The following is a 43,389-nucleotide window of genomic DNA, read 5'->3' on the forward strand; positions in this document are numbered from 1 at the left end:
CCCCAGGGGGTGTGCGGGTCTCGTGATGCGACTCGGTCGCGTCAGGCCTTGTCGGCCTCGACGGCGTCTTCGGCAGCAGCTTCGGCGGCGGCGCCCTCTTCGGGCGACTCCGCTCCGGCGTCGGCCGCGGCGTCCTCGGCGGGAGCCTCCTCGGCGACCTCGGCCTCGGCGGCGGGCGCCTCAGCGGCGGGGGCCTCGGCGGCAGCGGACTTCTTCGCCGACTTCGGCTTCTTGGTCACGGGCTCGAGGACGAGCTCGATCACGGCCATGGGTGCGTTGTCGCCCTTGCGGTTGCCGACCTTCGTGATGCGGGTGTAGCCACCCTCACGATCGGCGACGAGCGGTGCGATCTCGGCGAAGAGGACGTGCACGACCTCTTTGTCGCCGATGACCGACAGCACACGACGGCGCGCGTGCAGGTCGCCGCGCTTGGCGAACGTGATGAGGCGCTCCGCGAGCGGACGCAGGCGCTTGGCCTTGGTCTCGGTCGTCTTGATCGACTTGTGCGTGAAGAGCGCGGCGGCGAGGTTCGCAAGCAGCAGACGCTCGTGTGCGGGGCCGCCTCCGAGGCGGGGACCCTTCGTGGGCTTAGGCATTCTCAGTTACTCCAGGGTGAGTGTCGATCGATCAGACGGTTTCGTCTTCGTAGCCGCCGTAGAAGTGCGCGCCGTCGAACCCGGGAACCGAGTCCTTGAGCGACAGTCCGAGCGAGACGAGCTTGTCGCGCACCTCGTCGACCGACTTCTGGCCGAAGTTGCGGATGTTCATGAGCTGGGTCTCCGACAGGGCGACCAGCTCGGACACCGTGTTGATTCCCTCGCGCTTGAGGCAGTTGTACGAGCGGACCGACAGATCCAGGTCCTCGATCGGCATGGACAGCTCGTTCGAGAGGACCGTCTCGACCGGCGCGGGGCCGATCTCGATGCCCTCGGCCTCGACGTTCAGCTCGCGGGCGAGCCCGAACAGCTCGGTCAGCGTGCGACCGGCCGATGCCACCGCGTCACGCGGAGCGATCGACGGCTTCGCCTCGACGTCCAGGACGAGCTTGTCGAAGTCGGTGCGCTCCCCGGCACGCGTCGCGTCGACGCGGTACGAGACCTTCAGCACGGGCGAGTAGATCGAGTCGACCGGGATCTGGCCGGCCTCGGCGTACTCGTTGCGGTTCTGGGTCGCCGAGACGTAGCCGCGACCGCGCTCGATCGTCAGCTCGAGCTCGAACTTCGCGGTGTCGTTCAGCGTCGCGATGACCAGCTCGGGGTTGTGCACCTCGACACCGGCGGGCGCGGAGATGTCGGCGGCCGTGACCTCACCGGCGCCGGTCTTGCGCAGGTAGGCGGTGATGGGCTCGTCGCGCTCGCTCGAGACGACGAGCTGCTTGATGTTGAGGATGATCTCGGTGACATCCTCCTTGACCCCGGGGATGGTGCTGAACTCGTGCAGCACTCCGTCGATGCGGATCGACGTGACGGCGGCGCCGGGGATCGACGAGAGAAGGCTGCGACGCAGCGCGTTGCCGATCGTGTAGCCGAAGCCGGGCTCCAGCGGCTCGATGATGAAGCGGCTGCGGAACTCCCCGATCTTCTCCTCGGTCAGGGTGGGACGCTGTGCAATGAGCACTATGTGTTCCTTTCGATCACGTGCCCGCTATATGACACGTGCGGTGTGTGAGGTGTTGAGTTCTACTCGGGGGATGCCTGGGCCCAGGCATCCGATGTCTCGAAGCGGCCGACGCGCGGCCTACTCGACAACCGGCACGGTGCGAGCAGGCCACGCGCGGCGCGTGAGTGGGATCAGACGCGGCGGCGCTTGGGCGGGCGGCACCCGTTGTGCGCCTGCGGAGTGACGTCCTGGATCGAACCGACCTCGAGACCAGCGGCGGTGAGCGAACGGATCGCCGTCTCGCGACCCGAGCCCGGGCCCTTCACGAAGACGTCGACCTTCTTGACGCCGTGCTCCTGCGCCTGACGGGCAGCAGCCTCGGCCGCCATGCCGGCGGCGTACGGCGTCGACTTGCGCGAGCCCTTGAAGCCCACGCCACCCGACGACGCCCAGCTGATGACGGCGCCCGACGGGTCGGTGATCGAGACGATCGTGTTGTTGAACGTCGACTTGATGTGGGCGTGGCCCAGCGCGATGTTCTTCTTCTCCTTGCGGCGCGGCTTGCGCGCGGCGGACTTGGCCTGTGCCATGTGCGTGTTCTCCTGAACCTTCGGGGCCGCGCTTAGCGCGCCTTCTTCTTGCCGGCGACCGTGCGCTTCGGACCCTTGCGGGTACGCGCGTTCGTCTTCGTGCGCTGCCCGCGCACCGGGAGGCCGCGGCGGTGACGCAGACCCTCGTAGGAGCCGATCTCGACCTTGCGGCGGATGTCGGCGGCCACCTCGCGGCGGAGGTCACCCTCGACCTTGTAGGTGCCCTCGATGTGGTCGCGGAGGGCGATGAGCTGGTCGTCGCTGAGGTCCTTGACGCGGACGTTCTCGTCGATGCCCGTCGCGGTGAGGATCTCGCTCGAGCGGGTACGGCCAACGCCGTAGATGTAGGTAAGGGCGATCACCACGCGCTTATCGCGCGGGATGTCGACGCCGGCAAGACGTGCCATGCGGCTCTCCTAAGGAGTAGGTGGAGGTATGGAGCAGGATCTGTGCTCGGGCCTCCGCCCGAGGTGTCCCCTGCGCCGAAGCGCCGGTTCCGAACCTGCCTGTGTGATGTGTTCAGTTGTGTGTCAGATCTCGATACGCGTCGCCTGCGGCGGCGCTACTCGATCTTGAGTCGAATCGCGTGAGTTCCGCTTCGCGAAAGTCACCCGACTCGACTCAGCCCTGGCGCTGCTTGTGACGTGCGTTCGACTTGCAGATCACCATGACGCGACCGTGGCGACGGATGACCTTGCAGTGGTCGCAGATGGGCTTGACGGAGGGATTGACCTTCATGATTTCCTGTTTCGCTGTCTTCGCCGCGCGCGACCCTTCGACGAGCTCAGGGACGAGCGGGCGTTACTTCTCGACCGGTCTAGCGGTAGCGGTAGACGATGCGGCCGCGCGTGAGGTCGTAGGGCGAAAGCTCTACGACGACGCGGTCCTCGGGGATGATGCGGATGTAGTTCTGTCGCATCTTGCCCGAGATCGTGGCGAGGACCTTGTGTCCGTTGCTGAGCTCGACGCGGAACATCGCGTTGGGCAGAGCCTCGGAGATCACGCCCTCGATCTCGATGACACCGTCTTTCTTCGCCATACGCTCGCTAACACTCGCGGCAGACCGGTCGGTCTGCGGATGGATGGGATTGCGGTTCCCGACACGCCAATAAAGGCGCAAGGCACCAACACTCAAGCATACGTGATAGTGGGGCCGGCGGCAAACCGCGGTGCCGCGGCCCCCGCGATCAGCGCAGCGGCGCGAGGAGGTCGGCCGCGGGGTCGCCCGTCAGGGTGACGAAATCGCCGTTGAGGACGATCGTCGGGGTGCCGGCGCCTCCGCCGGGGCCCTCGGGGATCGAGTTGGTCTGCTTCCGCACGAAGTCGACGTACTCGCGCTCTTCGACGCACGTGTCGATGCCCGTCGCTCCGGCCTTCTCGGCTTCGGAGATCAGCTGCTCGTCGGTGAGCCCTCCACCCGTGGGGCCTGCGCCGAAGACGGCCTGCATGAAGGGGTAGGACGCGTCCGGTGCGGCCTCGGCGACGCAGTACATGGCGTTCGCCGAACGCTCCGAGAAGTCCGTTCCCGATGCGGCGTTGAGGTTCGCGAGCGCGACCGGGAAGAGGTTCGCGGTGATCGTGCCCTCGTCGAGCAGATCGTCGACCGTCGGGCCGTACGTCTTCTCGAAGTTCTGGCAGTGCGAGCAGTAGAAGTCGAACCACACATCGAGCTCGTCGGATCCGGTGCCGACCTGGATGGCGCCGGTCTCGGAGTTGATGCCCGAGCTCTCCGGCCGGGGACCCGGGGCGTTCGCGGTGTTGTTCATCCAGACGACCAGCACCGTCACGAGGATGAGCGCCACGACGACGCCGATGCTGATCCAGATCGCGAACGGGTTGACCTTGCGTGCCTGTGCCATGACTTCCTCTCCGGCCTCAGCCGATGGGTCGGGGGGTGATGCCGAATGGCGCGAGTCCCTCCGCGCCGCCGTCGGGTGCCGTCAGCACCCAGATGCCGTCGTCGTGCACCGCGACGCTGTGCTCCCAGTGCGAACCGGCGGTTCCGTCGAGGGTCGACACCGTCCAGCCGTCATCTTCGATGAAGGTCTCCTGGTCGCCGATGACGACCATGGGCTCGATCGCGAGCACGAGTCCGGGGCGGACTTCGGGCCCGGGGTCGGAGACCCGGTAGTTGAACACCGACGGCGACTCGTGCATCTTCCGGCCGATGCCGTGCCCGACGTAATCGCGCAGGATGCCGTACCCGCCCTCGGGAGCGTTCGCCTCGATGTGGTCCTCGATCGCGGCGCCGATCTCACCGAGGTGCTTCGCTCCCGCGAGCGCGGCGATGCCGGCCCACAGCGACCCCTGCGTGACGTCGGACAGCCGCTGCCGCGCGGCGACGACGTCGGGTCGCGAGGGGTCGGGCAGCACGACGCTGAATGCGGAGTCGCCGTTCCAACCGCGGAACTGCGCGCCCGCGTCGACGGACAGGATGTCACCGGGCTGCAGAACGCGCTCGCCCGGGATGCCGTGCACGACCTCTTCGTTGACCGAGGCGCAGATCGTGTGGCGATAGCCCCGCACGAGCTGGAAGTTCGATTCCGCGCCGCGCTCGGTGATCGCAGCGGATGCCGCGGCATCCAGCTCGGCGGTCGTGACACCGGGTGCCACGAGCGCGCGAACGGCGTCGAGCGCAGCCGCCGTGATGCGACCGGGCTCGATCATCGCCCGCAGCTGGGCGGGCGTCTTGTAGATGGAGCGGCGCAGCACGTCAGGAAGCGGTCGGGACGATCCCGCGGGCGCGGAGCGCGCCGATGACGCGTGCCGTCACCTCGTCGAGCGAGCCGACGCCGTCGATCGAGTCGACGATGCCCCGGTCGCGGTAGACCTCGAGGATCGGTGCCGTCTCGCGCTCATAGATCGCCAGGCGGTTCTCGATGACCTCTTCCGTGTCATCCGTGCGGCCCTGTTCGAGCGCGCGACGGCGCAGGCGATCGACGCTCACGGCGCGCGCCACGCCCAGTTCGAGCACGGCGGTCAGCGGCTCGTCACGCGTGACGAGGTACTCGTCGAGCATGCCGAGCTGGCCGAGGTTGCGCGGAAATCCGTCGAGCAGGAAGCCGGTCGCCGCGTCGGGCTCACCCAGACGATCGCGCACGACCTCGAAGGTCAGCGCGTCGGACACCAGATCCCCCGCCTCGATGACGGCCTTCACCTGGCGACCGAGGTCGGTCTCGTCCTTGATGTTCTGACGGAAGACGTCACCGGTCGAGATCGCGGCGATGCCGAACAGCTCAGCGATGCGCGCGGCCTGCGTGCCCTTTCCCGAGCCCTGCGGACCCACCAGCACGAGTCGCGCCGGCTGAAGCGGCACCTCTTCGCCGCGGCGGTGCGCCGCGCCTTCGCGGTGCTGCTCGTGCTCGCCGAACGCGAGGTGTCCCTCGTGGCGGTCGTGGTGGGGGTGCTGAGGCGTGTTCGTCAACGGAGGAGCCCTTCGTAGTGACGCTGCTGGAGCTGAGCATCGATGTCCTTCACCGTCGCCAGTCCGACGCCGACGATGATGAGGATCGATGCGCCGCCGAACGGGAAGTTCTGGTTCGCGCCGACCGTCGACAGGGCGACAAGCGGAATGAGGGCGATGAGACCGAGGTACATCGAGCCGGGCGCGGTGATGCGCGTGAGCACGTAGTCCAGGTATTCGGCGGTCGGACGCCCGGCACGGATGCCGGGGATGAACCCGCCGTACTTCTTCATGTTGTCGGCGACCTCGACGGGGTTGAACGTGATCGCGACGTAGAAGTACGTGAAGCCGACGATGAGCAGGAAGTACAGCGCCATGTAGAGCGGGTGGTCGCCCGTGACGAGGTACTGCTGGATCCAGGTCACCCATGCCGGAACCTCTTCGCCCGGCTGCGGCTGGTTGAACTGCGCGATGAGCGCGGGGATGTACAGCAGCGACGAGGCGAAGATGACCGGCACGACGCCGGCCTGGTTGACCTTGATCGGGATGTACGTGTTCGTGCCGCCGTACGTGCGGCGCCCGACCATGCGCTTGGCGTACTGGACGGGGATGCGGCGCTGCGACTGCTCGACGTAGACGACGAGCGCCATGACGAGGATGCCGACGGCCAGCACGAGCAGGAAGACCTCGAAGCCACGCGCCTGTGCGATGGCCCACAGCGAACCGGGGAAGGTCGCCGCGATCGAGACGAAGATGAGCAGCGACATGCCGTTGCCGATGCCGCGCTCGGTGACGAGCTCGGCGAACCACATGATGAGGCCGGTGCCGGCGGTCATCGTGATGATCATGAGCAGCTGGGCCCACCACACGTCGTTCGTCAGCAGCTGCTCGCACTCGGGGATGCCGGTGAACCCGAACAGCTGACCGCTGCGAGCCACGGTGACGAGAGTCGTCGACTGCAGCAGCGCGAGGGCGATCGTGAGGTAGCGGGTGTACTGCGTGAGCTTCGCCTGGCCCGCCTGGCCCTCCTTGTGGAGCGCCTCGAAGTGCGGGATGACGACGCGCAGGAGCTGCGTGATGATCGTCGCGGTGATGTAGGGCATGACGCCCAGCGCGAAGATCGACAGCTGCAGCAGGGCGCCGCCCGAGAACAGGTTCACGAGCGAGAGGAGGCCCTCGGTCCCCGCCGAATCTCTCAGGCAGGACTGCACGTTCGGGAAGTCCACGAACGGAGTCGGCACGTGCGCGCCGAGCCGATAGATGGCGATGATCGCGAGCGTGAAGGCGATCTTCCGCCGCAGGTCGGGTGTACGGAAGATCCGCGCAATGGCGCTGAACAAGACGATGCCTCCAGGGGGGATGCCGGTGCGCTCGCAGCGCACACGAAACCCAGGTTAGCCCAGAGAGGGCCGGAGGATGTCCTCCGGCCCTCTCCGTGCGTGTTACTTGACGGTGCCGCCTGCCGCGACGATCTTCTGCTCGGCGGAACCCGAGACCTTGTCGACGGACACGGTGAGCTTGACCGAGATGTCGCCGGTGCCGAGCACCTTGACCTTCTCGTTCTTGCGGACGGCTCCCTTTGCGACGAGGTCGCTCACGGTGACGTCTCCACCGGACGGGTAGAGTTCGGCGAGCTTCTCGAGGTTCACGACCTGGTACTCGACGCGGAACGGGTTCTTGAACCCGCGCAGCTTCGGCGTACGCATGTGCAGCGGCATCTGGCCGCCCTCGAAGCCGACCCGCACGGTGTTGCGGGCCTTCGTGCCCTTGGTGCCGCGACCGGCCGTCTTGCCCTTCGAGCCCTCACCGCGACCGACACGGGTCTTGGCGGTGTGGGCGCCCGGGACGGGACGCAGGTGGTGCACCTTGAGGACGCCGGGCCGGGATGCCGGGGCATCCTTCTTCGGCGCGGCCTTGGTGGCGGCCGGCTTCTTGGCGGCAGCCTTCTTGGGCGCGGCCGTGACGGCCTCGTCCTTCTTCTCGGCCTTCTCAGCCATTAGTCGATCTCCTCAACCTTCACGAGGTGGGCGACGGTCTTGACGTAACCGCGCGTCTGCGCGTCGTCCGGACGGACGACCGAGTCGCCGATCCGCTTGAGACCGAGCGAACGCAGCGTGTCGCGCTGGTTCTGCTTCTCGCTCACCTTGGACTTGACCTGTGTGACCTTCAGACGTTCGGCCATCATGAACCTGCCTTCGCTGCCTCAGCGGCCTTGGCCTCGTTGCGGAGCAGGATCGCCGGTGCAACCTGGTCGTAGTCCAGGCCACGGCGCGCGGCGACCGCACGGGGCTCCTCGAGCATCTTCAGCGCCGTGACCGTCGCGTGCACGATGTTGATCGTGTTCGACGAGCCGAGCGACTTCGAGAGGACATCGTGGATGCCGGCGCACTCGAGCACGGCGCGGACGGGACCACCGGCGATGACACCGGTACCCGCGGCGGCGGGGCGAAGCAGCACGACGCCTGCGGCGGTCTCACCCTGCACGGGGTGCGGGATGGTCTTGCCGACGCGGGGCACGCGGAAGAAGTTGCGCTTGGCCTCTTCGACACCCTTCGAGATGGCCAGGGGCACTTCGCGGGCCTTGCCGTAGCCGACGCCCACGAGACCGTTGCCGTCACCCACGACGACGAGCGCCGTGAAGCTGAAGCGACGGCCGCCCTTGACGACCTTCGACACGCGGTTGATGGTGACGACGCGCTCGAGGAACTGGCTCTCGTTGCGGTCGCGACCACGGTCGCGCTGGTTCTGGTTGCGCTCACGTCCGCCGCGGCGCGGCTCGCGCTCGCGCTCGGCGGGCGCCTCCGTGGCGGGTGCCTCGGTGGCCGCAGCCGGCTCAGCGGTCGTGGTCACTTCGTTCTCCTTGTTCTCACTCACAGGTTCAGACCTCCCTCGCGGGCGCCGTCGGCGATCGCCGCGACCCGGCCCGCGTAGCGGTTGCCACCGCGGTCGAACACGACGTCTTCGACGCCGGCGGCCTTCGCACGCTCGGCGACGAGCTCGCCGACCTTGCGCGCCTTGGCGGTCTTGTCACCGTCGAACGAACGCAGATCGGTCTCCAGCGTCGACGCCGAGGCCACGGTGTGACCCTGGCTGTCGTCGACGAGCTGGACGAACACGTGACGCGAGGAACGCGTGACCACGAGGCGGGGACGCTCGGCAGTGCCGACGACCTTCTTGCGAAGGCGGGCGTGACGACGCGCGCGGGCGTCGGACTTCGACTTCACAGCCATGCTTACTTACCAGCCTTTCCGGCCTTGCGGCGGACGACCTCGCCCGCGTAACGCACACCCTTGCCCTTGTAGGGCTCGGGCTTGCGGATCTTGCGGATGTTCGCAGCCGCCTCACCGACGGCCTGCTTGTCGATGCCGGTCACGGTGACCTTGTTGTTGCCCTCGACCGAGAACGTGATCCCGGTGGGCGGGTCGACGAGCACGGGGTGCGAGAAGCCGAGTGCGAACTCGAGCGAGCTGCCCTTCTGCGCGACGCGGTAGCCCGTGCCGACGACTTCGAGGCCCTTCGAGTAGCCCTGCGTGACACCGATGATGTTGTTGTTGATCAGGGTGCGGGTCAGGCCGTGCAGCGAGCGCGATTCGCGCTCGTCGTCGGGCCGGGTCACGATGACCTGGTTCTCCTCGACCTTGACCTCGAGGGGGCGAGCCACGGCGAGCGTCAGCTCGCCCTTGGGGCCCTTGACGGTGACGTCCTGACCGGAGACCGAGACGGTCACGCCGGCGGGGATGTCGATGGGAAGGCGTCCGATACGCGACATGTCAGATCACCACACGTAGGCGAGAACTTCCCCGCCCACGCCCTTCTGCTCGGCCTGACGGTCCGTGAGAAGACCGGAGGAGGTGGACAGGATCGCGACGCCGAGACCACCGAGCACGGTGGGCAGCTCGGTCGAGCGTGCGTACACGCGCAGACCGGGCTTGGAGACGCGCTTGATGCCGGCGATCGACCGCTCGCGGTTGGGGCCGTACTTCAGCGAGATGGTGAGGGTCTGGCCGACGCGTGCGTCGCTGATCTCCCACCCCGCGATGTAGCCCTCTTTCGTGAGGATCTCGGCGATGTTCGTCTTGAGCTTCGAGTTGGGCATGGCCACGGAGTCGTGGTGTGCCGAGTTCGCGTTGCGCAGACGGGTCAGCATGTCTGCGACCGGGTCTGTCATCGTCATGGTTGTTTTCCTTTGTTCATGAGGTTTCGACACACCGTTACACGCCGGCCGACCTTCGATGATTCAGCAGTATTCAGTTGTGGGAACGGATGCCGCGGGCAGGCGCCGTGCGCCGTGCGCCGAACCCGCGGCATCCGAAGATCAGGCCTGTGCGTTCTCGGTGCGGAACGGGAAGCCGAGGTGGCGCAGGAGTGCGCGGCCCTCGTCGTCCGTCTTCGCATCGGTGACGATCGTGATGTCGAAGCCGCGCACGCGATCGATCCGGTCCTGGTCGATCTCGTGGAACACGGACTGCTCCTGGAGACCGAACGTGTAGTTGCCGTGACCGTCGAACTGCTGGGGCGAAAGCCCGCGGAAGTCGCGGATACGCGGCAGCGCGAGGTTCACGAGGCGGTCGAGGAACTCCCACGCACGGTCACCGCGGAGGGTGACGTGTGCGCCGATGGGCTGGCCCTCGCGCAGCTTGAACTGAGCGATCGACTTGCGTGCCTTCGTGACGATCGGCTTCTGGCCGGTGATCTGGACGAGGTCCGAGACCGCGCCGTCGATCACCTTGCTGTCGCGCGCGGCTTCGCCGACGCCCGTGTTCACGACGATCTTCACGAGACCGGGGATCTGCATGACGTTCGCGTAGCCGAACTCTTCCTGCAGCTGCTTCTTGATCTCGTTCCGGTACTTCTGCTTCAGGCGGGGCTGGATCTTGCCAGCCTCCACGGCAGTGGCGTTGCTCATGTTCAGAGGTCCTTGCCTGACTTCTTCGCGTAACGCACGCGGACGGTGCGCTTGACGCCGTCCTTCGTCTGCTCCTCGACGCGGTGACCGACGCGGGTCGGCTTCTTGCTCGAGGGGTCGACGAGTGCGACGTTGGAGATGTGGATCGGGGCTTCCATCGTCTCGATGCCGCCCGTCTTGGCTCCGCGCTGGGTCTGGCCCACGCGGGTGTGCTTGGTGACGTAGTTCACGCCCTCGACGATGACGCGGTTCTGCTCGGACAGGATCTCGAGGACCTTGCCCTGCTTGCCGCGGTCGCCGCCGCGTTCGGGCTTGGCGCCCGTGATGACCTGAACCAGGTCGCCCTTCTTGATCTTCGCCATGATCAAATGACCTCCGGGGCGAGCGAGACGATCTTCATGAACTTCTTGTCACGAAGCTCACGACCGACCGGTCCGAAGATGCGGGTGCCGCGAGGCTCCCCGTCGCTCTTCAGGATGACGGCGGCGTTCTCGTCGAACTTGATGTAGGAACCGTCGGGACGACGGGTGGACTTGACGGTGCGGACGACGACAGCCTTGACGATGTCGCCCTTCTTGACGTTTCCGCCGGGGATCGCGTCCTTGACCGTCGCGACGATGATGTCGCCCACGCCGGCGTAGCGACGTGCGGAGCCGCCGAGCACGCGGATGGTGAGCAGCTCCTTCGCGCCGGTGTTGTCGGCGACCTTGATGCGGGATTCGTTCTGAATCACTTGGCCTTCTCCAGAATCTCCACGAGGCGCCAGCGCTTGGTGGCGCTCAGCGGGCGGGTCTCGTTGATGACGACCAGGTCGCCGATGCCGGCGGTGTTGCCCTCATCGTGTGCCTTGACCTTGGACGTGCGACGGATGACCTTGCCGTAGAGGGGGTGCTTCACGCGGTCCTCGACCTCGACGACGATCGTCTTGTCCATCTTGTCGCTCACGACGTAGCCGCGGCGCGACTTGCGGTAACCGCGGGCGTCCACGTCGCGCACGTCGTGCTCAGCCGATTCGTGACCGGTCACGACGGCTTCTTCAGCCTTCTTGGTGGCCATCACTCAGCCTCTTCCTTCGTCGCCTCGTCAGCGGCATCCGCCTTCTTGGCCTTGGTCTTCTTCGCCTTCGTCGCCGTCTCCAGCGGTGCGGGCGTGGCACGGATGCCGAGCTCGCGCTCACGGATGACGGTGTAGAGCCGCGCGATGTCGCGCTTGACCGCACGGATGCGGCCGTGGCTCTCGAGCTGGCCGGTGGCCGACTGGAAGCGCAGGTTGAACAGCTCTTCCTTGGCCTTGCGCAGCTCTTCGACCAGGCGCTGGTCTTCGAACGTGTCGAGCTCGCTCGGGGCGAGCGTCTTGGTGCCGATCGCCATTACGCGTCGCCCTCCTCGCGCTTGATGATGCGTGCCTTGAGCGGCAGCTTGTGGATTGCCCGGGTGAGGGCTTCGCGAGCGAGTTCCTCGCTGACACCGGCGACCTCGAAGAGGACGCGGCCCGGCTTGACGTTCGCGACCCACCATTCCGGCGAGCCCTTACCCGAACCCATGCGGGTCTCGGCGGGCTTCTTGGTGAGCGGGCGGTCGGGGTAGATGTTGATCCACACCTTGCCGCCACGCTTGATGTGACGGGTCATCGCGATACGAGCGGACTCGATCTGACGGTTCGTCACGTACGCGGGCGTGAGCGCCTGGATGCCGAACTCACCGAACGACACCTTGGTGCCGCCGGAGGCCTGGCCGGAGCGACCCGGGTGGTGCTGCTTGCGGTACTTGACCTTGCGGGGAATAAGCATCAGGCAGACGCTCCTTCTGCGACGGGGGCCTCGTTGCGGGGGCCACGGCGACGGTCGCCGCCACGGTCGTCACGACCGCGGGGTGCCTTCGGCGCATTCGCCTGCTCGCGCGCGAGTTCCTTGTTGGTGAGGTCGCCCTTGTAGATCCAGACCTTCACGCCGATGCGGCCGAAGGTGGTCTTGGCCTCGTAGAAGCCGTAGTCGATGTTCGCGCGGAGCGTGTGCAGCGGCACACGGCCTTCGCGGTAGAACTCCGAACGGCTCATCTCGGCGCCGCCGAGGCGGCCCGACACCTGGATGCGGACACCCTTGGCGCCGGCGCGCTGCGCGCCCTGCAGACCCTTGCGCATCGCGCGGCGGAACGCCACGCGAGCGGAGAGCTGCTCGGCCACGCCCTGGGCGACCAGCTGCGCGTCGGCCTCGGGGTTCTTGACCTCGAGGATGTTGAGCTGGATCTGCTTGCCGGTGAGCTTCTCGAGGTCGGCGCGGATGCGCTCGGCCTCGGCGCCGCGGCGGCCGATCACGATGCCCGGGCGGGCGGTGTGGATGTCGACGCGAACGCGGTCACGCGTGCGCTCGATCTCGATGTTGCTGACGCCCGCGCGGTCGAGGTTCTTCTGCAGCAGCTTGCGGATCTTGATGTCCTCGGCCACGTAGTCCGCGTAGCGCTGGCCGGGCTTCGTCGAGTCGGAAAACCAGCGCGACACGTGGTCGGTGGTGATCCCGAGGCGGAAGCCGTACGGGTTGACTTTCTGGCCCATTACTTGCTCGCCTTCTTCTTACCGGTCGTTGAGCTTGTCGACGCTGCCGGAGCCGCGTCTGCGACCTCGGGCGTGGAGAGCACGACCGTGATGTGGCTCGTGCGCTTCTTGATCTGGAAAGCGCGACCCTGAGCGCGGGGCTGGAAACGCTTGAGCGTCGTGCCCTCGTCGACGTACGCGTTGGCCACGTACAGGTCCTGCTCGTCCAGGAACTCGCCGTCCTTGTCCGCCTTCACGCGAGCATTCGCGATGGCAGCGGCGACGAGCTTGTAGATCGGCTCACTGGCGCCCTGCGGAGCGAACTTCAGGATGGCCAAGGCCTCCTGAGCCTGCTTGCCCTTGATGAGAGCGACGACACGGCGAGCCTTCTGAGGGGTCACGCGGATGTGCTTCACGCGTGCGATGGAATCCACCATTGCTTCTCCTCCTAATCTCTGTCGAGAGCGCCCCGCGTCAGCGGCGGCGACCCTTCTTGTCGTCCTTCTCGTGGCCGCGGAAGGTGCGGGTAGGCGCGAATTCGCCCAGTTTGTGACCGACCATGGTCTCGCTCACGAACACAGGGATGTGCTTGCGACCGTCGTGCACGGCGATCGTGTGACCCAGCATGGCCGGGATGATCATCGAGCGACGGGACCAGGTCTTGATGACGTTCTTGGAACCGGCTTCGTTCTGGGAGACGACCTTGCGAAGCAGGTGCTCGTCGACGAAGGGGCCCTTCTTAAGGCTGCGAGGCATCCTCTACTCCTACTTGCGCTTCTTGCCGGCGTTGCGACGGCGGACGATGTACTTGTCGCTCTCCTTGTTGGGGTGGCGGGTGCGACCCTCTGCCTGACCCCAGGGGGAGACGGGGTGGCGTCCACCGGACGTCTTGCCCTCGCCACCACCGTGCGGGTGGTCGACCGGGTTCATCGCGACACCGCGGACGGTCGGGCGGATGCCCTTCCAGCGGTTGCGGCCGGCCTTGCCCCAGTTGATGTTCGACTGCTCGGCGTTGCCGACCTCGCCGATCGTCGCACGGCAGCGCGCGTCGACGTTGCGGATCTCGCCCGACGGCAGACGAAGCTGCGCGTAGGGGCCGTCCTTGGCGACGAGACGCACCGACACACCGGCCGAACGCGCCATCTTCGCGCCGCCGCCGGGGCGGAGCTCGATCGCGTGGATCACGGTACCGGTGGGGATGTTGCGCAGCGGCAGGTTGTTGCCGGGCTTGATGTCGGCGCCGGCACCCGACTCGACGATGTCGCCCTGCTTCAGCTTGTTCGGCGCGAGGATGTAGCGCTTCTCGCCGTCGAAGTAGTGCAGCAGCGCGATGCGCGCGGTGCGGTTGGGGTCGTACTCGATGTGAGCGACCTTGGCGTTGACGCCGTCCTTGTCGTTGCGACGGAAGTCGATCAGTCGGTACTGGCGCTTGTGGCCGCCACCGATGTGACGCGTCGTGATGCGGCCCTGGTTGTTGCGGCCACCGGTCTTGCTCAGCGGGCGAAGGAGCGACTTCTCAGGCGTCGATCGGGTGATCTCGGCGAAGTCAGCCACCGACGAGCCGCGGCGACCCGGGGTCGTGGGCTTGTACTTGCGAATAGCCATTGTTCTCTAGTCCTCTATCCCGACCGTCAGCCGACTGCCGTGAAGATGTCGATGGTGCCCGACTTGAGCGTCACGATGGCGCGCTTGGTGTCCTTGCGCTTGCCCGTGCCGAAGCGGGTGCGGCGGGACTTGCCGACGCGGTTGATCGTGTTGACCGCGACGACCTTGACGCCGAAGATCTTCTCGATGGCGAGCTTGATCTCGGTCTTCGTCGAGCGGGGGTCCACGAGGAACGTGTACTTGCCCTCGTCGATGAGCCCGTAGCTCTTCTCGGAGACGACCGGCTTCAGGATGATGTCGCGCGGGTCCTTGTTCACGGTGCTCATGCCGAGACCTCCTCGGTGCTCACGGTGGTGGCGCCGGACTTCGCAGCGGCACTTGTGTCGAGCTTGGTCGAGACAAACGCGTCGAAGGCGGCCTTGGTGAAGACGATGTCGTCCGAGACGATCACGTCGTAGGCGTTCAGCTGGTCGAAGGTCAGCACGTGCACGTATGCGAGGTTGCGCAGGCTGCGGATGCTGAGCTCGTCGTCACGGTCGATGACGATCAGGACGTTCTTGGCCGCGCCGAAGCCGGCGAGGACGGCGGCAGCGGCCTTCGTCGAGGGGGCGCCTTCGATGCCGAAGGACTCCACGACGTGAAGACGCTCGCCGCGGACGCGGTCGCTCAGCGCACCGAGGAGCGCGGCGGCGATCATCTTCTTGGGCGTGCGCTGCGAGTAGTCACGCGGCTGCGGGCCGTGGACGGTGCCACCGCCGCGGTGCTGCGGCATGCGCACCGAACCCTGACGGGCGTTACCGGTGCCCTTCTGCTTGAACGGCTTGCGGCCCGAGCCCGAGACGTCGCCTCGGGTCTTGGTCGCGTGCGTGCCCTGGCGAGCCGCCGCGCGCTGCGCGACGACGACCTGGTGGATCAGCGGGATGTTCGTCTTGACGTCGAAGATCGCGGCGGGCAGCTCCACGGAGCCGGCCTTCTTGCCGTCGGACTTGCGCACGTCGAGCGCGAGAGTCGAGTCAGCCATGAGTTCAGGCACCCTTCACTGCGTTGCGGACGTAGACGATGCGGCCACGCGCGCCGGGGACGGCGCCCTTGACGAGCAGCAGACCCTTCTCGGCGTCGACGGCGTGCACCGTGAGGTTGAGGACGGTCACGCGCTCGCCACCCATACGGCCGGCCATGCGCATGCCCTTGAAGACACGGCTCGGGGTCGACGAGGCGCCGATCGAACCGGGCTTGCGGTGGTTGCGGTGTGCACCGTGAGATGCCGAGACGCCCTTGAAGTTGTGGCGCTTCATGACACCCGCGGTGCCCTTGCCCTTGCTCGTGCCGACGACGTCGACGAGCTGACCGGCTTCGAAGACACCGTCGACCGTGAGCTCCTGACCGAGTGAGTAGTCAGCAGCATCCGCCGTGCGGATCTCGGTGAGGTGGCGACGCGGCGTCACGCCGGCGGCCTCGAAGTGGGCGGTCTGCGGCTTATTGACCTTGCGGGGGTCGATCTGGCCGTAGGCGATCTGGACGGCCTTGTAGCCGTCCTTCTCGGGCGTGCGCACCTGGGTGACGACGTTCGGTGCCACCTCGATGACGGTGACGGGAACGACCTTGCCGTTCTCGTCCCAAACCTGGGTCATGCCGAGCTTCGTGCCCAGCAGGCCCTTGGAAACCTTAGAGTTGATATCAGCCATGTCGACCTCAGAGCTTGATCTCGATGTTGACGTCGGCCGGGAGGTCGAGACGCATCAGCGAGTCGACGGCCTTGGGCGTCGGGTCGATGATGTCGATGAGGCGCTTGTGGGTGCGCATCTCGAAGTGCTCGCGGCTGTCCTTGTACTTGTGGGGCGACCGGATGACGCACACGACGTTCTTCTCGGTCGGAAGGGGCACGGGGCCCACGACGGTCGCGCCCGCACGGGTCACGGTGTCGACGATCTTGCGGGCCGACGAATCGAGGCCGGCGTGGTCGTACGACTTCAGGCGAATGCGGATCTTCTGTCCCGCCATTGTCTGCTCACTCTCTATCCGCGTCTTACCGGCCCGGGGACCCCGGGGGCATTGGACGCACTGCGGCGCTTGCACGCCCTGGCACTGGTGCACCACTGTTCTCGTGTCAAACCGGCGGCCTGCGCCTCCGGCTCCCTCCCCGACCGCACGCATACGTGCAGTTCGATCTCCGGGCATCCCGGTGCTCGAACCTGTCGAGGGAGTGGATTGGTGTTCTGCTGCCCGCGGCCTAGGACTCTGCGCTCTCGCGCCGCCTATGCACTGCCCTGGCAGTGATCCGACCTGCACAGCGAAGGCACGTCGGAATGTGGAACCTCACTAGTGTACGTGCAGCCCGGGCGTGTCGCAAACTCGGGCGTGTCGCGACAACAGGTGCCCGGCGCCCCGGTTCCCACGGCCCCCGAGTACCGTTCCGCGCGGGCGGGAAGTGGCATCCCTGCTCAGTGGAAGACCTCGTCCACGACAGCCGCCAGCATCTCATCGACGTCACCGAGACGGTGCCGCCCGTTCGCGACGACGGGCCGGCCCGCGACGACGACGTCGCGCACGTCGGATGCCGCGGCGCTCAGCCAGACCTGATCCGGCAGAGCCCCCGCGGTGCGCACGCTCCGCGTGTCGATCGTCACGAGATCGCACACCGCGCCGCGCTCGATCCGGCCGCCGTTCCAGCCCAGTGACGCGTAGCCGTTCGCGCCGCCGATGCGCTGCAGCTGCGACGGCGAGAAGTTGCTGCGTCTGCCCGAGGCGAGCCGCTCGTGGCCCTCGAGGGCGCGCAGCTCGTCGAAGGGATCGACGATGACGTGCTGGTCGCTGCCGATCGCGAGCCTGACCCCCGCCTCCACGAGCACGCGTGCGGGGCCGATGCCGTCGGCGAGGTCGCGCTCGGTGGTCGGACAGAAGCAGACCGTGCTCCCGCTCGACGCGAGCGCCTGCACATCCTCGTCGGTGAGGTGGGTCGCGTGGACGGCGGTGAAGGCGGGACCCAGGAGACCGGCTTCTTCGAGAGCCCGCACGGGCGTGCAGCCGTACGCCGCGCGCGCCTGCTGGTTCTCCCGGGGCTGCTCGGAGACATGCGCGTGCACGGGGCGCTGCTGCAACCGGGCGGCGATCCGTCCGAGTCCGCGCACATCCACGGCGCGGACGGAGTGGATCGCTGCGCCGATCTGCACGAGCGGACCCGCCGACAGCCCGTCATGTCGCGCGAACCATCCCTCGACGTCGCGGTCCGAGAACCGGCGCTGCGCCGGCTCCAGCGGCACGGAACGGCCGTCCTCGTCGAGTCCTCCGCGCAAGTACATGGTGTCCAGGAGCGTGAGGCGGATCCCGGCATCCCGCGCGGCCTCGATGAGGGCGTGCCCCATCGCGTTGACGACGTCGTGCGGGCGCCCGTCGGGCCGATGGTGCACGTAGTGGAACTCGCCCACCACGGTGTAGCCGGCGAGCACCATCTCCGCGTAGACGGCCGTCGCCGTCCGCCGGTAGAGGTCGACATCCAGTCGCGTGACGGCGTGGTACATGAGCGTCCGCCAGCTCCAGAAGTCGCCGGCGTCGTGACTGAGGCGCCCCCGCAGGACGCGGTGGAACGCATGGGAGTGCGCGTTGGCGAACCCCGGCACGGTCAGACCGCGCAGCTGCGCATCCCCCTCGCGGGGGGATTCCTCCACGACGTGGTCGACGATGATGCCGTCCCGCTCGATCAGTCGCACGCCGGCGACGACGTCGTCGCCGATGGCCGCGTGCTCGAGCCAGAAGGTGCCCATCGTCTCAGGCGGCGCGCGCGGTCATGAGCGAACGCAGAGCCTGCACCGCGATCGCCGCGTCGGAGTCGTCCACGTGTTCTTCGGGCGAATGGGAGACACCCGTGACATTGCGCACGAGGATCATCGCCGTGGGGATGCCGGCGAGCGCGAGGACCCCCGCGTCGTGGCCCGCACCGGACGGCAGCCGGGGCAGCGCCCGCCCCACCGCGGCGTCGATCGTCTCCGCCACCCCCGGATCGAAGAAGACGACGGGCGTCCAGCTCTCTTCCACGACGGGCTCCCCCATGCGGTGCTGGATGCTGCGGGTGAGGGCGCGCACGCGCTCCGCATCCGCGCCCCGGGCGTCGATCCACAGCCGCGCACGCGACGCGATGGCGTTGACCGCGCCGGGCTCGACGTCGACGCGCCCCACCGTGGCGAGCACGCCGAGCTCCTCTGCCGCCGACCGGACGGCCAGGATGCCCTGCGCCATCTTGAGCACCGGGTCGGTGCGCGCGTCGAGCGGTGTCGTTCCCGCGTGATTGGCCACACCCGCGAGATCCATGCGCCAGCGGCCGTGGGGCCAGATCGCCGTGGCGATGCCGAGCGGCTGTCCGAGCGATGCGAGACCGGCGCCCCGCTCCGACTCCACGGGCATATGACCCTGCTCGACATGGACCTCCACGAATTCGCCGATCCTGGCGAGGAGGGCGTGGTCGGCTCCGATGTGCTCCGGCGTGTGCCCGTTCCTGCCGAGCACCTCGGCGAGCGTCGTCCCGTCGGCGTCCGAAAGTCGCAGCGCACGGTCGGCCGTGAGCGATCCGGTCATCAGGCGCGAGCCGAGGCATGCCGTTCCGAACCGTGAGCCCTCTTCGTCCGAGAACGCGACGACGGCGATCGGACGCCGCGGACGGATGCCGGAGGCCATCAGCTCGCCGACGGCGGCGAACGCCGCCGCGACACCGAGGGGGCCGTCCCACAGGCCACCTTCGGGAACGCTGTCGAGATGCGACCCGCACACGAAGGCCTTTCCGGGGAGGTGCGCATCCCACCACGCCCAGAGGTTTCCGTTGCGGTCGACGTCGACGTCGAGCCCGAGATCGCCCGCACGGCCGACGAACCACTCGCGTGCCGCGAGCTCGGATGGACCCCACGCGAATCTGTTGTAGCCGCCGGTCGCGCCGTTGCGGCCGAGCGGTGAGAGGTCGGAGAGCAGCACGCTGGTCCTTTCGTTTGGATGGAGCACGTAGATGGACGTCGGCGACGACGACGTGGGACGCGTCACGGCCCCATGAACACCCGCCGGGCGACGACGGACTCCTCGAAGGACTCCAGGCGGTGCTGAGTCGACTCCGGGCTGACCTCGACGATCGCCTCGAGCAACGACATGCACAGCATCGTCGGCACGACGTGGGAGTCGAACACGAGCTGATTGCCCACGGGTGCGACAAGTCGATCGTCGGCCAACTCGGTGAGGGCCGTGTACGGCGAGTCGGTGATCGCGAGCACACGGAGCCCGATGGATTTCGCGAAGCGCGCGACCTCGACGATCTCAGCCGGATAGCGCGGCAGCGCCAGCAGGATCGCCCACGTGGCGCCGGACATGCGGGCCTGTTCCAGCGAGTCCTGCGTCGCACTGTCGAAATGCGTGAAGACGCGGACGTCCGCGAGGACGATCGCCGCGAAGTATCCGAGCGTCTGCGCGAGTCCCGAGGACGCGCGCAGACCCACGACGACGAGGGGTCCGGAATCCACGAGTCGACCGGCGATCGCGCGGAGCGGCTCGGGGTTCGCGAGATCGTCGCGCAGTTTCAGGAGGTTGCGGACTTCGGCGCTCGCCGCGCGCTGGTAGATGTTGAGGTCTTCGCCGGCACCGGAGGCGGGCTCGGACGATGCCGTGCCGGCGCTGCGGCGCAGGAACTGCGAGAACTCCTGGAAGCTGCCGAAGCCGAGCGTCCGCACGAATCTGCTCACCGACGGCTGGCTGACATCCGCGAGGGCGGCGAGTTCGCTCGCGCTGCGGTAGGCGGCGTCGGTCCGGTCCGACATGATCCGGTGCGCGATGCGCCGCTGGATGGGAGTGAGTCGCCTGTCCTCGATGAGCGCCGCGAGCGCGTCGGCCGGTTTCGTCATCTTCCTCCCCCTTGATCGAGGCGGACGTGCCCCGGCCGTTGCCGGGACACGTCCGCCTCACTTCCCACCGCGATCAGTCCGCCGGATAGGCCGCATAGGACGCCTTCGCGACATTGACGGTGATCTCGCCGTTCATCTCGACGGTCGAGACGACCGTCGCCTCCCCGGCCGGGACCGCGTTCAGGCGCGAGTTGACCGAGACGGCGACCGTCGTGCCGGGCGCGACGTTCGTGAACGTCTTGCTCCCGTATGCGGTGGTGACCTTGATGTCGGCAGGCACCCGCGCGAAGTTCGTCGCCGACACCGACAGGTAGACCTTGCCGCCGAGCGCACGCGCCGTGGTCTCCGCGGTCACGGGGTCGGGTGCGCACTCGGCCATCTCGACCTCGGCGATCTGGCCCAGGTCGACGTTCACCTCGACGGTCTGCGTCGCACCGTCCGGAGTGGTGCAGGTCAGCAGCCACGGCTCATCCGTGACGAAGGCCTCTTCGGCCGGAAGCTGCGAGACGTCGCGCACTCCTTCGGCCGTGTAGGCACCGGCCGGCCGCACCGACGGGTTGACCGCCCAGGTGAAGGAGCCGTCCGCGTTCGTGACGACCATCTCGCTCGTGAGCGACTGCTCGAAGCTCACGGGGGCGACCGTGCCGTCGGGCTGTGCGTGGGGTCGCGTGTACATGGGGAACGCCTTGCTCAACTCGAGCGTCGTCCCGGGTACCGCGACGCCGGTGATCCTCGAGTGCTGAGCCGGGTTGGCGGTCTCGCGCAGCGCGACGATCACGGCGTTCTTGAACGTCGGGTAGTAGTCGCCGACCTCGAGCTTGTAGTTGTGACGGCTGTTGTTCACGCCGGGGTGGCACGTCTCGGTCGTCACCGACAGGGCGCGGGTCGCGTAGTACGTCCAGTCGATCGCCTCGCCGTTGGTCTCGTAGTCCCATCCGGACGGAAGGGCCGTGTAGGTCGGGCCGAGGGCAGCGGCCATCTCGGCCGCGAGCGCGTGCAGACGGTCGTTGTCCTGGGTCAGGCCGGCGGCCTTGAGCAGGGGCGGGTAGAGCACGACCTGGATGCACGTGTGCTGCGTGTTGAACACCGTCGCCTGCCGCGTCGACATCAGCCACTGGATGTTGCGCGTCTCGGGCTCGGACCACGCCGCCGTGCCGTTGCCGGAGCCGCGGGCCGACGGGATCCAGCCGTAGCCGTAGTTGCGGTTCATGTCGATGCCGGTCTGCGTCGCGCGGGTGTGCGCTTCGAAGCCGTCCGGGTTCACGAGCGGAACGATGACGACGCGCGTCGAGTCCAGAAGGTCCGCGTACTCGGGAGAGTCGGCGTTGGTGAGCAGATCCCACGCGAACTCCCATGTGAGCTCCGTGCTCGTCCACTCGTTGCCGTGGTGGGTGCCGACCTGGACGAAGACCGGCTTGCCGTCGGGGACGTCGACGTCACGCGTGATCTCGAGTCCCCAGATCGGGGTGCCCTTCGACGATGGCTCCGGCAGCTCGACGACGCGAGCGAGATCCGGGTAGGTCGCCACGAGGTGGTCGCGCTCCGCGACGTACTCGGCGACAGTGGTCTTGTAGTCGTCGTTCCCGCTCGGAACGTCTGCGAGCGCAGGTGTGGCCCCGACGGCGAGAAGACTCACCGCGAGCGCGAACACCCCCGCGACACCAGCGCTCCGTCTGATGTGGTTCGGCATTGCTCTCCCATTGCATTCGTCACTTCGCTGTGCCGCGGGCCGAACGACGGAACGACGTCATTCAGTTCCATTCATTGACCTGGGGCTTGAATGGCGCCAATCTAGGGGAGGGCCACAGGACGCACAAGCCCCTCTCTCCGGCAGGCTTCGGGAAGCCGCACCGGGAGTCGAGTGCGCGTGGCGCTCTGCGTCAGACTCCGCCGGCGTCCTTGCCGTCGTTGCCGATCATGCCGTCGAGCTTGTCGCGAACGCCGTCGACGTGCTGGTCGACGCTGTCCGGTGCGACCTTCTTGACGAAGTCTGCGGCGGCGCCGAGGGCGTTGTCGCTGACTTCTTCGGCCTTGTCGCTCTTCAGCGCGTCGCCGATCTTGTCCTTGTTCTGGTCGAGGAACTGCTTGCCCTGGTTGACGAGGTCATCGATGCCCATGCGCGGTCTCCTTCGAAGTGCTCGACGGGCCGGTGCCCGTCGAACTCATTGTGACGCGGATCCCCCGCCGTCGGAAGGTGCGGCGACGCGCGCTTCGGTCGGTGTCGCAGCGGCGCGGCGCGGCCGTGACATGACCCAGACGTAGGTGGAACCGGCGATGACGACGCCGCCGAAGACGAGTGCCCACCACGGGAATCCCGGCACTGAGGGATGCTGCCCCGCAGCCTCGATGTCGGCCAAGGGCGTCGGCAGGATGCGTTCGGCGGTGAGAAGGATGCGGTGACTGTTGATGCCGAGCGGCGTGCACGTCACGAGCGTGACGAGGTCCTCGCCGCGCGTCGGATACAGGGTCTCGGTCTGGTCGGGCTGCACGACCTTCTTGTCGCGCACCTGATAGGTCAGGACCTCGCCGAAGACCTCGATCGTGAAGGTGTCGCCGAGTTCGACCTCGTCGAGCCTCGTGAAGAGCTCGGCACCGGCGAGACCACGATGCCCCGTCAGGATGGAGTGCGAGTCAGTCCCGCCGACGGGGAGTGCGGTGCCCGCGAGGTGCCCGATCCCCCGCTCCAGGGTGTCGTCGCTCGTGCCGTGATAGATCGGCAGATCGAGGTCGATGACGGGGATCTTGATGCGCGCCATGAGCCCTTCCGCGTCGGCGCGGAGGAGCCGGTCGTAGTCGTCGGCGGCGGTGCCGCCTTCGGCCTGCGGCTTGCGCTCACCGGCGGCGACGACGGACGTGCCGTCGACGAGGGCGCTGTTGTAGGCGAGAGCATCCTGGATCGCCTGGTGACGCGACTCGGCGTTGAGATCGCGGACGGTGTTCGAGTAGCCGTCGATCCGCTGCGTCTGCTGGTACTGCGTGAGCCAGGCCGCGGCGCTCGGGTAGAGGAAGACCGCGACACCCAGGATGAAGCCCAGGGCGATGATGGCCGGCACCCAGGGAAACCTCCGCCGGGATCGGCGGTTCGAGCGGTCGCGCAGCGCGGGCGGGCGCGGATCGGCGGTGAGAGTCATGGCTGCTTCCGGTCACGTGAGACGACAGCGGCGGGGGACGCGATATCCCCCGCCGCTGCCTGGGTTCATCGCCGGGCGACGAACCCGGCGTATCAGGCCTGGGCCTTCTGGCGACGTGCCACGAGGACGGCCGCACCGGCTGCGACCGCGACGAGCGCGATTCCGCCGACGCCGAACCACAGGGCGCCGTCACCACCGGTCAGCGGCAGCTCCCACGCGGGAACCTGCTCGTTCTCGACCTCGACGTAGTTGACCGTCGTGGTGGTCGCACCGGCCACGATCGTGACCTCGCGCGGCGTCGCGTCGAGCACGTAGCCCGCGGGCGCCGCCGTCTCGACGAGCCAGTAGGTGCCCGGGCGCAGAGCCGGGATGCTCAGCAGGCCCTCGGCGTCGCTCGTCCACTCCGACTCGCCGGCGACCGTGACCGGCTGGGTCAGGTCGGCGTCGCGGTAGAGCGCGAAGGTCGCGCCCTCGAGCGCCTGCTGGGCGCCGCCCGCGGTCACGGCGTACTTGAACACACCGAGCTGACCCACGGTCGTGGTCGTGCTGGTCTCGTTCTCACCGTCGTTGACGACGCTCACGGCGTCGTTCGTCAGGATGCCGTCGGCCGGCACGGAAAGGACACGCGTGAGGACCGTGAAGGTCACCTGGCCGCCCTGGGCGGACGTCTCGAGCGCAGCGCGGCCGGACTCGGTGAACGTGACCGTCAGCGTGTCGCCCGCTGCGGGGCTCGGAGTGATCGTGAAGTCCGTGCCCGCCGTCAGCGACACAGCGGCACCGGACGCGTCGGTCACGACGACCGTCGTGGGCTGGACACCCAGGTCGCCGGCCTCGGCGTCGGTGACGAACGCGAGCTGCGCGGAGTCGACGACGTCGCTCACCGTGAACGTGTCGAACGACTCGTCCGCGCCGAGGACGGGGACGTCGGCCTTGATCGCCCAGCGAACCAGGTCGCCGTGGGCGAGCTCACCCTCGGTCGGGGCGACGACGTCCTTCTCGAGGCCGGTGACGGCGTTCTTCGGGTAGACGTGGACGTCGTAGATCCACTCGTTCGGGTTCTGCGCGTCCGGGCCCGTCGGGAACGGGATCGTGACGAGGAACGGCGCGGCCACGCCGGTGATCGTCGACGGGGTGTTCGCGGTCGCGGTCTCGGTGACGAGGTAGAGCGCGTAGGGCAGAGTCGCGGTCGCGACGCCACCACCGGACGTCGTGACGCTTCCGGCCGCGGTGAGGCCCGCGGCGGTCGCAGCGGCGATGGGGTCGGCTGCGTCGGCGATCGCCTGGACGTCGTTCCACCCGGCCGCGGTCAGCAGCGAACCGGTCTGGACGCGCTGGATCGTGAAGGTCACGTCGTCGAGGCCCTCACCCGTGAAGCCGGGGATGGCCTGACCCGTGCCCGGGTCGAGCGGGCTGTCGACGGCGCGCTCGTACTTGTGGATCGTCAGCGTTCCCTGCGTGCCGGTGATGTTTCCGACGCCGTTGTCTGCAGCCGCCGGCGCCGAGATGGCGACCGCGCCGGTCAGACCGAGCGCAAGCGCGACCGCCCCTGCGGCGAGTCGTTTGGTGATGGATGTACTCATGTTTCCTTTTTCTCCCCCAGTTGTGTACTGCGTGGTGTGGCCGTTGATCCTGCTCGGCCGGGTCATGATGCGCTCTTCGCGCGTCGGGTCGCGTGCCAGACTCCGAGTCCCGCGAGGGCTGCCATGATGGCGGCGCCCAGCATCAGGAACATGTCGGCCGACGTGCCACCCGTGAGAGGAAGCACGACCGCCGGAATCCGGTCGTTGACGAAGCGGTAGGTGGCGTGCTCGCCGGGTGCGATCGTGATCGCGGCGGCGTCGACGTCGGTCCAGTCGGCGTCCACGGCCGGGTCGCCGCCCGGCGTGAGTCGCTGCAGCGCCAGGTTTCGGTAGGCGATCGTCGCGGAATCGGTCGACTCGGCGAGCGTGTACGCGTGATCGGGGCGGACCTCGAACGTGTCGGCATCCGCGATGGACGCTGTGCCGCGAGTGGCGACCGGCTCGAGCGCGGGGCCGGCGGCGGGTGTGGCGGTCAGCGTGAAGTCGGCCGGGTCGAGCTGCGATCCGTCGACGACGTGCTTGAGGATGGTGAGGCGCGCCGTGGCGTTCGTGATCGTGCAGGTGACCTGGTCGCCTGCCTCGCGGATCGTGACGGTGTCGCCGTCGACGGCGACGAGGACATCGTCCTGATCGAGACAGGTCCACTCCCCGTGTCGCACGTACGTCGCCACCGGGTCGTCCTCGGACAGCGCGTACGGGACGCCGGCCGTCACAGCGGCCGTCGCGGCGTCCGTTCCGGAGCTCCCGCTCGGCCCCGGGAGCGCACCCGACGGCGCGAGCGCCTGCGCCGTGAGCGTCCAGGTGGCGGGATCGGCGTCGCCCTCGACCTTCTTGACCAGTGTCAGCGAGGTCGGCTTGAGCTTGTTGACGTAGGCGCACTGGACCGTCGAGCCGGGTGCGACATCGCCGATCGCCTGGGCGGCTTCACTCGTCAGCGTGATGGTCGAGGATGCGCCCGACGGTGCAGTGACGGTGCACTGGCCGCTCACGAACTCGTGGCCGGCCTGCTGCGTCTCGGACACCGACAACGTCGCGCGCGCCGCGCTCGAGCCGTAGCGGAGGGTCCAGGATGCCGCGCCTGCGGCATTCGTCGTGCCTTCGGGGGTGTTGCCCGCGACCTTCGTCACGGTGCCGCCCGTCGCCGTCGCGGACAGACCCATCGTCCAGCCGGCACCCGGCCGCGGGTTCTCGCCGCGGTCGTCGAGGACCGTCTTGGTGATGGTCACGGGCGTCACCAGCGGAGCGTTGGTGAACACGCACGCCACGCTCGCGCCGTTGACGCTCGGGATCCTGATCGTGCCCGAGGCCCCCTGGCCGGATGCCACGACGGCGCCGTCGCGCGTGCAGGTCCAACTCGACGCGTAGTCGGTCGCCGAGCCCGAGGCCATCGTCTCGGCGATGCGGTACTCCGCCCCGGCGACGACCGGGATCGGACCAATCTGCTCGGATTGGATGCCCGTGCTGGTGCCGACGGTCGTCGCGGTCGCCACGACCGTGTTGCCGGAGCCGACCTCGAGCCGGAACTGGTCGGTGGGAGCGGCGCGGCCGACGACGTTCTTCTGCACCGTGAGGTTGGCGGGCGAGTTGCAGCCTGCGAGGTCCGTGCTGCTGCTCAGCGATGTCGTGACGCGCTGCAGACGCTGCCACGTGGTCGGGTTGTAGCGCTCGATCGTCGTGCCGTTACCGAGGTAGATCGTGCCGTCCGCCTCGAAGGCGATGCCGTTGACGGCCGAGATCCGGATGCCGTCCGATGCGTTCGTCTGCGACCGCGTGAGCAGTCCGCCCTGAGCAGCGGCGAGAGTCGCCGCCGTGACCGAGAAGATGTTCGTCGTGCCGGAGTCATCGCTGCGGACGACGTAGAGGTTGCCCGAGGAGTCGAAGGCCATGTCGCCGTTCTGCTGCCCGGTCGTGGCGCCGGTCCAGAAGTAGCCGAGCGTGCGATACGCCGTCGCGGGGTCCGCCGCATAGCGGACCGGGTCGAACTCGTAGAGCATGAAGCGGTACTCGTTGCGGAAGTACGGCATGCCGCGGTACTCCGAATCGAACCCGCCGATGAGGAAGCGGCCGTTGGCGAGGTTCACGGCACCGGCCACCAGCGACGTGCTGTTGCCGGTCGTGAGCCCCGTGTTCGGCAGCGTCTCCCAGACTCCGGTGGCCTGCGTGTAACGCAGGACGTTGAGGACGTCGGCGGCGTTGTTGTTCGCCGACCGGTTGATGGCGTACATGACGCTGCCGTTCGGGCCGATCGCGAGGCTGTTGACCCCCGTGAAGCTCCCCGGCCAGCTGCCGAAGGTGGTGACGGCGGCGGTGTTGTTCCCGCTGCCGTTGACGATCTGACGGACGGTGCCGGAGCTCGAGACCGAGTACACGTAGTTCGACTGGCACATCGGCATCGGTCCCGCAGCGAACGTGCTCACCGCGCCGGACGCGCCCGTCTTCGCGGCCGCGGCCTCGGGGGCGACCGCTTCGAGGTCGGTCTCGGGGACCACGGCGTCGTCCGTCGACTCGGCGATCGCCGCCTCGTCCGCCGCAATGGCGATGCCGGCGTCATCGGCGGGCGGCGCAGCCTCGGGCTGGGCCGCACCGGTGTCGGCGACCTCGAGGTCGGTGACAGTCGCGACCACCGGAGCCTGCTCGGGATCGAGCGTCGTCGCGATGGCCGGCGTGAAGCCGCCCGCGACCGTTCCCGCGACGACGACCGCCGCGAGGATCATGGCCGTCGTGTGGCGCGCGCGTCGATTGATCCGCGATCGCGTACGTCGCTGACGGCGCGTTGGAACCTCGTTGTGCATGCTGCTCCCCAAAAGCGCGTTGCACGGGAAGCAGGCCAAGACTCGATCCCACCCCCACGGTGGACGAGCTCTACTCCCCAGTGATGACCCTTCGACATCGTGCGGCGCCGGCCCCCCGGATCCGCGTCGACGAGACACTGACGATGACACTAGGACATCGAAGCGCAAACGCCAAATCGAGCGCCGGCGGGGATGCGAAAGGCCCCTCGGACCGGAGTCCGAGGGGCCTTTTACGGTGCTGCGACGTTACTTCAGGATCTTCGTGACCGTGCCGGCGCCGACGGTGCGGCCACCCTCACGGATCGCGAAGCCGAGGCCCTCTTCCATGGCGATCGGCTGGATCAGCTCGACCGACATGTCGGTGGTGTCGCCGGGCATGACCATCTCGGTGCCCTCGGGCAGCGTGATGACGCCGGTGACGTCCGTGGTGCGGAAGTAGAACTGGGGGCGGTAGTTCGTGAAGAACGGGTTGTGGCGGCCGCCCTCGTCCTTGGCGAGGATGTACGCCGTGCCCTCGAAGTTCGTGTGCGGGGTGACCGAACCGGGCTTCACGACGACCTGGCCGCGCTCGACGTCGTCACGCTTGGTGCCGCGCAGGAGCAGACCGCAGTTCTCGCCGGCCCAGGCCTCGTCGAGCTGCTTGTGGAACATCTCGATACCCGTGACGATCGTCTTCTGCGTCGGACGCAGACCGACGATCTCGACCTCGGAGTTGATCGCGAGCGTGCCACGCTCGGCGCGGCCGGTGACGACCGTTCCACGACCGGTGATCGTGAAGACGTCCTCGACGGGCATGAGGAAGGGCTTGTCGCGGTCACGCACCGGGTCGGGCACGTTCTCGTCGACGGCTTCCATGAGCTCGACGATCGACTGCGACCACTTCTCGTCGCCCTCGAGCGCCTTGAGCGCCGAGACGCGGATGACCGGCGCGTTGTCGCCGTCGAAGTCCTGGCTCGAGAGCAGCTCGCGGACCTCGAGCTCGACGAGCTCCAGGATCTCTTCGTCGTCGACGGCGTCGGACTTGTTCAGCGCGACGAGCAGGTACGGCACGCCGACCTGCTTGGCCAGCAGCACGTGCTCACGCGTCTGCGCCATGGGGCCGTCGGTCGCGGCGACCACGAGGATCGCGCCGTCCATCTGGGCGGCACCGGTGATCATGTTCTTGATGTAGTCGGCGTGACCGGGCGCATCGACGTGCGCGTAGTGACGCTTCGGGGTCTCGTACTCGATGTGCGAGATGTTGATCGTGATGCCACGCTGACGCTCTTCGGGAGCCGAGTCGATGGTGGCGAAGTCACGCTGCACGTTGGTGGCCGACGGGTACTTGTCAGCGAGCACCTTAGAGATCGCGGCCGACAGCGTGGTCTTGCCGTGGTCGACGTGCCCGATCGTTCCGATGTTGACGTGCGGCTTGGTCCGCTCGAACTTGGCCTTGGCCACTGGGTCCTCCTCAGGACGTTCATGTAGAGCGTCCGGGCACTGGTTTGCGACCGGTTCTCTACGGGGATGGTGATCAGTCTAATGACTGGTTCGATATGAAGTTGTGCGGATGCCGACCCGGCCCTTCGACGAGCTCAGGGACCGGGGCGGCATCCGTAGGGTTATTCGCCCTTGGTCTTCTGGACGATCTCGTCCATGACGTTGCGCGGAACCTCGGCGTAGCTGTCGAACTCCATCGAGTAGACGGCGCGGCCCGACGTCTTCGAACGCAGGTCGCCGATGTAGCCGAACATCTCGGACAGCGGCACCTGAGCGCGCACGACCTTGACGCCCGCGGCATCCTCCATCGACTGGATCTGGCCACGACGCGAGTTCAGGTCGCCGATGACGTCGCCCATGTACTCCTCGGGCGTGCGCACCTCGACGGCCATGATCGGCTCGAGGATGACGGGGTTCGCCTTGCGGATGGCCTCCTTGAAGCCCATCGACCCGGCGATCTTGAACGCCATCTCGGACGAGTCGACGTCGTGCGCGGCACCGTCCATGAGGGTCGCCTTGACGCCGACCATCGGGTAGCCCGCGAGCACGCCGACATTCATCGCGTCCTGGAAGCCCGCGTCGACCGAGGGGATGTACTCGCGCGGGATGCGGCCACCGGTGACCTTGTTCGCGAACTCGTACGTCTTCTCGGCCGTGACCTCGAGCGGCTCGATCGCGAACTGGATCTTGGCGAACTGGCCCGAGCCACCCGTCTGCTTCTTGTGGGTGTAGTCGTGACGCTCGACGGTCTTGCGGATCGTCTCGCGGTAGGCCACCTGCGGCTTGCCGACGTTGGCCTCGACCTTGAACTCCCGCTTCATGCGGTCGACCAGGATGTCCAGGTGCAGCTCGCCCATTCCCTTGATGACGGTCTGGCCGGTCTCGGCGTTCTGCTCGACGCGGAACGTCGGGTCCTCCTCAGCGAGCTTCTGGATCGCCAGACCCAGCTTCTCCTGGTCCGCCTTCGTCTTCGGCTCGATCGCGACCTCGAGCACGGGCTCGGGGAACGTCATCGACTCGAGGACGACCGGGTTCGCGGCATCCGAGAGCGTGTCACCGGTCGTCGTGTCCTTCAGACCGATGACGGCGTAGATGTGGCCTGCCGTGACGGAGTCGACCGGCATCTCCTTGTTGGCGTGCATCTGGAAGATCTTTCCGATGCGCTCCTTCTTGCCCTTGGTCGAGTTCACGACCGCGGCGCCGGAGTCGATCGCACCCGAGTACACGCGGATGTACGTGAGGCGGCCGAAGAAGGGGTGCACGGCGATCTTGAAGGCCAGCGCCGCGAACGGCTCGTCTTTGTTCGCGTGGCGCTCGATGACGATCTCTTCGTCCTTGGGGTCGTGCGCCTCGATGGCGGGCACGTCCAGGGGCGAGGGGAGGTAGTCCACGACGGCGTCGAGCATGGGCTGCACGCCGCGGTTCTTGAACGCCGAGCCGCACAGCACGGGGTAGATGTCGCCGGCGACGGTGAGCTTGCGGATCGCGCCCTTGATCTCGGCGAGCGTGAGCTCTTCGCCGCCGAAGTACTTCTCGAGCAGCGCGTCGTCGGTCTCGGCGACGGTCTCGAGCAGCTTCTGACGGTACTCGGCGGCCTTGTCAGCGAGGTCGGCGGGGATCTCCTGGACCTCGTACTTGGCGCCCATCGTCACGTCGCCCTTGGCGTCGCCGGGCCACACGAGCGCGCGCATCTCGACGAGGTCGACGACCCCGAGGAAGTCGCTCTCGGCGCCGATCGGCAGCTGCAGCACGAGGGGCTTCGCCTTGAGGCGGTTGATGATCGTGTCGACCGTGAAGTAGAAGTCGGCGCCCAGCTTGTCCATCTTGTTGACGAAGCAGATGCGCGGAACGTCGTACTTGTCGGCCTGACGCCACACGGTCTCGGACTGGGGCTCGACGCCCTCCTTGCCGTCGAAGACGGCGACGGCGCCGTCGAGCACGCGCAACGACCGCTCGACCTCGACCGTGAAGTCGACGTGGCCGGGGGTGTCGATGATGTTGATCTGGTTCTTGTTCCAGAAGCAGGTGACGGCGGCGGAGGTGATCGTGATGCCACGCTCCTGCTCCTGCTCCATCCAGTCGGTGGTCGCACCGCCGTCGTGCGTCTCACCCATCTTGTGGTTGACGCCCGTGTAGAACAGGATGCGCTCGGTCGTCGTCGTCTTGCCGGCATCGATGTGCGCCATGATGCCGATGTTGCGGACCTTGTTCAGGTCGGTGAGCACTTCTTGTGCCACGGGGTGTCCTTATCTTGTGGAGCGGTCGGGTTGTGTCGTGGAGTCCGACCCTTCGACGGGCTCGGAGCCGAACGGGTTGCGTCCGGCCCCGAGCCTGTCGAGGGTTTACCAGCGGTAGTGCGCGAACGCCCGGTTCGACTCGGCCATCTTGTGGGTGTCTTCGCGGCGCTTGACCGCGGCACCCAGGCCGTTCGAGGCGTCGAGAATCTCGTTCTGCAGACGCTCGGTCATCGTCTTCTCACGACGACCCTTCGCGTAGCTGACGAGCCAGCGCAGGGCGAGCGTGTTGGCACGGTGAGGCTTGACCTCGACCGGCACCTGGTAGGTCGAGCCGCCGACGCGACGCGACTTGACCTCGAGGGTCGGGCGGACGTTGTCGAGCGCCTTCTTGAGCGTCGCGACGGCGTCCTGGCTGTTCTTCGCCTCGACGCCGCGGAGGGCGTCGTAGACGATCGACTCGGCGAGCGACTTCTTGCCGTCGACGAGGATCTTGTTCACCAGCTGCGTGACGATCGGTGCACCGTAGACCGGATCGTTGACGACGGGGCGCTTCGGGGCGGGTCCCTTGCGAGGCATCTAACTCAACCCTTCTTCGCGCCGTAGCGGCTGCGAGCCTGCTTACGGTTCTTGACGGCCTGGGTGTCCAGGGCGCCGCGGACGATCTTGTAGCGCACGCCGGGAAGGTCCTTCACACGACCGCCGCGCACGAGCACGAGCGAGTGCTCCTGCAGGTTGTGGCCCTCGCCGGGGATGTAGGCGGTGACCTCGGTCCCGTTGCGGAGCTTGACACGGGCGACCTTGCGCATCGCCGAGTTCGGCTTCTTGGGGGTCGTGGTGTACACGCGGGTGCAGACACCCGCCTGCTGCGGGTTCGCCTTCAGCGCGGGAGCCTTGGTCTTCGAGACCTTCGGCGTCCGCCCCTTGCGAACCAACTGCTGAATGGTTGGCACGTTCTCTCCTTGTTGTGCTGCACGGTGACAGCGTCGTGGTCTCAACCCGCGGCATCCGGATCTTTCGATTCGTGACGCTGCGGACTCACGCGGACCCACCGCGCGCCAGAATGGTCTGACGCGAGTCGTTGGTGGATATGCCGTGGGGGCGACCTGTTCGCAGGTCGGTCCCTGAGATGCGGCACGTCACCCGCCGCCATCCGCGCCGAGGCACAGTGGACGGCGCGCAATGCGCACACCCGATCAATGATACGCGGGATGCCGGGGCTCGGCAAACACCGATCTCAGTCGGCGTCCACCTCGATGCGGAAGGACTCGACGAGGTCGCGCAGGCGTGCGTCGACGAGCCCCACGAGGGTGGTCGTGGTCGCCCGGCTGAGGATCCGCACCCCCACCGTCTCGCCGGCGACGAAGGCACCGATCCCGGCGCGGGGATTGCGGTCGTCGCCCGCCGCGATGAACCGCGCGATGACGCCCTCGCCGAGCTTCGGCGCCGAGACCGCATCGACCACGGGCGGCAGAGCGAGCGGCACGGCACCCACGAGCGTTTCGAGCTGCGCGTCGGGGTCGCTCAGGGGCGGCCCGACCTCGACCTCGAAGGTGACGGCCATCGGCGCCGGCATCGGCGCGAACTGCAGCCCGAACAGCGCCGTGCTCGACAGGGCACGCTGCGCATCCCGCGCGAGGCCCAGGACCGTGCGCACCTCCTCGGGTGCGGCATCCGGCTTCGACTCCGTGTAGCGCTCGGTGACGTCGGCTTCCCACTCCGCGATGCCCGCAAACCGGCTCGTGGGGAACCCCGTGGGGATGTGCAGCCAGAATCGCTGCTCGGCCTCGTAGACGAGCCTCACGTCGTGTGCCAGACGAGGGTCGAGACGATGGCGTCGGTGAGGTCGAACATCGACCGCACGAACGGCGTCTCGAGGTCGACCGTGTCATCGGCGGGCGCGGCGACGACGGCGGTGAACTGCAGCGCGACGGTGCGCTGCGCACCGGGGACGGGCGTGAGGTACGCCGTCGACAGCTGCTGGACGTACCCCGCACCGAGCCCCAGGGTCGAGCGGGACTGCCACCGGACGAAGCGCTTGTCGTCGTAGAGCGCCACCGCGCCCTTCGTGCGGATGAGGTCGGTCACGACGGCATCGAGCGTCGAACCGGCCGGAGGGCGCCGCAGACTCGCCGTGATCGACAGCGGCAGGACGACGTCGTCGCTCCAGGAATCGGTCTGGATGTAGAAGCGCAGCGTCTCGGCGGAGCGCATCCCCGCGAAGGCTCGCCCCGTATAGGCGCGCAGCTGTGCCGCGAGATCGGGGCGGTGCGCCTGCCGGGCACGCTCGATCGCCTTGTCGAGCAGCTCGGTCTGCGCGGCGTCGGTGGGCGCGAACTCGTCCCACCCGCTGGGCACCACGACGGCGAATTCGGGGATCGGCGGTGCCGGCTCACCGCGCAGTTCTGCGCGCAGATCGCTCACGATTGTGCTCCTTCGACGGTCGGTCGGTGCTCGCGCAGCGCGAAGGCGCGCGTGAGCAGCAGCGGCTGAGTGTGGGCGGCCAGCCGGGCATCTCGCGCATCGACGACACCCGCCCCTTCGAGCACGACGAGCGCCGCGGCGAGATCGCCTTTGACGGCCTCGCGCCGCTCGACGGGGAGGGCCCGATGGATGCGTCGAGCGCGCTCGAGCGCGCTCGGGGCGGGGTGCGGTCCGTGCCGGCGCCCGCGGATCGTCACGACGACGCCGGTCACGGCGCCGGCGAGAGCCATGAGCACGAAGATCGCGAACCAGATGCCGCTCGCGGGCACCCAGGGCGCGATGAACAGGAACAGCCCCGCCGTCACGGCGGCGAGCGCGGCGCCGGCGAATGAGAGCAGCGCCGCCGAGGCCGAGACGTCGGCTCCCGGGCGGAGCCACCAGAGCCACCGCGACACGATGTAGACGATGCCGCCGACACCGGCGACGATCGCGGCGGGTGCGGGATCACCATCGAGGCGGATGGGCACGACGACGAGCCCGAAAGCCACGATGGGCCAGAACTCGACGATCGCGCGGAGCGCGTCGAGCCAGGCTCGCGCGGGGTCACGCGGTGCACGCCGCCACTCCTCCTGCGACTGCGCGAGCAGCGCCTGCACATCGGCAGACCCCGCGTAGGCGGCGTTCTCGAGACCGGACCAGGAGAAGTCGGCGCGGCCGGCGACGACGTCTTCGGCGTAGGTGCGCGCAGTCATCGTCGGATCCTCTCCGTGACACCGAGCACGGCGCGCTCACGCGTCGACGAGCTCAGTCTCCCACGTCTCGATGTTGTCGGCGTGCCGCCGGCCATCCGTCCGGGCCTGCGACTGCTGCACGACGTCGACGCCCTGCAGCACGATCCCCGCCGGGGTGTTGATGACCCATCCGTAGTGGCCGAAGACGGTGCCCGCGATACCCCAGCCGCCGCCCTTGCCCGTCGCGAACAGTGCTTCGGCGGCGTCGCCGAACCCCATCAGTCGCGCAGCGATGTCATCGATCGCGTTCGCGCCGCCGAAGGCCGATGTCAGGCGGGGGAAGAACCCGGACGCACTGCTCCACCCCGTGCCGATGTTCCGGAAGGCCGTTCCGATCGCCGTGCGGCCCGCCGACGTGCCCCATCCGCCGATCATGTCGTCGAGGAAGGCGACGACCCCGGCTTTGCCGTTCGCGAACTTCGCGATCGACCCGAAGGGGATCACCCCGATGATGGCGAGAGCGAGGTCCCACCCGGTGGCGGTGCCTCGAGCGGCCTTGAAGATCGTCGCGGCGAGCGTGGCCAGTGCCACGAGCGTGCCGAGCAGCGCGATGATCGGCCCGCCGACGACGAACGCGAGCACGGCGAGCACGACGCCCGCCCATTGCAGCACGACGAGGATGCCGTCCACCGCCGCCGCGATGTTGTCGTGCCACGCATCGCTGATGCCGCCCTCGGTGGCGTCGCCGATCGAATCGGCGGCCTGATCGAAGGCCGCCTCCCACGTGTCGTACTCGGTGTCGAAAGCCTGCGCGTCGGTGACGAAGGCGTTGCGCGCACAGCCGACGGCCGTCCGCGCCGAGGCGATGTCCTCCTGCCGCTGCAGCTGCTCGGGCGTCGGATCCTCAGGCATCGGCAGGGGAAGCAGTCCCGGAAAGGGGTCGAGCCTGCTGAGCTCCTGCTCCTTCGCCTGCAGAGTGCTCCACGATGCGGTGCAGTTCGTGACCGCCGTGGAGATGCTCTGCTGGCTCGCGCGCAGCTGGATGGCGTACACGACCAGCGCATCGCCCGTGGGGGTGTACCGCTCCCCCGCCAGTCGCAGCTCCTGGTGGATGTCGCCGACGACCTCGCGGATCTTCTCGATCGAAAGGCCCTCCTGACCGTCGGCGCCGCCCGCGATCGCCTCGAGGACGCCCGCCGATCCGATCATCTGATCGCCCAGGCTCTTGACGTCCTTGCCGCGGGCCTCGATGCCGTCGGCGTCACCGGTGAGCACCTCGATGACCCGTCGTTTCGGAGTCAGATCCATGTCAGTTGACCCTCGGCATGGTGTCGACCTCGTTCACTTCGACCCCGCCGCTCTTCGACGCCTCGAGGTCCCAGTTCGCCCATTCCCGGCCCGTGCTCTCGACGCGGTCCTGGATCGTGAGCAGATCTTCCTTCAGCACGCGTCGGCGGTCGTTCCAGCCGCTTTCGAACTCGGCGGCCTCGTCGCGAAGCCGCGTCTTGCCGTACGGCGCGCCGATCTGGCCCTCGAGCGCATCGCCGCGCCCCTCGGCCTTCTCGAACTCGACGATGATCTGCTTGAGCGAATGATTGAGCTCGTTGAGCACGCTGTACTCGACGATGACCTTCGTCATGCGCAGCTCCCCCCGGATGCGACGGATGCGACGGCTTCACGCCGCCGCATCCGTCGAGGATTCTCAGTTGCCGGCGAGTGCCTGGTCGGTGTCCTTGATGGCCTGCATCATCTTGCGCAGCGACTCGCCCATGTCGCTGATGCCCTCGATGGCCTTCTCCAGACCCGTCGTCAGCTCGTTGTAGCCCTCGCCGAACTTGCCCGACGCGTGCTCGGTCTTGAAGTCATCGCCCAGGAGGCGATCGACATCGGCCTTCAGGCGACGCAGCACGTCCCCGATCTCCTCGCGACCGGTCTCGAGCTTGCCCGCCATCGAGTCCATCTCGCCATAAGAAGCCTTGAAATCAGCCATCATCCACCTTTTCGGTCACTGGGACCGAGCACCCCCCGGTCGACAATCAGGGTAACCGAGCTGCTCCCCCGTGCCCTATGGGGAGGAATCCCCATTGGGCTCAGTCGGTGACCAGCGGCAGCTGCACCGTGACGAAGCGTCCGTTCTCGACGAAGAGCCCCCGGCCGGGCGGGAACTCGTGACGCTGCACCTTCGGGAAGCCCACCTTGAACAGCGACTCGCCGTCGTAGGTGTCCGGACGCAGGGCGATGCCGTGGCGCCCGGCCTTGAGCTCGCCGATGAGGCCGTACCCGCTGCTGAGCTGCGAGACGTCGCCGTCGGCGACGAGGAAGTGGTCGCTGCGGTTGATCGCCTGGAAGAGCTCCTTGAGGGGCCGCTCGGCATCGGTGTCGCCGAACTCCGTGACGTTCTCGACGACGATCGCGATGCGCGTGGGGATCGTCTCGTCGGAGACGACCTCTTTGAGCTCCTTCGCGAGAGTGCGCACGTCGTCGATCCCCGTCGCCGCGCGCCGCCACGGGCGGAACGATCGCAGCGCGGCTCGCCGTCCGCCGATGTGGAAGAGCTCGACCGCCGGGTCGAAGCGTTCCAGCCCCGCGACGATCCCGCGCAGGGCCGTCGTCTTTCCGCTCTGCGGGGGCCCGGCGACGACGAACGTGCCGACGGGCTCGAAGCCGGTGGGCCCCAGGGTGTCGTCGCCGATGCCGAGGGTCGGCAGCTCGCCGACGCATTCGGGAAGCTCGGCCGCGTCGAGCTCGGTGGGCAGCGCCCCGATGTTCTTGGCCTCGGGCGCTCCCGCCTGCCGCAGCGCGGCCGCGAACGCCTCGGCCGCCGCGTTCTGCTCGGCGACGTTCGACGTGCCCCCGATGACGGCGACCTGCGTCTCGAGCCCGTCGACGATCGCGCGCCCGGGCGCGCTGCGCTCGTTGAGGACGTCCTTGGCGACGCCGAGGATGGCGTAGGCGCTCTCGTCGGACATGCGCAGGACGATGCGCTTGGTCACGTTCGCGCTCACCGCCGTCGGCACGGCGCCGTAGCGATCGGCCGTCGCGACCACGTGCACGCCGAGCGGGCGTCCTTCGCCGAGGAGCCGCATGAAGATCGCGTAGAACGGCGCACGGGCCGACGTCGTCTCCCAGTCCTGCTTGAACACGCCGAAGCCGTCCAGCAGCAGGAAGATGCGCGGCTCGGCCACGTCGCCCGTGATCTGGCGGTATTCGGTGATCGTCGCGGCGTTGACGGCGGAATAGCGCTTGGCACGGTCGTCGAGGATGCCGCGCAGCGTGCGGAACAGTCGCTGCACACGCTCGGCGTCGTCACCCGAGACGATCGAGCCGACGTGCGGCATGATCTCGAGCGAGCGCAGCGCGCCGGTTCCGAAATCGATGCCGTACACGGCCGTGCGGGCCAGATCAGGACGCGCGCCCGCCGCGATCCCGACGGTGCGCAGCGCGGCGCTCTTGCCCGCGCCGCTCGTGCCGTACACGAGCATGTGCCCGTCGGTGTCCGGTGCGAAGAACACGGCCTCCTGCAGCTGCCGCTGCGGGATGTCCGCGAGGCCGAGGGGAATGCGCTCGTCGCCGTCGAGCGGCAGGTCCCGCAGGTCGATCGTCGTCGTGAGGTCGTCGAGCCATGGCCGACGCGGAACCGGGATGCCCGCCTCGGCGGCGCCGCGGACGAGGTTCGCGACGAGCCGCTTCTGGTCGTTGGGGCCGAGGTCTTCGTCGTGCGTGTCGGATTCGCCCTCGGCATCGGACTCCCACAGGGTGACCGAGCCGAAGCGCAGGTCGGCCACGCGCACCTGCGCGCGATCGGGCTCGTCGGTGGTCCAGCCTCCCGCGTATCCCGACTGGAAGGGCACGAGCCGGCCGGGTCCGGTCTTGGCGATGCCGCGCCCGGGGATCGAGGGATCGAAGGTCGACGCGACGACATCGCCGACGACGTCGTTCGAGTCCGCAGCATCCGCCATGCGAAGCGCGACGCGCAGGTTGGTGTTGGCGCGCAGGTTGTCCTTGATGACGCCCGCGGGCCGCTGCGTCGCCATGATCAGGTGGATGCCGAGCGAGCGACCGCGCTGGGCGATGTCGACGACGCCGTCGACGAACTCGGGAACCTCGGTCGCGAGGGCGGCGAACTCGTCGATGACCAGGACGAGGGCGGGCGGCGTCTCGGGGTCCTGGCGCTTCTCGAGCTCGAGCAGGTCCTTCGCCTTCTTGCGGTTGAACAGGTGCTCGCGGTGATGCAGCTCGGCGCGCAGGCTCGTCAGCGCCCGCCGCACGAGGTGCGGGCTGAGGTCGGTCACGAGTCCCACCGTGTGGGGCAGCTCGACGCAGTCGGCGAACGCGGATCCGCCCTTGTAGTCCACGAACAGGAACGTGACGCGGTCGGGGCTGTATTCGGCCGCCATGCCGAGCACCCACGCCTGCAGGAACTCGGACTTCCCCGAGCCGGTCGTGCCGCCGACGAGGGCGTGCGGACCCTGCGTCCGCAGATCGAGCGTCATGGCGTCGGGGCTGCCCTGACCGACGTAGGCCTTCAGCGTGCCCGCGCGCTTCAGGCGCGGTCGCGGACCGCGCGTGCGGTCGATGATCGAGTTGTTCTGCCGCCAGCGCTCGACGACCGCCTGCGGCTCCTGTGCGAGGTCGCTCCCGATGAGCCGCAGCAGCGAGACGCTCGCCGGCAGGTCGGAGGAGTCCGCCGCGACGGAACTGGAGTCGACGACGGGCGCGAGCCGCTTGGCGAAGATCTCGGCGTAGTCGCGCGAGACGCCCTCGATCTCGACGTCGACGGCGCGCTCACCCGCGCGCACCCAGCCGACGTGCGCGCGCTCGAGACCCTCGGTCACGTCGATGAACGTGCGACAGGCCGCCGGCAGGGATTCCACCGTCGGGGCGACGAAGATCGTGTACACGCCGGCATCCGGTCCGCGCTCGATCACCTGCGTCAGTCGCGGACGGTCGACGGGTGCGTCGTGCGTGACGAAGAGCACGAGCGACACGTCGCCGATCTTGTCCGATCCGCCGCTCTGCTCGCCGACGTGCTGACCGAGCGCCATCGACGTGTCCTTCGCCGAGAGAGGTCCGCGTCGCGTCGCCGAGCCCGAGAGCCGCTCGAGGATCGCCTCTTCGAGACCGTTCAGCAGCGCCGTGCCGGCGGACTGGCTGTCGGCGAGCGCCATCTCGGCGAACGGCGATCGCGGGCTCGTCGTGTGCGGGAGCCACTTCATCCACTCCATGTCGGCCGTCCAGCTCGGGTCGACGATCGCGGCCGTGATGACCTCGTTCGGCGCGTGCAGGCCGAACAGCTGCACGCCCAGGCCGCGCACGACGTCGGCCGCCAGTTCGCGCGTGCCGGCGATGCCGATGGCACCGGCCGACGGCAGCAGCTCGATGACGGGCACGTCGTCGATGCGCGCGAAGCGCTGCCGCACGACCTCGACCTGGTGCGAGTAGTGGGCGATCCCGCGCTGGTCGTTCGGCTGCCCGACGGTGTTGCGGCTGTCTCCCGTGCCGACGCCCAGCCGCAGGCCGAGGAAGTTCCAGTGCTCCGGACGACGCGTCCACAGCATGGGGCCGAGCGAGATCGCGTTCTCGTACACGGCCGCCGTCGCGGGGGCCTCGGCGCGCCGGCGCTCGCGTTCGACGAGCTCTTCGTCGGCGAGATTCTCGTCGAGCTCGTCGAGCTGCGTCTCGAAGGTCTCGATTTCGAGCTTGAGCTTCTTGCCCTGCTGCGTGCGCTGCCCGATGAAGTTGCCGAGCATCATGAGCGGCGCCATCGCGACGATGAGCAGCGACGTCGGACGCTGCGTCATGGCGTACATCGCGAGTCCCAGCAGCACGGGCGCCATGATCATCGGCCACGGGAACATCCGCGGGTCTGCTTCATTGGGGATGATCGGATGCCGGAACTCCTCGCCCGCGTAGCGGTCTTCGACGCGCGGGGAGCGGTTGAACATGAGCGCGCCGCCGCGCTCGAGCACGAGGGCGTCGTCGGTCGCGACGCGCTCGGCGAGCGTGAAGGACACGTCGGTCGCGCCGATCGTGATGCGCTGACCGGGGATGACCCGCACGCGCTGCACGAGGCCGCCGTCGACGATGAGGCCGTTGGCCGAGTTGAGGTCGACCAGTTCGATGCCCTGGTCGACGTCGACGCGCGCGTGGCGTTTGGACACGAGGGGATCGTCGAGCAGGAGCTCGGCGGGCGCCGCGCGGCCGATGACGGTGCTGCCGGCGGCGAGCGGCACGGTGCGTCCCGCGTCGGGTCCGTTCAGGATGTGCATGACCGCGGCCGTCGCGGTGCTGCCGTCGGCACCGGGCGCGGCCGGCACGACGGACGCCGCGAAGCCCGATCCGATCGGGGCGTCGCCGATGGGCGTCGCGGGGTCGAGGTGCACGGGCTCGCCGGCGGGCGGGGCGACGAGAAGCGTCGGCACGGCGCTCGCGTTGACGGCGCTTCCCTGGGCGAGCGAGTCGCCGTCGGAGAGCTCGCGCGCGACGTCCTGCACGGTCGCGGTGGAATCCGCCGTGACGAGCACGTCGACCGACGTGCCCACCCCGCGGCGCAGGCTGAGCTTGAGTTTCACGAATCGGCACCTCTCGCGACGACGTCGAATGTGCGTCCACCCACGTGCACGGTCCAGCCGAGCGGCACGCGCATGGCCTCGCCGACCGGCACCGGGACGGTGTCGCCCCCCGGCGAGCGCAGCTGCGTGCCGTTGCGCGACCCGCGATCGGCGATCCAGACGCCGTCGGCGTCCTGACCGAACGCGGCGTGCGTCTTGGACATGAGTCGCTCGGGATCGTCGAGCTGGACGATCGCGTCGACGTGCTCGCCCGCGGCGGCTTCGGGATCGCGGCCGATCAGCGCGAGCGCGGGGACTCGCATCGTCGAGCCGTCGTCGAAGCGCACGGTCGGTCGCCCCCGACGGCTGCCGACCGCCTCTGCGGCCGCGGGCGGGGCGGCAACGGGCGGCGTCGCGGCGGGCGGTGCCACGGCGGGCGAAGCCGCGACGGGCGGTGCCACGGCGGCCGAAGTCGCGACGGCCGGTGCCGCGGCGACTCGGTCGCGGGACGGTTCGGCGGGGGCGGGCCGGGACACGTCGGGGACCGCGTCGATGACGCCGACCGGAGCCGAGTCCCGCGCGGCCCACTGCGCACCGGTGCTGCCCGAGCCCACGACGCCCGCGCGCGAGCGGGCCCCGAGGATCCGCAGCGCATCGGCGGCGCCGACCCCCGTGGCCATCGAGGGCAGGTCCTCGCTGTCGTCGGGGCGCCCGCGCAGCGTGCGGCGCGCGTGACGCATCGCCTTGGCGTCGAACGGGTCGATGCCGGCGCGGGTGTCGACCACCCAGCATCCGCCGACACGATCCAGGATGCTGCGCCCGCGAGCCTGCGGATCCCACAGCGCGGACGCGAAGAGGATCGCGGGTCCGATGAGCACCGCGATGTTGCCGACGCACAGGACGAGTGCGCGCAGCACGACTCGCCAGAAACCGGGAGGACCGTAGTCGACGGCCGAGACCGAACGCAGGCGCAGCATGGCCTTGCCCGCGGTGACACCGCGACGCCCGTGCACGATGAGCTGGATGACGACGAAGAGCGTCGTGAGGAACCCGCCGGCGGCGAGCAGGATGATCGGCACGAGCGGCGCGGTCCCGGTCACCAGAAGCACCGCGCCGGCGACGGGAACCGCGGCGGGAATCGCCCACAGCGCGACGTCGATCGCGAAGGCGAGCGAGCGGATGCCGGCGCCGGCGGGCACGAGCCCGAGGGCCGCAGCGACGGCGGGATCGGAGTCGTCGAACTCGCCCGTGGGCACGTCAGCCTGTGTCATCGTCTTCCTCGCATCACGGCAGCATCAGATCACGGTGCGCACGATGCGGGCGCACGGACCGCCCCACACTCTCACGAAGCGCGCCGACTTCGGAAAACCGGCGGGCGGTCATCCCGCGCCCGCCAGCAGGATCACGCCCAGCGTGACCGCCGCGGCGAGTGCGACGAACCCCGCCACGACGATCGTCCCCACGAGACGTCGGCGTGCCAGACGCCGCCGCCGCGCGGTCAGCGAGTCGGTGTCGACGGGCTGCTGCGGGCTGCGCACCGGTGCCGCCGCGCGCGTCACGCGTGCGGGCTCCGCGGCGCGCGGACCGTACGTCACGGCAGGCGCGGTCTCCTCGCGGCGGGGCGCCGACCGGACGGCGCCTCCCGGCACGGACGGGCCGTGTCCACGTGTGAGCACGGTGTCCTCGATCGCCTCGTGGCCCGCTGCGGCGAGGTCGGCGCGACGCCGCGACTCGCGTCGCACGACGACGGTCGATCCCTCGTCGGGATCGACCTCGGGCAGGTCCCCGGCTGTCGTCCGCCGGGGACCGGCGATCTCAGCCTCCTCCCGCGCGGCGCGGCGCGAGAGCCGGGTCGCGTCATCGAGGTCGGTGTCCGCTCCGGCGTCTCCTGGATCGACCGGTGCGGCCGCTTCGGCCCCGCGCCGGGCGACCAGCCGTGTCGCCTCGAGGTCGTCCTCGGGA

51 protein-coding genes are annotated in these 43,389 nt (G+C 68.5%); all 51 read right to left on the reverse strand.

Annotation, left to right across the window (positions count from 1 at the left end; all coding sequences use genetic code 11):
- Positions 1–41: 41 nt before the first annotated feature.
- On the reverse strand, positions 42–596 hold the full coding sequence (rplQ, locus tag ACFC3F_RS11300) for a 50S ribosomal protein L17 (RefSeq protein ID WP_376129453.1): 555 nt from the start codon (positions 594–596) through the stop codon (positions 42–44).
- A 31-nt stretch (positions 597–627) separates the two neighbouring features.
- Positions 628–1,617, reverse strand: a complete 990-nt coding sequence (locus ACFC3F_RS11305; RefSeq protein WP_376129455.1) for a DNA-directed RNA polymerase subunit alpha — start codon at positions 1,615–1,617, stop codon at positions 628–630.
- Between the two features lie 173 nt (positions 1,618–1,790).
- Positions 1,791–2,189 (reverse strand): 30S ribosomal protein S11, encoded by a 399-nt coding sequence (gene rpsK, locus ACFC3F_RS11310; protein ID WP_376129457.1) that lies wholly within the window; start codon positions 2,187–2,189, stop codon positions 1,791–1,793.
- Between the two features lie 32 nt (positions 2,190–2,221).
- Positions 2,222–2,596, reverse strand: coding sequence for a 30S ribosomal protein S13 (gene rpsM, locus ACFC3F_RS11315; protein ID WP_376129460.1), 375 nt, complete (start codon positions 2,594–2,596; stop codon positions 2,222–2,224).
- 214 nt (positions 2,597–2,810) lie between these two features.
- The gene (gene rpmJ / locus ACFC3F_RS11320) at positions 2,811–2,927 is read right to left on the reverse strand and encodes a 50S ribosomal protein L36 (protein ID WP_376129462.1); all 117 of its coding nucleotides are present in this window, start codon (positions 2,925–2,927) and stop codon (positions 2,811–2,813) included.
- 79 nt (positions 2,928–3,006) lie between these two features.
- Positions 3,007–3,228 (reverse strand): translation initiation factor IF-1, encoded by a 222-nt coding sequence (infA, locus tag ACFC3F_RS11325; RefSeq protein WP_017201569.1) that lies wholly within the window; start codon positions 3,226–3,228, stop codon positions 3,007–3,009.
- A gap of 148 nt (positions 3,229–3,376) precedes the next feature.
- A complete protein-coding gene (locus ACFC3F_RS11330) occupies positions 3,377–4,048 on the reverse strand; it encodes a DsbA family protein (protein WP_376129465.1) in 672 nt (223 codons plus the stop codon).
- 16 nt (positions 4,049–4,064) lie between these two features.
- Positions 4,065–4,901 carry a type I methionyl aminopeptidase gene (gene map, locus ACFC3F_RS11335; protein ID WP_376129468.1) on the reverse strand — a complete coding sequence of 279 codons (837 nt, stop codon included), beginning with the start codon at positions 4,899–4,901 and terminating at the stop codon, positions 4,065–4,067.
- Between the two features lies 1 nt (position 4,902).
- Positions 4,903–5,505: an adenylate kinase gene (locus ACFC3F_RS11340; protein WP_376129567.1), complete on the reverse strand. Its 603-nt coding sequence runs from the start codon at positions 5,503–5,505 to the stop codon at positions 4,903–4,905.
- A 104-nt stretch (positions 5,506–5,609) separates the two neighbouring features.
- Positions 5,610–6,932: a preprotein translocase subunit SecY gene (gene secY / locus ACFC3F_RS11345; protein ID WP_376129471.1), complete on the reverse strand. Its 1,323-nt coding sequence runs from the start codon at positions 6,930–6,932 to the stop codon at positions 5,610–5,612.
- 102 nt (positions 6,933–7,034) lie between these two features.
- Positions 7,035–7,589 (reverse strand): 50S ribosomal protein L15, encoded by a 555-nt coding sequence (gene rplO, locus ACFC3F_RS11350; protein WP_376129474.1) that lies wholly within the window; start codon positions 7,587–7,589, stop codon positions 7,035–7,037.
- The gene (rpmD, locus tag ACFC3F_RS11355) at positions 7,589–7,774 is read right to left on the reverse strand and encodes a 50S ribosomal protein L30 (protein WP_045275468.1); all 186 of its coding nucleotides are present in this window, start codon (positions 7,772–7,774) and stop codon (positions 7,589–7,591) included. The genes rplO and rpmD overlap by 1 nt, the downstream gene beginning before the upstream one ends.
- The gene (rpsE, locus tag ACFC3F_RS11360; protein WP_376129476.1) at positions 7,774–8,466 is read right to left on the reverse strand and encodes a 30S ribosomal protein S5; all 693 of its coding nucleotides are present in this window, start codon (positions 8,464–8,466) and stop codon (positions 7,774–7,776) included. Before rpsE ends, rpmD begins: the two co-directional genes overlap by 1 nt.
- Positions 8,463–8,822 (reverse strand): 50S ribosomal protein L18, encoded by a 360-nt coding sequence (gene rplR, locus ACFC3F_RS11365; RefSeq protein ID WP_376129479.1) that lies wholly within the window; start codon positions 8,820–8,822, stop codon positions 8,463–8,465. The genes rpsE and rplR overlap by 4 nt, the downstream gene beginning before the upstream one ends.
- Before the next feature lie 2 nt (positions 8,823–8,824).
- Positions 8,825–9,361, reverse strand: coding sequence for a 50S ribosomal protein L6 (gene rplF, locus ACFC3F_RS11370; protein WP_376129482.1), 537 nt, complete (start codon positions 9,359–9,361; stop codon positions 8,825–8,827).
- Positions 9,362–9,367: 6 nt separating this feature from the next.
- The gene (gene rpsH / locus ACFC3F_RS11375; RefSeq protein WP_376129485.1) at positions 9,368–9,766 is read right to left on the reverse strand and encodes a 30S ribosomal protein S8; all 399 of its coding nucleotides are present in this window, start codon (positions 9,764–9,766) and stop codon (positions 9,368–9,370) included.
- Positions 9,767–9,907: 141 nt separating this feature from the next.
- The gene (gene rplE, locus ACFC3F_RS11380) at positions 9,908–10,498 is read right to left on the reverse strand and encodes a 50S ribosomal protein L5 (protein ID WP_376129487.1); all 591 of its coding nucleotides are present in this window, start codon (positions 10,496–10,498) and stop codon (positions 9,908–9,910) included.
- Between the two features lie 2 nt (positions 10,499–10,500).
- Entirely contained in the window at positions 10,501–10,860 is a 360-nt protein-coding gene (rplX, locus tag ACFC3F_RS11385; protein ID WP_376129489.1) for a 50S ribosomal protein L24, read from the reverse strand.
- Positions 10,861–10,862: 2 nt separating this feature from the next.
- Entirely contained in the window at positions 10,863–11,231 is a 369-nt protein-coding gene (gene rplN, locus ACFC3F_RS11390) for a 50S ribosomal protein L14 (protein WP_376129491.1), read from the reverse strand.
- Positions 11,228–11,554 (reverse strand): 30S ribosomal protein S17, encoded by a 327-nt coding sequence (gene rpsQ, locus ACFC3F_RS11395; RefSeq protein ID WP_376129494.1) that lies wholly within the window; start codon positions 11,552–11,554, stop codon positions 11,228–11,230. The genes rplN and rpsQ overlap by 4 nt, the downstream gene beginning before the upstream one ends.
- Positions 11,554–11,868 (reverse strand): 50S ribosomal protein L29, encoded by a 315-nt coding sequence (gene rpmC, locus ACFC3F_RS11400; protein WP_159846875.1) that lies wholly within the window; start codon positions 11,866–11,868, stop codon positions 11,554–11,556. Before rpmC ends, rpsQ begins: the two co-directional genes overlap by 1 nt.
- On the reverse strand, positions 11,868–12,287 hold the full coding sequence (gene rplP, locus ACFC3F_RS11405) for a 50S ribosomal protein L16 (RefSeq protein WP_376129497.1): 420 nt from the start codon (positions 12,285–12,287) through the stop codon (positions 11,868–11,870). Before rplP ends, rpmC begins: the two co-directional genes overlap by 1 nt.
- Positions 12,287–13,048: a 30S ribosomal protein S3 gene (gene rpsC, locus ACFC3F_RS11410; protein WP_376129499.1), complete on the reverse strand. Its 762-nt coding sequence runs from the start codon at positions 13,046–13,048 to the stop codon at positions 12,287–12,289. The genes rplP and rpsC overlap by 1 nt, the downstream gene beginning before the upstream one ends.
- On the reverse strand, positions 13,048–13,464 hold the full coding sequence (gene rplV / locus ACFC3F_RS11415) for a 50S ribosomal protein L22 (RefSeq protein ID WP_376129501.1): 417 nt from the start codon (positions 13,462–13,464) through the stop codon (positions 13,048–13,050). Before rplV ends, rpsC begins: the two co-directional genes overlap by 1 nt.
- Before the next feature lie 37 nt (positions 13,465–13,501).
- Positions 13,502–13,783 carry a 30S ribosomal protein S19 gene (rpsS, locus tag ACFC3F_RS11420; RefSeq protein WP_248170013.1) on the reverse strand — a complete coding sequence of 94 codons (282 nt, stop codon included), beginning with the start codon at positions 13,781–13,783 and terminating at the stop codon, positions 13,502–13,504.
- A gap of 9 nt (positions 13,784–13,792) precedes the next feature.
- A complete protein-coding gene (gene rplB, locus ACFC3F_RS11425; protein WP_376129504.1) occupies positions 13,793–14,632 on the reverse strand; it encodes a 50S ribosomal protein L2 in 840 nt (279 codons plus the stop codon).
- Positions 14,633–14,658: 26 nt separating this feature from the next.
- Complete coding sequence (gene rplW, locus ACFC3F_RS11430) at positions 14,659–14,958, reverse strand: 50S ribosomal protein L23 (RefSeq protein WP_376129507.1); 300 nt, start codon at positions 14,956–14,958, stop codon at positions 14,659–14,661.
- Positions 14,955–15,653 (reverse strand): 50S ribosomal protein L4, encoded by a 699-nt coding sequence (gene rplD, locus ACFC3F_RS11435; RefSeq protein ID WP_376129509.1) that lies wholly within the window; start codon positions 15,651–15,653, stop codon positions 14,955–14,957. Before rplD ends, rplW begins: the two co-directional genes overlap by 4 nt.
- Positions 15,654–15,657: 4 nt before the next feature.
- Positions 15,658–16,317 (reverse strand): 50S ribosomal protein L3, encoded by a 660-nt coding sequence (rplC, locus tag ACFC3F_RS11440; protein ID WP_376129512.1) that lies wholly within the window; start codon positions 16,315–16,317, stop codon positions 15,658–15,660.
- Positions 16,318–16,324: 7 nt separating this feature from the next.
- Positions 16,325–16,633 (reverse strand): 30S ribosomal protein S10, encoded by a 309-nt coding sequence (gene rpsJ / locus ACFC3F_RS11445; protein ID WP_013584016.1) that lies wholly within the window; start codon positions 16,631–16,633, stop codon positions 16,325–16,327.
- A 440-nt stretch (positions 16,634–17,073) separates the two neighbouring features.
- Positions 17,074–18,393 carry a formimidoylglutamate deiminase gene (locus tag ACFC3F_RS11450; protein ID WP_376129514.1) on the reverse strand — a complete coding sequence of 440 codons (1,320 nt, stop codon included), beginning with the start codon at positions 18,391–18,393 and terminating at the stop codon, positions 17,074–17,076.
- 4 nt (positions 18,394–18,397) lie between these two features.
- Positions 18,398–19,591 (reverse strand): allantoate amidohydrolase, encoded by a 1,194-nt coding sequence (locus tag ACFC3F_RS11455; protein ID WP_376129517.1) that lies wholly within the window; start codon positions 19,589–19,591, stop codon positions 18,398–18,400.
- Positions 19,592–19,653: 62 nt separating this feature from the next.
- On the reverse strand, positions 19,654–20,505 hold the full coding sequence (locus tag ACFC3F_RS11460; RefSeq protein WP_376129519.1) for a MurR/RpiR family transcriptional regulator: 852 nt from the start codon (positions 20,503–20,505) through the stop codon (positions 19,654–19,656).
- Positions 20,506–20,578: 73 nt separating this feature from the next.
- Positions 20,579–22,195: a M14 family zinc carboxypeptidase gene (locus tag ACFC3F_RS11465; RefSeq protein ID WP_376129522.1), complete on the reverse strand. Its 1,617-nt coding sequence runs from the start codon at positions 22,193–22,195 to the stop codon at positions 20,579–20,581.
- Positions 22,196–22,385: 190 nt separating this feature from the next.
- The gene (locus ACFC3F_RS11470) at positions 22,386–22,622 is read right to left on the reverse strand and encodes a hypothetical protein (protein ID WP_376129525.1); all 237 of its coding nucleotides are present in this window, start codon (positions 22,620–22,622) and stop codon (positions 22,386–22,388) included.
- A 45-nt stretch (positions 22,623–22,667) separates the two neighbouring features.
- Entirely contained in the window at positions 22,668–23,636 is a 969-nt protein-coding gene (locus ACFC3F_RS11475; protein WP_376129528.1) for a class C sortase, read from the reverse strand.
- A 92-nt stretch (positions 23,637–23,728) separates the two neighbouring features.
- On the reverse strand, positions 23,729–25,216 hold the full coding sequence (locus ACFC3F_RS11480) for a SpaH/EbpB family LPXTG-anchored major pilin (RefSeq protein ID WP_376129531.1): 1,488 nt from the start codon (positions 25,214–25,216) through the stop codon (positions 23,729–23,731).
- Positions 25,217–25,278: 62 nt separating this feature from the next.
- Positions 25,279–27,930 carry an LPXTG cell wall anchor domain-containing protein gene (locus ACFC3F_RS11485; RefSeq protein ID WP_376129533.1) on the reverse strand — a complete coding sequence of 884 codons (2,652 nt, stop codon included), beginning with the start codon at positions 27,928–27,930 and terminating at the stop codon, positions 25,279–25,281.
- A 324-nt stretch (positions 27,931–28,254) separates the two neighbouring features.
- Positions 28,255–29,448, reverse strand: a complete 1,194-nt coding sequence (gene tuf / locus ACFC3F_RS11490; protein ID WP_376129536.1) for an elongation factor Tu — start codon at positions 29,446–29,448, stop codon at positions 28,255–28,257.
- A 161-nt stretch (positions 29,449–29,609) separates the two neighbouring features.
- Positions 29,610–31,724 (reverse strand): elongation factor G, encoded by a 2,115-nt coding sequence (fusA, locus tag ACFC3F_RS11495; RefSeq protein ID WP_376129539.1) that lies wholly within the window; start codon positions 31,722–31,724, stop codon positions 29,610–29,612.
- Positions 31,725–31,829: 105 nt separating this feature from the next.
- Complete coding sequence (gene rpsG / locus ACFC3F_RS11500) at positions 31,830–32,300, reverse strand: 30S ribosomal protein S7 (RefSeq protein WP_150893261.1); 471 nt, start codon at positions 32,298–32,300, stop codon at positions 31,830–31,832.
- Between the two features lie 5 nt (positions 32,301–32,305).
- Entirely contained in the window at positions 32,306–32,674 is a 369-nt protein-coding gene (gene rpsL / locus ACFC3F_RS11505; RefSeq protein ID WP_067194597.1) for a 30S ribosomal protein S12, read from the reverse strand.
- Between the two features lie 284 nt (positions 32,675–32,958).
- Positions 32,959–33,525, reverse strand: a complete 567-nt coding sequence (locus tag ACFC3F_RS11510; protein ID WP_376129543.1) for a hypothetical protein — start codon at positions 33,523–33,525, stop codon at positions 32,959–32,961.
- The gene (locus tag ACFC3F_RS11515; RefSeq protein WP_376129546.1) at positions 33,522–34,145 is read right to left on the reverse strand and encodes a hypothetical protein; all 624 of its coding nucleotides are present in this window, start codon (positions 34,143–34,145) and stop codon (positions 33,522–33,524) included. The genes ACFC3F_RS11510 and ACFC3F_RS11515 overlap by 4 nt, the downstream gene beginning before the upstream one ends.
- Positions 34,142–34,897: a hypothetical protein gene (locus ACFC3F_RS11520; RefSeq protein ID WP_376129548.1), complete on the reverse strand. Its 756-nt coding sequence runs from the start codon at positions 34,895–34,897 to the stop codon at positions 34,142–34,144. The genes ACFC3F_RS11515 and ACFC3F_RS11520 overlap by 4 nt, the downstream gene beginning before the upstream one ends.
- A 36-nt stretch (positions 34,898–34,933) precedes the next feature.
- Positions 34,934–36,184 carry a hypothetical protein gene (locus ACFC3F_RS11525; RefSeq protein WP_376129551.1) on the reverse strand — a complete coding sequence of 417 codons (1,251 nt, stop codon included), beginning with the start codon at positions 36,182–36,184 and terminating at the stop codon, positions 34,934–34,936.
- Between the two features lies 1 nt (position 36,185).
- Complete coding sequence (locus ACFC3F_RS11530) at positions 36,186–36,515, reverse strand: hypothetical protein (protein ID WP_376129554.1); 330 nt, start codon at positions 36,513–36,515, stop codon at positions 36,186–36,188.
- A gap of 63 nt (positions 36,516–36,578) precedes the next feature.
- Complete coding sequence (locus tag ACFC3F_RS11535; RefSeq protein ID WP_376129556.1) at positions 36,579–36,866, reverse strand: WXG100 family type VII secretion target; 288 nt, start codon at positions 36,864–36,866, stop codon at positions 36,579–36,581.
- A gap of 100 nt (positions 36,867–36,966) precedes the next feature.
- Positions 36,967–41,448, reverse strand: a complete 4,482-nt coding sequence (locus tag ACFC3F_RS11540; RefSeq protein ID WP_376129559.1) for an FtsK/SpoIIIE domain-containing protein — start codon at positions 41,446–41,448, stop codon at positions 36,967–36,969.
- Complete coding sequence (locus ACFC3F_RS11545; protein ID WP_376129561.1) at positions 41,445–42,698, reverse strand: RDD family protein; 1,254 nt, start codon at positions 42,696–42,698, stop codon at positions 41,445–41,447. Before ACFC3F_RS11545 ends, ACFC3F_RS11540 begins: the two co-directional genes overlap by 4 nt.
- A gap of 108 nt (positions 42,699–42,806) precedes the next feature.
- The coding region (locus tag ACFC3F_RS11550; RefSeq protein WP_376129564.1) for a hypothetical protein at positions 42,807–43,389 on the reverse strand (583 nt) is incomplete at its 5' end.

Source organism: Microbacterium sp. NPDC055910, from assembly GCF_042271185.1.
Taxonomy (GTDB): Bacteria; Actinomycetota; Actinomycetes; order Actinomycetales; family Microbacteriaceae; genus Microbacterium.

Bases quoted from the DNA above. Each gene is read 5' to 3' on its own strand.
- rpsH (WP_376129485.1), bottom strand. From the start codon at position 9,766: ATGACGATGACAGACCCGGTCGCAGACATGCTGACCCGTCTGCGCAAC.
- rpsS (WP_248170013.1), bottom strand. From the start codon at position 13,783: ATGCCTCGCAGCCTTAAGAAGGGCCCCTTCGTCGACGAGCACCTGCTT.
- ACFC3F_RS11480 (WP_376129531.1), bottom strand. From the start codon at position 25,216: ATGAGTACATCCATCACCAAACGACTCGCCGCAGGGGCGGTCGCGCTT.
- ACFC3F_RS11545 (WP_376129561.1), bottom strand. From the start codon at position 42,698: ATGACACAGGCTGACGTGCCCACGGGCGAGTTCGACGACTCCGATCCC.
- rpsQ (WP_376129494.1), bottom strand. From the start codon at position 11,554: ATGGCCACCAAGAAGGCTGAAGAAGCCGTCGTGACCGGTCACGAATCG.
- rplX (WP_376129489.1), bottom strand. From the start codon at position 10,860: ATGGCGAAGATCAAGAAGGGCGACCTGGTTCAGGTCATCACGGGCGCC.
- rplD (WP_376129509.1), bottom strand. From the start codon at position 15,653: ATGGCTGACTCGACTCTCGCGCTCGACGTGCGCAAGTCCGACGGCAAG.
- rplR (WP_376129479.1), bottom strand. From the start codon at position 8,822: ATGGCTGTGAAGTCGAAGTCCGACGCCCGCGCGCGTCGTCACGCCCGC.
- ACFC3F_RS11470 (WP_376129525.1), bottom strand. From the start codon at position 22,622: ATGGGCATCGATGACCTCGTCAACCAGGGCAAGCAGTTCCTCGACCAG.
- rpsM (WP_376129460.1), bottom strand. From the start codon at position 2,596: ATGGCACGTCTTGCCGGCGTCGACATCCCGCGCGATAAGCGCGTGGTG.
- ACFC3F_RS11450 (WP_376129514.1), bottom strand. From the start codon at position 18,393: ATGGGCACCTTCTGGCTCGAGCACGCGGCCATCGGCGACGACGTCGTC.
- rplB (WP_376129504.1), bottom strand. From the start codon at position 14,632: ATGGCTATTCGCAAGTACAAGCCCACGACCCCGGGTCGCCGCGGCTCG.
- ACFC3F_RS11460 (WP_376129519.1), bottom strand. From the start codon at position 20,505: ATGACGAAACCGGCCGACGCGCTCGCGGCGCTCATCGAGGACAGGCGA.
- rpsC (WP_376129499.1), bottom strand. From the start codon at position 13,048: ATGGGCCAGAAAGTCAACCCGTACGGCTTCCGCCTCGGGATCACCACC.
- ACFC3F_RS11525 (WP_376129551.1), bottom strand. From the start codon at position 36,184: ATGGATCTGACTCCGAAACGACGGGTCATCGAGGTGCTCACCGGTGAC.
- ACFC3F_RS11465 (WP_376129522.1), bottom strand. From the start codon at position 22,195: ATGCCGAACCACATCAGACGGAGCGCTGGTGTCGCGGGGGTGTTCGCG.
- rpmJ (WP_376129462.1), bottom strand. From the start codon at position 2,927: ATGAAGGTCAATCCCTCCGTCAAGCCCATCTGCGACCACTGCAAGGTC.
- ACFC3F_RS11485 (WP_376129533.1), bottom strand. From the start codon at position 27,930: ATGATCCTCGCGGCGGTCGTCGTCGCGGGAACGGTCGCGGGCGGCTTC.
- rplV (WP_376129501.1), bottom strand. From the start codon at position 13,464: ATGGTGGATTCCATCGCACGCGTGAAGCACATCCGCGTGACCCCTCAG.
- rpsJ (WP_013584016.1), bottom strand. From the start codon at position 16,633: ATGGCGGGACAGAAGATCCGCATTCGCCTGAAGTCGTACGACCACGCC.
- ACFC3F_RS11330 (WP_376129465.1), bottom strand. From the start codon at position 4,048: ATGGCACAGGCACGCAAGGTCAACCCGTTCGCGATCTGGATCAGCATC.
- ACFC3F_RS11475 (WP_376129528.1), bottom strand. From the start codon at position 23,636: ATGACTCTCACCGCCGATCCGCGCCCGCCCGCGCTGCGCGACCGCTCG.
- rplE (WP_376129487.1), bottom strand. From the start codon at position 10,498: ATGAGCAACGCCACTGCCGTGGAGGCTGGCAAGATCCAGCCCCGCCTG.
- rpmC (WP_159846875.1), bottom strand. From the start codon at position 11,868: ATGGCGATCGGCACCAAGACGCTCGCCCCGAGCGAGCTCGACACGTTC.
- infA (WP_017201569.1), bottom strand. From the start codon at position 3,228: ATGGCGAAGAAAGACGGTGTCATCGAGATCGAGGGCGTGATCTCCGAG.
- rplF (WP_376129482.1), bottom strand. From the start codon at position 9,361: ATGTCGCGTATCGGACGCCTTCCCATCGACATCCCCGCCGGCGTGACC.
- rpmD (WP_045275468.1), bottom strand. From the start codon at position 7,774: ATGGCCGAACGTCTGAAGGTCACACAGGTCAAGTCCAAGGTGAGCGAG.
- rplQ (WP_376129453.1), bottom strand. From the start codon at position 596: ATGCCTAAGCCCACGAAGGGTCCCCGCCTCGGAGGCGGCCCCGCACAC.
- rpsK (WP_376129457.1), bottom strand. From the start codon at position 2,189: ATGGCACAGGCCAAGTCCGCCGCGCGCAAGCCGCGCCGCAAGGAGAAG.
- rplW (WP_376129507.1), bottom strand. From the start codon at position 14,958: ATGAGCACCGTGAACAAGGACCCGCGCGACATCATCCTGAAGCCGGTC.
- ACFC3F_RS11520 (WP_376129548.1), bottom strand. From the start codon at position 34,897: ATGACTGCGCGCACCTACGCCGAAGACGTCGTCGCCGGCCGCGCCGAC.
- ACFC3F_RS11535 (WP_376129556.1), bottom strand. From the start codon at position 36,866: ATGGCTGATTTCAAGGCTTCTTATGGCGAGATGGACTCGATGGCGGGC.
- rplP (WP_376129497.1), bottom strand. From the start codon at position 12,287: ATGCTTATTCCCCGCAAGGTCAAGTACCGCAAGCAGCACCACCCGGGT.
- ACFC3F_RS11530 (WP_376129554.1), bottom strand. From the start codon at position 36,515: ATGACGAAGGTCATCGTCGAGTACAGCGTGCTCAACGAGCTCAATCAT.
- rpsG (WP_150893261.1), bottom strand. From the start codon at position 32,300: ATGCCTCGCAAGGGACCCGCCCCGAAGCGCCCCGTCGTCAACGATCCG.
- rplO (WP_376129474.1), bottom strand. From the start codon at position 7,589: ATGGCTGAGAAGGCCGAGAAGAAGGACGAGGCCGTCACGGCCGCGCCC.
- rplC (WP_376129512.1), bottom strand. From the start codon at position 16,317: ATGGCTGATATCAACTCTAAGGTTTCCAAGGGCCTGCTGGGCACGAAG.